The organism is Streptomyces sp. NPDC003036, from assembly GCF_040611175.1.
In the GTDB taxonomy this organism is placed as follows: Bacteria; Actinomycetota; Actinomycetes; order Streptomycetales; family Streptomycetaceae; genus Streptomyces.
Genome location: NZ_JBEXNO010000046.1, coordinates 1 through 57671 on the forward strand (window position 1 = coordinate 1; position 57671 = coordinate 57671).

The window sequence follows — 57671 nt, forward strand, 5'->3', positions numbered from 1 at the left end:
GCGGTCACCTCGACCTTCCCCGTCGTACGGTCCTGCACGGGCTGGTTGATCCCGCGGTGGCCGTACTTCAGCTTGTAGGTGCCGAAGCCGAGCGCCCGGCCCAGAATCTGGTTGCCGAAGCAGATACCGAACAGGGGCGTCTTGCGCTCCAGGACGGACTGCATGAGGGCGACAGGGTGGTCGGCGGTGGCGGGGTCGCCGGGGCCGTTGGAGAAGAACACACCGTCGGGGTTCACGGCGTACACGTCGTCGGCGGTGGCGGTGGCAGGCAGCACATGCACCTCGATGCCACGCTCAGCCATCCGATGCGGGGTCATGCCCTTGATGCCGAGGTCAATCGCCGCAACGGTGAACTTCTTCTCACCAATCGCCGGGACGACGTACGGCTCACTCGTCGCCACCTCGGCCGACAGATTCGCGCCCTTCATCTGCGGCTGCGCCTGGACCTTGGCCAGCATCTCGGCGTCGCCGCCGATCGCGTCGCCGGAGAAGATGCCGACGCGCATGGCGCCGCGCTCGCGCAGGTGGCGGGTGAGGGCGCGGGTGTCGATACCGCTGATACCCACCACACCCTGAGCCGCGAGCTCCTCATCCAGCGTCCGCGTCGCCCGCCAGCTGGACGGGATACGGGCGGGGTCGCGGACGACGTAGCCGGAGACCCAGATCTTCTTGGACTCGGGGTCCTCGTCGTTGACGCCGGTGTTGCCGACGTGCGGCGCGGTCATCACCACCACCTGCCGGTGGTACGACGGATCGGTCAGCGTCTCCTGATAACCGGTCATACCGGTGGAGAAGACGGCCTCGCCGAAGGTCTCCCCCACGGCCCCGTAGGCGCGGCCGCGGAAGGCGCGGCCGTCCTCCAGGACGAGTACGGCGGGAGTCTTGGCAGCTCCCCTTGTGGAGGTGGTCATCGTGCGGTGCCTTCCGTCGTAGTGATCATGGTGTTCAAGGTGTCGACCCAGGTGGCGTGCTCCGCCGCCCGGTCCGAGCGGAAGCCGGAGTCGATCAGCTTCTCGCCGTGCGCCCAGGTGACGATCAGCAGACCGCCCTCGGCGAGGACCTTGCCCGCGATGCCCTTGTCGAGCCGGGCCTCGCGCAGCCGCTCCGCCGGGACGAAGAAGTCGCGCGCCCCGGGGCGTACGACCGCCAGGCCCGCGTCGGTGAGCGTCAGCTCGACGCGGCTTCGGGTGCCCAGGCCGTGGGCGACGATGCGGTCGAGCCACTGCCCTGCGGTGGTGGAGCCGTGGTAGCGGCCGCTCATCGTCAGTTTCGGCTCACCGGGCGCGTCCGGCATTCCCGGCAGGTCCGGGAGGTCCGATTGGAGGGTGCCGCGCCATTTCCAGCCCTGGCGCATCAGCCAGTAGACGAAGGCCACGAAGAGGAGCAGTCCGGCGACCCAGCCGAGCCGGGCGGCCCAGTCGGTCACCTCGGCGGATTTCTGTTCCGCCGCCAGTTCGAAGAGTGTCACGCCAGCTTCCCGTCCATGAGCGTCGCCCGGCCCCGCAGGAAGGTGTGGGTGACACGGCCCGGCAGCTCGCGGCCCTCGTAGGGCGTGTTGCGGCTGCGGGAGGCGAAGCCCGCGGGGTCCACGACACCACGGTATGCCGGATCGACCAGGGTGAGGTTGGCGGGCTCACCAGCCGAGACGGGGCGGCCGTGGCCGGTGGCGCGGCCGATCCGCGCGGGCGCGAAGGACATGCGGTCGGCGACGCCGGCCCAGTCGAGCAGCCCGGTCTCGACCATCGTGTGCTGGACGACGGAGAGGGCGGTCTCCAGGCCGACCATGCCCATGGCGGCCGCGGCCCACTCGCAGTCCTTGTCCTCGTGCGGGTGCGGGGCGTGGTCGGTGGCGACGATGTCGATCGTGCCGTCGGCGAGCGCCTCGCGCAGCGCCATCACGTCGCGCTCGGTGCGCAGCGGCGGGTTGACCTTGTAGACGGGGTTGTACGAGCGGACCAGCTCGTCCGTCAGGAGGAGGTGGTGCGGGGTGACCTCGGCAGTGACGTCGATGCCGCGGGACTTGGCCCAGCGGACGATCTCGACGGACCCGGCGGTCGACAGGTGGCAGATGTGCACGCGGGAGCCGACGTGCTCGGCGAGGAGCACATCGCGGGCGATGATCGACTCCTCGGCGACGGCCGGCCAGCCGCCGAGACCGAGCTCGGCGGAGACGACGCCCTCGTTCATCTGGGCACCCTCGGTGAGGCGGGGCTCCTGGGCATGCTGGGCGACGACGCCGCCGAAGGCCTTCACGTACTCGAGAGCGCGGCGCATGATCACGGCGTCGTCGACGCACTTGCCGTCGTCGGAGAAGACGGTGACGCCGGCGGCGGACTCGTGCATGGCGCCCAGCTCGGCGAGCTTCTTGCCCTCCAGGCCGACGGTGACGGCCCCGATGGGCTGCACGTCGCAGTAGCCGTGCTCCTGGCCGAGCCGGTAGACCTGCTCGACCACACCGGCGGTGTCGGCCACCGGGAAGGTGTTGGCCATGGCGAATACGGACGTGTAGCCGCCGCCGGCGGCGGCGCGGGTGCCGGTGAGGACGGTCTCGGAGTCCTCGCGGCCCGGCTCGCGCAGGTGGGTGTGGAGGTCCACCAGGCCGGGCAGCAGGATCTGCCCCTCGGCCTCGACCACGGTCGCGCCCTCGGCGCTCAGCCCGCTGCCGACCTCGGCGATGGTCTCGCCGTTGATCAGGACGTCCTGGGCCTCGCCGCCCAGCACCCGCGCACCACGGATCAGGATCTTGCTCATGGGTCTTACTTCTCCTCGGTACGGGGGTTGGCGACGGCGGACTCGTTGCCGCCCAGCAGCAGGTAGAGGACGGCCATGCGGATGGAGACGCCGTTGGCGACCTGCTCGACGACCGTGCAGCGGCCGGAGTCGGCGACCTCGGCGGTGATCTCCATGCCGCGGACCATGGGCCCGGGGTGCATGACGATGGCGTGCTCCGGCATCTTCGCCATGCGGTCGCCGTCCAGGCCGTAGCGGCGCGAGTACTCGCGCTCGGTGGGGAAGAACGCGGCGTTCATGCGTTCCCGCTGGACGCGCAGCATCATCACGGCGTCGGACTTCGGCAGGGTGCTGTCGAGGTCGTACGACACCTGGCAGGGCCAGGTCTCGACGCCGACCGGGACGAGCGTGGGCGGGGCGACGAGGGTGACCTCGGCGCCGAGGGTGTGCAGCAGGTCGACGTTGGAGCGGGCGACCCGGCTGTGCAGGACGTCGCCGACGATCGTGATGCGCTTGCCGGCCAGGTCCCGGCCCAGACCCGCGTCGCGGCCGACCAGGCGACGGCGCATGGTGAAGGCATCGAGCAGCGCCTGCGTGGGGTGCTGGTGGGTGCCGTCGCCGGCGTTGATGACGACGGCGTCGATCCAGCCGGAGGTGGCCAGGCGGTACGGGGCGCCGGAGGCGCCGTGCCGGATGACGACGGCGTCGACGCCCATCGCCTCCAGGGTCTGCGCGGTGTCCTTGAGGGACTCGCCCTTGGAGACCGAGGAGCCCTTGGCGCTGAAGTTGATGACGTCGGCGGAGAGGCGCTTCTCGGCGGCCTCGAAGGAGATGCGGGTGCGGGTGGAGTCCTCGAAGAAGAGGTTGACCACGGTCCGGCCGCGCAGGGTGGGCAGTTTCTTGATCGGCCGGTCGGCGACCCGGGCCATCTCCTCGGCGGTGTCGAGGATGTGGACGGCGTCGTCGCGGGTGAGGTCGGCGGCCGAGATGAGGTGGCGCATCATCGGGGGTGTTTCTCCGGGTTCGTGGAGTTCGAGGGCCGAGGCGAGTCCTGCTGCGGGGGCCCAGGAGACGTGCGGGGGCGCAGCGAGGCCGCGCGCCGTACGAGGGGGGCGTACGGGGCGTGCGTGCTACCGCTCGGCGGCCGGGGTGGTCTCGCGGACGCCGAGCAGCACGGCGTCGCGGCCGTCCTCCTCGGCGAGCTGGACCTTGACCGTCTCCCGCAGCGACGTCGGGAGGTTCTTGCCGACGTAGTCGGCGCGGATGGGGAGCTCGCGGTGGCCGCGGTCGACGAGGACGGCGAGCTGGACCGCGCGGGGGCGGCCGAGGTCGCCGAGGGCGTCGAGGGCGGCGCGGATGGTGCGACCGGAGAAGAGCACGTCGTCGACGAGGACGACCAGGCGGCCGTCGATGCCGTCACCGGGGATCTCGGTGCGGGCCAGCGCGCGCGCCGGGCGCATGCGCAGGTCGTCGCGGTACATGGTGATGTCGAGGGAGCCGACCGGCACCGTGCGTCCGGTGATCTGGTCGAGCTTGTCGGCGAGACGGCGGGCGAGGAACACGCCCCGCGTGGGAATGCCGAGCAGGACCACGTCGTCGGCGCCCTTGGCACGTTCGACGATCTCGTGGGCGATACGGGTCAGAACCCGGGCGATGTCGGGGCCCTCAAGAACAGGGCGCGCCGCATCGGACTGCTGAATGGCGTCCATACGAAAAGGACCTCCTTCTCCGCCTCACGGGACGGACCTTAAAGGACGTCGTCATTGCGCCATCTACCGTACCAGGCCCCGGCGACTGCTCCCGCGCCCACCCCGCGAAGACGGTCGGTATGGACCATTCGGCTTGACGCAGCCAAGTAACGCTGCGTAACCTCACAGTGAGTTACCACTCTTCGTCCCGGGAGCTATATGTCCAGCGAATACGCAAAACAGCTCGGGGCCAAGCTCCGTGCCATCCGCACCCAGCAGGGCCTCTCCCTCCACGGGGTGGAGGAGAAGTCCCAGGGCCGCTGGAAGGCCGTCGTGGTCGGTTCGTACGAGCGCGGCGACCGCGCCGTGACCGTACAGCGCCTCGCCGAGCTGGCCGACTTCTATGGCGTCCCGGTGCAGGAGCTGCTGCCGGGCACCACGCCGGGCGGGGCCGCCGAGCCGCCGCCGAAGCTGGTCCTGGACCTGGAGCGCCTGGCGCACGTCCCCGCCGAGAAGGCGGGCCCGCTGCAGCGCTACGCCGCGACGATCCAGTCGCAGCGCGGCGACTACAACGGCAAGGTGCTCTCCATCCGCCAGGACGACCTGCGCACGCTCGCGGTCATCTACGACCAGTCGCCCTCGGTCCTCACCGAGCAGCTCATCAGCTGGGGCGTGCTGGACGCGGACGCGCGGCGGGCGGTCGCCCACGAAGAGGCCTGAGCCGGCCCTTTCCCCGTACGTACACGTCGTACATGCCGTACACGTCCGTACACAGCAGAAACGTTGCCGCCAGGGGCGGCGGGACCTCGCGGGGTTCCTGCCGAACCTGGCGGCTTTCGTCTGCGTACGCGTCCGGGTAACCGGTACGCCGAAGGGCCCGCGGCGCTCGGCAGCGCTGCGGGCCCTTCGTACAGGCTTGGGATCTCAGGCCCGGCGGAGGCTGGGCTTCAGGTCCTTGAAGCGGCCCAGGAGGCCGTTGACGAACGACGGGGAGTCGTCGGTGGAGAACTCCTTGGCGAGCTGCACCGCCTCGTCGATCACCACGGCGTCCGGGGTGCCGTCCACCCACACCAGTTCGTACGCACCGAGGCGCAGGATGTTCCGGTCGACGACCGGCATGCGGTCGAGCGTCCAGCCCTCGGCGTAGGTGGAGATGAGCTCGTCGATGCGGGCGGCGTACGGCGCGTACCCCTCGACCAGCTCCATCGTGTACTCGCTGACCGGCGGCTGCCGGTCGTCCGACCGGGCGTGCCGGATCCAGTCCGCGAGGACCTCCTGCACGGACACGCCGCGCTGGTCGGCCTCGAAGAGGATCTGGAAGGCCCGCTTGCGGGCCTTGTTGCGGGCAGCCACGGTTAGCTGTTCACCCGGCCGAGGTAGTCGCTGGTACGGGTGTCGACCTTGATCTTCTCACCGGTGGTGATGAAGAGCGGGACCTGGATCTGGTGGCCGGTCTCCAGGGTGGCGGGCTTGGTGCCACCGGTGGAGCGGTCGCCCTGGACGCCCGGCTCCGTCTCCTTGATGGTCAGCTCGACGGCGGCGGGGAGCTCGACGTAGAGCACCTCGCCCTCGTGGGTGGCGACGGTGGCGGTGAAGCCCTCGATCAGGAAGTTGGCGGCGTCGCCGACGGCCTTGCGGTCGACGTGCAGCTGGTCGTACGTCTGCATGTCCATGAAGACGAAGTGCTCGCCGTCCATGTACGAGAACTGCATGTCGCGGCGGTCGACGGTGGCGGTCTCGACCTTCACACCGGCGTTGAAGGTCTTGTCGACGATCTTGCCGGAGAGCACGTTCTTGAGCTTGGTGCGCACGAAGGCCGGGCCCTTGCCGGGCTTGACGTGCTGGAACTCGACGACGGACCACAGCTGGTCGTTGTCGAGCTTGAGCACCATGCCGTTCTTGAGGTCGTTCGTGGTGGCCACGGTTGCGGAATCTCCTGGACTGACGCTGGTGGACGACCGAGGCGTGGTGCGTTGCGCGCCGGTCCAGGGCGCGAGCCCTAGAGCGCGAGCAGCTCCTTGGTCGTGATGGTGAGTAGCTCGGGTCCGCCGTCCGCCTCCTGGCGCACGACGAGCGTGTCATCGATCCGGACCCCGCCCCGGCCCGGGAGGTGGACCCCCGGTTCGACGGTGACCGGCACACGAGCGTCCAGTTTACCCATGGCGGCGGGTGCCAGCTGCGGGTCCTCCTCGATTTCGAGCCCGACACCGTGTCCGAGGAAGGGCGCGATGGCGTCACCGTACCCCGCCGCGTCCAGAATCTGGCGGGCGGCCCGGTCCACGTCGCGGTACGCGGTGCCGGGGGCGAGGGTCTCCCGGGCGGCCCGCTGAGCGGCGAAGACGAGGTCGTACAGCTCGATCTGCCAGTCGGCCGGCGAGGTGCCGATGACGAAGGTGCGGCCGATCTCGCAGCGGTAGCCCCGGTAGTTCGCGCCGAGGCAGACCGAGAGGAAATCGCCCTCCTCGACGCGGCGGTCGGAGGGGCGGTGGCCGCCCCGGCCCGCGTGCGGACCGGTGGCGACGGAGGTGGGGAAGGCGGGGCCGTCCGCGCCGTGGTCGACGAGGCGGCGCTCCAGTTCGAGGGCGAGGTGGCGCTCGGTGCGGCCGACGAGGATCGACTCGAGGAGCTCGCCGAGGGCCTGGTCGGTGATCTCGGCGGCGATCCGGAGGCAGGTGATCTCGTCCTCGTCCTTGACGATACGTTCCTGCTCGATGGCGCGGCCGAGATCGGCGAGACGCAGGCGGGGCGCGACGGAGCTCATCGCGCGGTAGCGGGCGACGCTGAGGTGGTGCTCCTCGACGGCGAGCGCCTCCACGCCCGCCTTGCGGGCGAAGTCGCAGGCGGCGACGGCGGGGTCGCCGCCGGAGGCATGGAGGACGACCTGGCGCAGCTCCTCGTCGACGCGGCCCTCGGCCGGGTCTCCGGTGGGGGGCCGCGGGCACACCAGCACGTCGTCGTCGGCACCGAGCAGCAGGACGGCGCCGGGGGGCGAGCCGCCCGCGAGGTAGCGGACGTTCGCGGGACGGGAGACCAGAGCCGCCGCTGTGCCGGCCGCCGCGCACCGGTCGCGCAGCCGCCCGCGGCGGGCCGCATACACCTGTGACATGCCACGAGCCTACGATCGCGGCGCCGCCCCGGCAGTTCGAGCAGGTCCGGACGGGGTGCGGTGCGTCTCCACGGGAGCCGGGGCGCCCGGCCCCGGTCAGTACGACGGGGGGCTGGCTATCGAGCGGGCCAGGATGTCGTCCAGGACGCGGGCCGTGGTCTCGACGTCGTACGTGGAGTTGTCGATGATCGGCAGCCCGGAGCCGTACCACCCGGCCATGCGGCCGTGGATGCCCGCGACCTCCTCGTCCGACAGGCGCCGGTTGCCGCTGCGCTCGGCGTTGCGTTCCAGGACGATCTCCAGGCCCGGCAGCAGGACCACGGGCAGCAGGCCCGGGCCGACGTGGCGCTTCCAGCCGCCGAGGCCGACGACGGGGCGGTCGGGGAAGACGGCGTCGTCGAGGATGCAGGAGATGCCGTTGGCGAGGAAGTTCCGGGCGGCGAAGCCGCAGGTGCGGCGGGCGAGGCGGTACTGGGCCTCGGACTGGTCGTTCCAGCCGTCCTGGGGGTCGGCGAAGCCCGCGCAGACCCATTCGCGTACGTCGTCGAGGCTGATGTGCGCCGTGGGGACCTGGCGGTTCCTGGCCCAGTGGCGGGCCACCGTGGTCTTGCCCGCCCCGGCCGGGCCGATGAGGAGGACGGCGAGGGTGGCGTTGCCGGTGCCGTGGCCCGCGTGCGGCGGGGTGGGCACGGCCACCGGACCACCGGGCGGCAGCTGGATGTGGCCGGTCGCGTCACGCGGGGGCGCGGCCGGCGGCGGCGCGGTCTGCGGGGGCATGGCCTGCGGGGGCGCGGCCTGCGACGGCGTCTGCGGGCCGGGGGCGGTCCAGCCCGGTGCGGGCGGGGTGTGCGGGATGGGTGGCGGCCCCGGTGGGGTGGGGGGCTGGAGGTGCTGGTGCTGGTTCATCCATGCGGCGGCTGCGTGCCCCGGCTGGTGGGGCGGCGGCAGCGGAGCCCCCACTGCGTGCTGCATCCGGTGCCACTCCGTCTCGTCCGATCGGCGCTGGTCGGACGGCCGTTGGGGCCGCCCGTTACCGAACCGTACCCTCCCCGGCCGCCACTATGGGAACGGCCGGGGAGGGTACGGCCGTCAGGCCGTCAGTTCCTCGGCGAGTGCGCGCAGCGCGAGGCGGTAGGAGCCGATCCCGAAGCCCGCGACGGTGCCGCTGGCCACGGCGGCGACCACGGAGGTGTGGCGGAACTCCTCGCGCGTGTACGGGTTGGAGATGTGCACCTCGATGAGCGGGGCGGTGCGCTGCGCGGCCGCGTCCCGCATGCCGTACGAGTAGTGCGTGAAGGCGCCGGGGTTGAGGACGACCGGGATGGAGCCGTCGGCCGCCTCGTGGAGCCAGCGGATCATCTCGCCCTCGTCGTTGGTCTCGCGTACGTCGACGTCGAAGCCGAGCTCCTTGCCGAGCGTGCGGCAGGTGTCGACGAGACCGGCGTAGGAGGTGGAGCCGTAGACGTCGGGCTCGCGCGAACCGAGGCGGCCGAGGTTGGGGCCGTTGAGGACGAGGACCCGGCGGGCGGTCACGCGGAGACCTCCCCGTACGCGGCGACCAGGATGGCCGGATCCGGGCCTTCGAGGACCGTCGGCTTGGCGAGGCCGTCGAGGACGATGAAGCGCAGCAGGTCGCCGCGGGACTTCTTGTCGACCTTCATGGTCTCCAGCAGCTTGGGCCACTGGTCGCCGCGGTAGGTGAGGGGAAGGCCGACGGCCTCCAGGACCGTGCGGTGCCGGTCGGCGGTGGCGTCGTCCAGCCGGCCGGCGAGGCGGCCGAGCTCGGCGGCGAAGACCATGCCGACGGAGACGGCGGCGCCGTGGCGCCACTTGTAGCGCTCGTTCTTCTCAATGGCGTGCGCGAGGGTGTGACCGTAGTTGAGGATCTCGCGCAGGCCCGACTCCTTGAGGTCGGACGAGACGACGTCGGCCTTGACGCGGATGGAGCGCTCGATCAGCTCGGCGGTGTGCGGGCCGTCGGGCGTACGGGCGCCGGCCGGGTCGGCCTCGATCAGGTCGAGGATCACCGGGTCGGCGATGAAGCCCGCCTTGATGATCTCGGCGAGGCCGCTGACGTAGTCGTGGACCGGGAGGGAGTCGAGCGCGGCGAGGTCGCAGAGGACGCCGGCGGGCGGGTGGAAGGCGCCGACGAGGTTCTTGCCCTCGGCGGTGTTGATGCCGGTCTTGCCGCCGACGGCCGCGTCGACCATCGCCAGCACGGTGGTGGGGATGGCGATCCAGCGCACGCCGCGCAGCCAGGTCGCCGCCACGAACCCGGCGAGGTCGGTCGTGGCGCCGCCCCCCACGCCGACGATGACGTCGGTGCGGGTGAAGCCGGTCTGGCCGAGCGCCTTCCAGCAGTACGCGGCGACCTCGGCGGTCTTCGCCTCCTCGGCGTTCGGCACCTGGACGGCGACCGCCTCGTACCCCTGCTCGGCGAGGTCGGCGCGCAGGGCCTCGCCGGTCTCGGCGAGCGCCTCGGGGTGGATGACGGCGACGCGCTTGGCCCTGGGCCCGATGAGTCCGGGGAGTTCGCCGAGCAGCTGCCGGCCCACCAGTACCTCGTACGGGTCGGTGCCGGCGGTGCCGGCGACCTGGATGCGGGTCACTGCGTGGTCAGTCACTTCTGAAGCTCCAGTGCGTCGAGGACCGCCTGGGCGACCTCGTCGGGGGTCTTGTCGTCCGTGGCCACGACGACCCGGGCGACCTCGGTGTACAGGTGCCGCCGGGCGTCCATCAGCTCGCGCCACTGGCGGCGCGGGTTGACGGCGAGCAGCGGGCGGGCGGTGTTGAGGCCGACGCGGCGGACCGCTTCCTCGACGTCCATCGAGAGGTAGACGACCGGGAGCCCGGAGAGGAGCTGCCGGGTACCGGCGTCGAGGATGGCGCCGCCGCCGAGGGCGAGGACACCCGTGTGTTCGGCGACGGCGGCCCGTACGGCCTCGCGCTCCAGCTCGCGGAAGTGCTCTTCGCCGTCCTCGATGAAGATGTCGGAGATCTCCCGGCCCTCGGCGGCGACGATGTCGGCGTCGGTGTCCCGGTAGGACGTGTCGAGCCGCTCGGCGAGCAGCGCGCCCACGGTGGACTTGCCGGAGCCCATCGGTCCGACCAGGACGATCAGCGGGCGGGTGCTCACCGGATCTGGAGGTTGTCGAGGTACGAGCGGACGTTGCGGCGGGTCTCCGTCACGCTGTCGCCGCCGAACTTCTCCGCGACCGCGTCCGCGAGGACCAGCGCCACCATCGCCTCGGCGACGATCCCGGCGGCCGGTACGGCGCACACGTCGGAGCGCTGGTGGTGGGCCTTGGCGGCCTCGCCGGTGACCACGTCGACCGTGGCGAGCGCCCGCGGAACGGTCGCGATGGGCTTCATCGCCGCCCGCACCCGCAGCAGCTCGCCGGTGGTCAGGCCGCCCTCCGTACCGCCGGAGCGGCCGGTGGTGCGCTTGATGCCCTCGGGCGTGGAGACGATCTCGTCGTGGGCCTTCGAGCCCGGCACGCGGGCCAGCTCGAAGCCGTCACCGACCTCGACACCCTTGATGGCCTGGATGCCCATGAGCGCGGCCGCGAGACGGGCGTCGAGGCGTCGGTCCCAGTGGACGTGCGAGCCGAGGCCGACGGGCACTCCGTACGCGAGGACCTCGACCACGCCACCGAGGGTGTCGCCGTCCTTGTGGGCCTGGTCGATCTCCGCGACCATCGCCTTCGACGCGTCCGCGTCCAGGCACCGCACCGGGTCGGCGTCCAGCTTCTCGACGTCGGCGGGGGTCGGGTAGACGCCGTACGGGGCCTTCGCCGCCGCCAGCTCCACCACATGGCTGACGATCTCGATACCGGCCGTCTCCTTGAGGTAGGAGCGGGCCACGGCACCGAGGGCCACGCGGGCGGCGGTCTCGCGGGCGGAGGCGCGCTCCAGCACGGGCCGGGCCTCGTCGAAGCCGTACTTCTGCATGCCGGCCAGGTCGGCGTGGCCGGGGCGCGGGCGGGTCAGCGGGGCGTTGCGGGCGGACTCGGCGAGCTCGGCCGGGTCGACCGGGTCGGCCGCCATGACCTTCTCCCACTTGGGCCACTCGGTGTTGCCGACCATGACCGCGACCGGTGAGCCCATGGTGAGACCGTGGCGGACGCCGCCGAGGAAGGTGACCTCGTCCTGCTCGAACTTCATCCGCGCGCCGCGTCCATAGCCGAGGCGCCGCCGGGCCAGGTGGTCCGCCACCATCTCCGTGGTGATCGGGACACCGGCGGGAAGGCCCTCCAGCGTCGCCACCAGTGCGGGGCCGTGCGACTCCCCCGCGGTCAGCCAGCGCAACCTGCTCAACGGTGCTCCTCTTGCTCGCGCCTCGACTGCGACGGCGCGACCGGGTGCGCGGCCCTGGCCCGCCTTACCCCGATCCTCCCATGTCCCGGGGCCGGACCGGTCGACCGGTCCAGCAGGCGGACGCCACTTCCCGACAAGATCAGGTCCGGAACCTGCGCCGGACCTTCGCCACCAGAGCGGCCACGGCGCAGGCCGCTGCGAGCGCGAAAAGGGTCCACATCACCCACTCGGGCAGCATGGCGAAGATCGCGCGGGTGATCGCGGCGCCGTTCGACGCCGCCAGGTGCTGCCCATGATCCATGCCGTGCTCCGCCTGGTTCGGGTGATCCAGCGGATCCTAGTGGGCGCGGTCCTCGTGGGCGCCGAGGGCCTGCTCCCCCGCGGCCCTCATGGCCGCCAGCGGGGCCGGGGCCAGGCCGGTCATCTGCTCGACCTGGAGCACGGCCTGGTGGACGAGCAGGTCCAGGCCGCCCACGACGGCACCGCCACGCGCCGACCAGGCGGCCGCCAGCGCCGTCGGCCAGGGGTCGTACAGCACGTCGAAGAGGGTGCCCGGCCGGTCGGGGACCGCGGCGGCGAGCGCGTCGGCCGTCCCGGCGGGCGTGGTGGCGATGACGAGCGGCGCCCGGAAGGCCTCGGCGGCGTCGCTCCAGGGGGCGGTACGGACCTGGACGCCGAGCCGCTCGCCCCAGACGCGCATCTCGGCGGCGCGGGCCTCGCTGCGTACGTACGCGGTGACGGGTCCCGTACAGATGCGGGACAGCGCGGCGAGCGCGGAGGAGGCGGTGGCGCCGGCGCCGAGGATCGCGGCGGAGTCCACCCGCTCCACGCCGCGCTCGCGCAGTGCGGCGACCATGCCCGGGATGTCGGTGTTGCCGCCGACGCGGCGGCCGTCGGGCTTGAGGACCACGGTGTTGACGGCCTCCACCGACGCCGCCGTCTCGGTGATCTCGTCGAGGAGCGGTATGACGGCCCGCTTGAGCGGCATGGTCAGCGACAGCCCCGCCCAGGTCTCGTCCATCCTCTCGAAGAACCCGGGGAGCGCGGTCTCGTCCACGTCGTACCGGTCGTACGTCCAGTGGGTGAGGCCGAGCTCCGCGTAGGCGGCCCGGTGCAGGACCGGGGAGAGGGAGTGGGCGATGGGCGATCCGAGGACGGCGGCCCTGCGCGGGTCAGCCCCTGCCCTTGCTGTCATTGAATTTATCCTTCAGTTTCAGGAATTCGTCGTGCGTCTTCGCGAATTCCGTCTTGTTCATGCCGTCGGTCGCGACGAAGTACATCCAGCCTTCCTTCGTCGGATTCATGGCGGCTTCCAGCGCCTCGATACCGGGATTGCTGATCGGCCCGGGGGTGAGGCCCTTCTGGGTGTACGTGTTGTACGGGTCCTGGTTGCTGTTGATCTCGGCTTCGCTGATGTCGATGTTGCTCTCGCCCTGGAGGTAATTGAAGGCGGAGTCGAACTGCAGCAGCTGGTTGGTCTCGGTGTTGGTGGGCTTGAGGCGGTTGTACACGACCTCGCTCATCCTGCGGAAGTCGTCGTCCGTCTTGCCCTCGACCTGGACCAGGCTGGCGACCGTGAGCAGCTCCCAAGGGCTCTTCAGGCCAAGGGACTTGGCCTTGCCCTCCAGATCGGCCTTGGTGTACTCGGCCTTCGCGCGGGCGACCATCTTCTTGAGGACGTCCTCCGGCTTGGCGCCCTTCGCGACCGGATAGCTGGCCGGGAAGAGGAAGCCCTCCAGGGGGTCCTTGACGTCGCGGTGGCCGACCGCCCATGCGGGGAGGCCGAGGTTCTTCGCCTCCGCCGTGGCCACCGCTTCGGTGGTTCCGGCCTTCAGCTGGAGCTTCTTGTCGATCTGCTCGTAGACCCAGGCATTGCGCCTGCCCTCGGGAATGATGAGGGTGCTCTGGCTCTGCGGATTCAGCATCAGTTCGACGGCGCTCGCCGCGGACATGCCCTTCTTGAGGGTGTAGACGCCCGCCTGGATGTTCTTGCCCTTGGGGTGCTTGCTCTGCGCGGAGACGAAAGCGCCCTGGCTCTTCACGACACCGTTCTTGACGAGAATGCTGCCGATTTCGTAACCGCCGGCGCCCTGCGGGATCGTCACCTGGACGGTCTCGCTGCTGCCCGTGCCCTCGAAGTCGGGGGCCGCGCCGAACTGGCTCTGCCAGAACTGGTAGCCGAAGTACGCCACGCCGCCCGCGCCGCCCACCAGCACGAGGGCGACGACGAGGCAGGCCACGCCGTTGCGGCTCTTGCGCTTCTTCGCCTTCTTGGAGTCCTTGGAGCCCTTGGCGTTCCTCGACCGGCCGCGGCGCTCGCTCCGGGTGGACGCGGGGTCGTCGGCCTCGGGGTCGTCGCGGTCGGCGTCGTCGCCGTCACCGTTCGAGAAGAAGGGGTGGTTCTCCTCCTCGGGCTCGGGCTCCCGCTCCTCCGCGTAGCCGGGCTGCTGATCGGCCGGGCGCCGCTGGCCCGGGGGCTGCGGCGGCGGGTAGGCCTCGGGGGTGCGGTACGGGTCGGGGTCGCCGGCGCCGTACGGGGCGGCCGGGGCAGGCGGGGTGCCGTACGGCATCGCCGCCTGCTGGCCGGTGTCCCAAGCCCCGTCGTACTGCTGACCGTCGTACTGCTGACCGCCGTACTGCTGGGCGCCGTACACGGCGGCCTGCTCCTGGTACTGGTACTGCTGGCCGCCGTACGGCTGCGCGTGCGGCTCCGGATGCGCCTGCGGCTGCGGCTGCTGGGCGTGGTGGTGGGGCGAGCCGTCGGTCTGCTGACCACTCCACCCCTGGTCCCCGTACAGCGGGTCCTCGGGGTGCCACGGCTCAGAGCCGGAGCCCCGTCCATATCCAGTCATCGATCCCCAAACGGCCGCGAGGCTTCCGGACATCCGCCTCTACGTAGTACGGCACTTGTTCGAACGCGCCGCATCGCGCGGAACGTTACCGTATCGCGATCAGATGACCACTTCGACGCTCTCGCCGGGCGGATTACCGGATACCCGTTCGGACTCAAGAGCATTCTGGAGGATGATCACAGCGGCTGCTTGGTCAATCACAGACCGGCCTTTTTTGGACTTGACGCCCGACGCACGGAGTCCCTGAGTGGCCGTCACTGTGGTCATCCTCTCGTCCACCAGCCGCACCGGCACCGGCGCGACCGAGCGGGCGAGCTCCTGGGCGAAGGCCCGGACCTTGGCCGCCGCCGGGCCCTCGCCCCCGCTGAGGGAGCGAGGGAGCCCGACGACGATCTCGATCGGTTCGTACTCCTCGGCGATCTGCCGCAGCCGCCGGTGCGCGGCCGGAACGTCCCGCCCCGGCACGGTCTCCACCGGCGTCGCGAGGACCCCGTCGGGGTCGCACGAGGCGACCCCGATCCGGGCGTCCCCGACGTCTATCGCGAGGCGACGGCCGCGTCGCATCAGGCCGTTTCCGCGACGAGCCGCTCGACGGCCTCGACGGCCTCGCCGATCGCCTCGACGTTCTGGCCGCCGCCCTGGGCGACGTCCGGCTTGCCGCCACCGCCGCCACCGAGGGTCTTGGCGGCCGTACGGACCAGCTCGCCGGCCTTCAGGCCGCGCTCGCGGGCGGCCTCGTTGGTGGCGATGACCGTCAGCGGGCGGCCGTTGGCGGTGGTGAACAGCGCGACGACGGCCGGGCGGTCGCCCGGGATGCGGCCGCGCACGTCGAGGACCAGCTTGCGCAGGTCGTCGGCGGACGTGCCGTCCGGCACCTGGCCCGTCACCACGGCCACGCCCCGTACGTCCCTGGCGCCCTGGACGAGCCCGGCGGCGGCCTGTAGGACCTTCTCGGCGCGGAACTTCTCGATCTCCTTCTCGGCGTCCTTCAACTTGCCGAGCATGGCGGAGATCTTGTCCGGCAGCTCCTCGGGGCGGCCCTTGACCAGCTCCTGGAGCTGGGCGACGACCGTGTGCTCCTTGGCGAGGAAGTGGTACGCGTCGACGCCGACGAGGGCCTCGATACGGCGCACGCCGGAGCCGATCGACGACTCGCCGAGCAGCTTCACCAGGCCCAGCTGGGCGGTGTTGTGGACGTGCGTGCCGCCGCACAGCTCCTTGGAGAAGTCGCCGATGGTGACGACGCGGACCTTCTCGCCGTACTTCTCGCCGAACTCGGCGATCGCGCCCTGCCGCTTGGCCTCGTCGATCGGCATGACCTCGGCGTGCACGTCGAGCTCGCGGGCGAGGACCTCGTTGATCTTCTGCTCGACGTCGGTCATGACGGCCTGCGGCACGGCGGATGGCGAACCGAAGTCGAACCGGAACCGGCCGGGCTGGTTCTCCGAACCGGCCTGGGCGGCCGTCGGGCCGAGGGCGTCGCGCAGCGCCTGGTGGGTGAGGTGGGTGGCGCTGTGGGCGCGGGCGATGGCCCGGCGGCGCTTGACGTCGATCGTGGCGTACGCCGTGGAGCCCACGGTCACCTCGCCGACCTGCACCGATCCCTTGTGGACCGAGACGCCCGGGACCGGCTGCTGAACGTCGCGCACCTCGATGACGGCACCGCTGTGCAGCCGGATGCGGCCGGTGTCGGCGATCTGGCCGCCGCCCTCGGCGTAGAAGGGGGTGCGGTCGAGGACGACCTCGACCTCGTCGCCCTCGGTGGCGGCGGGCGAGGACACACCGTTGACGAGCAGGCCGACGACGGTCGTCTCGCCCTCGGTGTTGGTGTAGCCCACGAACTCGGTGGCGCCGGCGGTGTCGGCGATCGCGCGGTAGGCGGAGACGTCGGCGTGGCCGGTCTTCTTGGCCTGGGCGTCGGCCTTGGCGCGCTCCCGCTGCTCCTTCATCAGGCGGCGGAAGCCCTCCTCGTCCACGGAGAGGCCCTGCTCGGCGGCCATCTCCAGGGTGAGGTCGATCGGGAAGCCCCAGGTGTCGTGGAGCAGGAACGCCTTGTCGCCGGAGAGGACCGTGCCACCGGCGGCCTTGGTCTCGGTCACGGCCGTGTCGAGGATGTTGGTGCCGCCCTTGAGGGCCTTGAGGAACGCGGCCTCCTCGGCGAGCGCGACGGTCTCGATGCGCTTGCGGTCGGTCTCCAGCTCCGGGTACTGCTCGCCCATCGTGCGGATGACGGTGTCCACGAGCTCGCCGACGACCGGGCCCGAGGCGCCCAGCAGGCGCATGTTGCGGACGGCGCGGCGCATGATGCGGCGCAGCACGTAGCCGCGGCCCTCGTTGCCGGGGGTGACGCCGTCGCCGATGAGCATCACGGAGGTGCGCATGTGGTCGGCGACCACACGGAGCGAGACGTCGCTCTCCTGGTCCTGGCCGTAGCGCACACCAGTCAGCTCGGTGGCCTTGTCGATGACGACCTTCAGGGTGTCGGTCTCGTACATGTTCTGTACGCCCTGGAGGATCATCGCCAGGCGCTCCAGACCGAGGCCCGTGTCGATGTTCTTGCTCGGGAGGTCGCCGAGGATCTCGAAGTCGTCCTTGCCGGTGCCCTGGCCGCGCTCGTACTGCATGAAGACGAGGTTCCAGATCTCGACGTACCGCTCGTCGTTGACGGCCGGGCCGCCCTCGACGCCGAACTCGGGGCCGCGGTCGTAGTTGATCTCGGAGCAGGGGCCGCAGGGGCCGGGGACGCCCATGGACCAGAAGTTGTCCTTCTTGCCCAGGCGCTGGATGCGCTCGGCGGGGACGCCCACGACGTCGCGCCAGATCTGCTCGGCCTCGTCGTCGTCCTGGTAGACGGTGATCCAGAGCTTCTCCGGCTCGAGGCCGTAGCCACCGTGCTCGACGGAGCTGGTCAGCAGCTCCCAGGCGAGCTTGATGGCGCCTTCCTTGAAGTAGTCGCCGAAGGAGAAGTTGCCGCACATCTGGAAGAACGTGCCGTGCCGGGTGGTCTTGCCGACCTCCTCGATGTCCGGCGTGCGCACGCACTTCTGGACGCTGGCGGCGCGCGCGAACGGCGGCTTGACCTCACCCAGGAAGTACGGCTTGAACGGGACCATGCCCGCGGGGACGAGGAGCAGAGTCGGGTCGTCCGCGATGAGCGACGCCGAAGGGACGACGGTGTGCCCGCGCTCCTCGAAGAAGCTCAGCCAGCGGCGGCGGATTTCAGCCGACTCCATCAGTGGTCCTCATTCCGGTTGTACGAGTGGTGGGTACGGGGGTGGTGCGGGTCCCGGCGGTCGGGGTCCGGGTGGTGGGCCCCGGGCTCCAGCGCCGCCGCCCGGCGCGGGGCCGGGAGGGCGCGGTCGTCGACCGGCGCCTGGAGACCCAGCGCCTCGCCCAGCTCGGCCTCGCGCTGGAGCATGCCCGCGCGGACGTCGAGCGCGAAGTCCTTGAGCCGGTGGCCGGTCTCGATCGCCTTGTCGGCGGCCTGCGCGGCGAGGCTCTCGGGGGTCAGCTGCTTGAGCTTGCGGTTGACCTTGGTGGTGGCCCACACGCCGGCTGCTGCGCCCGCGGTGAACCAGAAAGCACGGCGGAACATCCCTGCCTCAGCCCTTCCGCTTCTTCCTGCTGCTCCGGGCCGACGGCACCGTACGGCCGACGACGACCGTGCGCCGGGGCTGCTCGGCCGGCTTGTCGTTTCTGCTCCGGCTCATCGCCCGGCGTACGCCGTAGCCGAACGCCGCTACCTTGACCAGCGGTCCGCCGAACGTCGAGGCGACCGTGGTGGAGAGTGCGGAGGCGTTGGAGGTGACCTCCTGGACGTCCGTCGCGATGGCGTCGACCCGGTCCAGCTGGGTCTGCGCGGCGCGCACCGTCGTGGAGGCGTCGGCCAGTAGCGGAACCGCTTGCTCCGTCACCTCTGCCACGAGCCGGGTGGTCGCCTTCAGCGTCTGGGCCAGCCTCACCAGCACCACGGCCAGGAAGGAGACCAGGATCGCCCAGAAGACGGCCACCAGAATCCCGGCAACCTCTCCACCGGTCACTGCGCACCGCTCTCTCAATGGATGCTTCGAAAAGTCGTGATCCGAGCCTATCGCGCCCGCCCGCGCTCCCCGAACCGCATTACGCGTGGCCTGGGGCGGAGATGAGGACGAACCCAGCGGAGCCGTACGGTCCGATTGTACGGAGCGCTGCGGTCTCGGTACCCTCCGTGTTTCATGCGACGGAGCAACCTTCCGGCAGAGCTGAACCGGTTCGTCGGGCGCGAGGGCGAACTGGGCGAGCTGCGACGACTCCTGACGGAGTTTCGGCTCGTGACGGTGGTGGGCGTCGGCGGGGTGGGAAAGTCCCGGCTGGCCCTGCGCGTCGCGGCGACCGTGGCCGACGGCGTGGCGAAACGCTCCTGCGACGGGGTCCGGCTGGCCGGGCTCGCCACCCTGCGGGACGCGGGGCTGCTGGAGCACGCGCTGATGGAGGCGCTGGGCCTGACCGACCACACGTGCCGGCCGCCGCGCGAGGTGCTGGTGGAGTACCTCGCCGAGCGGCGGCTGCTGCTCGTGCTGGACGGTTTCGAGCACCTCGTGGAGGGGTGCGCCGCGCTCGTACGGGAGTTGCTGTGCCGTGCGCCGGGGCTGACCGTGCTGGCCGCCGGGCGCAGGCCGCTGCGGATCGACGGCGAGGCGGTGCTGCCGCTGGCGCCGATGTCCGACGACGACGCGGTGCGGCTGTTCCTCGACCGGGCCGCGGCGGCCGTGCCCGGCTTCCGGGCCGCCGACCCCGGCGCCGTACGGGAGCTGTGCCGCCGCCTGGACGGCATCCCGTTGGCGCTGGAGCTGGCGGCGGGGCGGCTGCCGGCCCTCGGCCTGGAGGGCCTGCTGCGCCGGCTCGACGACCGTTTCCGGCTGCTGACCTGCGGGGCCAGGGGTGAGCTCGCGCGCCATCGCACGCTGCGGACCGCCATCGGCTGGAGCCATGAGCTCTGCACGCCCGAGGAGCGGCTGCTGTGGGCGCGGCTGTCGGTCTTCGCCGGGCCGTTCGACCTGGAGGCCGTCGAGTACGTGTGCGCCGGCCCGCAGCTGCCCGCCGAGCGGGTGCTGGACGTGCTCGGGGAGCTGATCGCCCAGTCGGTGGTGGTACGCGAGGACACGGCGGCGGGCGTGCGGTACCGGATGCTCGACACGGTCCGGGCGTACGGCGCCGAGTGGCTGTCGGCGCTGGGTGACGAGGAGCGGCTGCGGCGGCGGCACCGGGACTGGTACCTGGGCCTGGCCGCGTGGTGCGAGCTGGACTGGTTCGGCCCGCGCCAGGCCGAGGTCGCGGCGTGCACCGACAGCGCCCTGCCCGATCTGCGGGCCGCGCTGGAGCTGTGCCTGGAGGAGCCCGGCGAAGCGCACCTGGCGCAGCACCTCGCCGGAACGCTGTGGTTCTACTGGGTGGGCTGCGGGCGGCTCGCGGAGGGCCGGCACTGGCTGGACCGGGCCGTGGCGCTGGAGTCCCGCCACGGCGAGGCGCGGCTGAAGGCGCTGTGGGTGCTGGGCTATGTGGCGATCCTTCAGGGCGACACCACCGCGGCGATGGCCGCGCTCTCCACCTGCGAGGAGGACGCGGCGCGTGCGGGGAACGCGCTGGCCGCCGCGTACGCCGTCCACCGGATGGGGTGTCTGGCGCTGGTCTCGGACGACATGCCGTACGCCGAGGAGCTGCTGGGGCGGGCGCAGGAGGCCTACCGCGCGCTGGGCGAGCTCAACAGCCAGGTGCTGATGGGTCAGGTCGAACTGGCCATGGCGAAGGTGTTCCTGGGGGACCTCGACGGTGCGGTGGCGCTGTGCCGGGAGGTCCGCGAGGTCTGCGAGGAGCGCGGCGAGCGGTGGACCCGGGCGTACGCGCTGTACGTGCTGGCCTACGCGGCCTGGACGCGCGGCGAGCACGGCGAGGCGCGGGGCCTGCTCGGCGAGTGCATCGCCATCGACCACGCCTTCCACGACCTGGTGGGCCTGGTGCTGGCGGTGGAGCTGCTCGCGCTGGTGACGGCGAGCGAGGGGGACCCGGCGGAGGCGGCGGTGCTCCAGGGCGCGGCCGCGCCGATGTGGGAGGCGGTCGGCCTGCCCCTGTTCGGCTCTGGCTACTTCGGTGCGCCCCGCGCCCTGTGCGAACAGCGGGCGACCGAGCTGCTGGGCGCGGAGCGCTATCGCGCGTACGAGGCGGAGGGGCGGGCCCTGCCCCTGGAGGCGACGGTGGCGCGGGCGCTGGCGGGCGGGCCGGAGGAGGCACGGGCGCGCTCGGCGCCGTCGGCCTGAGGGGGCCGGGAGCCCCGGAACACGGCCCCGGAACGCGGCCCGGGAACGCGACCCGGGAACGCGGAGAGCCCGCCGCCTCCCCAACGGGAAGCGGCGGGCTCGAAGCCGGTGAGGCTACGCCTGCGTCAGCGGGCGTAGTACTCGACGACCAGCTGCTCGTCGCAGATGACCGGGATTTCCTTGCGGTTCGGCTCGCGGTCCAGGCGGAAGGCCAGGGCCTTCAGGTTGACCTGGAGGTAGCGCGGGGTCTCGCCGTCGGGGGCGAAGCCACCCTCGCGGGCGACCTGGAACAGCGTCTTGCTGCGGCTGCGCTCGCGGACCATCACGACGTCGTCGGGGCGCACGCGGAAGGACGGCTTGTCGACCTTCTGGCCGTTGACCTCGATGTGGCCGTGGACGACCATCTGGCGGGCCTGGTAGATGGTGCGGGCGATGCCCGAACGCAGGACCAGGGCGTCGAGGCGGCGCTCGAGCTCGACGACCAGCGCCTCGCCCGTCTTGCCCTCGGCCTTCTTGGCGCGGTCGTACGCACGCGCCATCTGGCGCTCGCTGATGTCGTACTGGGCACGCAGACGCTGCTTCTCGAGCAGACGGACCTTGTAGTCCGAGTTCTGCTTGCGGCCACGGCCGTGCTCACCCGGCGGGTAGGGGCGAGCCTCGAAGTACTTGACGGCCTTCGGCGTCAGCGCGATACCGAGCGCACGGGACTTCTTGACCTTGGGACGCGACTGGTTAGGCACGTTCTCCAGACCTCCGATATAGGTTAGGTTAGGCTTACCTTAATCAAGGAGATCGCATGTCGAGCCCTGGGAACACCACGCGCATCACAGACTGCAGCACAAAGAGCGATGCTCCTGCCTCGCAGAGCATCGATGTGACGGAGGTCCGATCAGCTCATGGTCAGCCGCGTCCCAGCGGGCTTGAAACCGCCCGGATGCCGTCAGCAGCCGAGCGCACACGAACTCTCGTACAGAGTACATGCTCCGCGGTACTCATCGCGCCGGGGACCGAGGGCGCCCGCCCCGAGCAGCTGGTGCCCGACGCACGGACCGTCGGCACCGGCGGCGAGATCTTCCTGCTGTACCCCGCCGACTCCCCGGCCGTACGCGCCGCGACGCACGCGCAGGACGACGAACTGCCCGCCGTACTGGAGCTGACCGACGTCGCCCCGGTCGCCGTCCCCGACCGGATCCGCGGCCGCGCCTGGGTCTCCGGCTGGCTGACCAGCGCGCCCGGCATCGCCGCCCCCGGCCACATGATGCTGCGCCTGGAGGTCGGCGAGGTGCACGTCGACGACCTCTGGGGCGACGCGGCGGTCGAGCCCGAGGACTTCGCGGCCGCCCGGCCCGACCCGCTCAGCGCGTACGAGACCGAACTGCTCCAGCACCTCGCCGCCGCCCACGACGACCACGTCCAGGCCCTGAGCACCCTGCTCGGGCGCGATGACGTGAAGAGCGTCGTGCCGCTCGCGGTGGACCGGTTCGGGCTGCGGGTGCGGTGCCGCGACGCGGCCGGGGGTGCGTTCGACGCGCGCTTCGACTTCCCCACGCCGGTGAAGGACGTCCACGGGCTGCGGCGCGCCATGCACACCCTCTTCCAGGCGGCGCGGAGCTGACCCGCCGGCACCGACTAGGCGGTGCCTTCGCCGCGCAGCCGCTCGCGGACCTTCTCCACCACGTCCGCGTACCGCGCCTCCGCGCCGTACCGCGTCGGTTCGTAGTACCGCTTGCCGTGGATCGCGTCCGGTGCGTACTGCTGGGCGGCGATGCCGCCCGGGACGTCGTGGGGGTAGACGTATCCCTGGGCGTGGCCCAGCTTGGCCGCGCCCTTGTAGTGGCCGTCACGCAGATGGGGCGGCACCGGTCCCGCCAGCCCGTTCCGCACGTCCGCCTGGGCGGCGAAGATCGCCGTCGTCGCGGCGTTCGACTTCGGTGCCAGGGCGAGCGCGATCGTGGCGTGGCTCAGCGTGAGAGCCGCCTCCGGGAAGCCGATCATGGCCACCGCCTGGGCCGCCGCGACCGCGAGGGGCAGCGCCGTCGGGTCCGCGAGTCCGATGTCCTCGCTGGCGGAGATCATCAGCCGGCGGGCGATGAACCGCGGGTCCTCCCCCGCCTCGATCATCCGCGCCAGATAGTGCAGGGCCGCGTCCACGTCCGAACCGCGGATCGACTTGATCAGCGCGCTCGCCACGTCGTAGTGCTGGTCGCCGTCCCGGTCGTACTTCACCGCCGCCCGGTCGACCGTCTCCTCCAGGGTGGCGAGGGTGATCTCCGGCTCCCCCTTGGCTATCGCCGCACCGGCGGCCGCCTCCAGGGCGGTCAGCGCCCGGCGGGCGTCGCCGCCCGCGATCCGCAGCAGATGCGCCCGGGCGTCCTCGGGCAGGGTGACCGCGCCGCCCAGGCCCCGCTCGTCGACGAGCGCGCGCTCCAGCAGGCCGCTGATGTCGTCGTCGGTGAGCGGTTCCAGGGTGAGCAGGAGCGAGCGGGAGAGCAGGGGGGAGATCACCGAGAAGTAGGGGTTCTCGGTGGTGGCGGCGATGAGGGTGACCCAGCGGTTCTCGACCGCCGGCAGGAGCGAGTCCTGCTGGGCCTTGCTGAAGCGGTGGATCTCATCGAGGAAGAGGACGGTCTCCTTGCCGAACCCGCCGGCCGCGCGGCGGGCCCCGTCGATGACCGCGCGGACCTCCTTGACGCCGGCCGTGATCGCGGACAGCTCGACGAAGCGCTTGTTGGTCGCCTTCGAGACGACGTACGCCAGGGTCGTCTTCCCGGTGCCGGGCGGCCCCCACAGGATCACGGAGGAAGCGCCCGCCGGGCCGCCGGCGCCCTCGCCGACCAGGCGGCGCAGCGGCGATCCGGGCTTGAGCAGATGCTGCTGGCCGACGACCTCGTCCAGCGTGCGCGGGCGCATCCGGACGGCCAGGGGGCGGCCGGCCGGGTCCTTCTCCTGGCGGTCTTCGGCTGCGGCGGTAAAGAGGTCGGGCTCCACATCCAGAAGCCTATGTCAGCCCACTGACAGTCCCGGCCGGGCCGGTCAGCCGGCCGGTCAGCTGGTCCAGAAGTCCCACCAGCGGGTGAGGATCAGCATCCCGATGATCCCGATGTGGACGGCCGGCAGGACCCAGGTGAACTCGTCGAAGAAGCCACGCAGCGCGCGGGGCGCGGGCAGCAGCCCGTTGCGGACGTTGTGCGAGGTCACGTACCAGAACATGACGATCGTCGCGACCCACGCCAGCGAGCACCACAGGCACAGCGCGTTGATCTCGTACAGCGACTGGTACATCAGCCACATGCAGAAGCCGACGCCGAAGAGCGTGCCCGCGTTCAGCCCCAGCCAGTACCAGCGGCGGAAGCGTGCGCCGCCGAGCAGCGCGACGCCGATGGCGATCACCATGGCGTACGTGACCAGGCCGAGCATCGGGTTGGGGAAGCCGAAGGCCGACGCCTGCTCGCTCTTCATGATGTTGCCGCAGGAGACGACCGGGTTCAGGCTGCAGCCCGGTGTGAAGGTCGGGTCCTCCAGCAGCTTGAACTTGTCCAGCGTGATCACCCACGCCGCGAGGAGCCCCGCCGCGCCCGTGACCACCAGCATCCACGCGAACGCCCGGCTCGACCCCGTACCCGCACGGGAGTCCGGGGACACGTCCTGAACCGTCGCAGTCGTCATATCGCCGTTCCATCGTTCGGAAGCTGGTGGGCAGGGATCATTTTGCCGCACCCGGGTCGCCCTCCGCCGTTCGGTGGACATAAGAAGGGCGGGGTCCGGCCATGACCGGACCCCGCCCCGGGCGTGCGTGCGTGTCAGGCGTAGCGCGCCTGGAGGACCTCGACGACCGAGTCCAGCGCGACCGCTTCCTGCTCGCCGGACTCCATGTCCTTGAGCTGGACCACGCCGTCGGCCAGGTCGCGCTCGCCGGCGACCAGCGTGTACCGGGCACCGGACCTGTTGGCCATCTTCATGGCGCCCTTCAGGCCGCGGCCGCCGTACGCGAAGTCGGTCGCGACCCCGGCCCGGCGCAGCTCGGTGACGACGCCGAACAGGATCCGGCGCGCCTCCTCGCCCACCGGCACCGCGAAGACGCTCGTCGTCGCCGGCAGGTCGAGGGTGATGCCCTCCGCCTCCAGCGCCAGGACCGTGCGGTCCACGCCCAGGGCCCAGCCGACGGACGGCAGGGCCGGGCCGCCGATCATCTCGGAGAGGCCGTCGTAGCGACCGCCGCCGCCGACCGCGGACTGGGAGCCGAGGCCGTCGTGGACGAACTCGAAGGTCGTGCGCGTGTAGTAGTCCAGGCCGCGCACCAGCTTCTCGTCGTCCTCGAAGGCGACGCCCGCCGCCGTCAGCAGCTCGCGCACCTGCTCGTGGTACGCCTTGCACGCCTCGCACAGGGAGTCGCGCAGGAGCGGCGCGCCGACCAGCTGCTTCTGGACCTCGGCGCGCTTGTCGTCGAGGACGCGCAGCGGGTTGATCTCGACGCGGCGGCGGGTGTCCTCGTCCAGGTCCAGGTCGCGCAGGAAGCCCTGGAGGGCCTCGCGGTAGGCCGGACGGCACTCGCGGCAGCCCAGGGAGTTCAGCAGGATGCGGAACTCACGCAGGCCCAGCGAGCGGTACGCCTGGTCGGCGAGGATGATCAGCTCGGCGTCGAGCGCCGGGTCCTCCGCGCCGATCGCCTCGGCGCCGACCTGCGAGAAGTGGCGGTAGCGGCCCTTCTGCGGGCGCTCGTAGCGGTAGTACGAGCCCGAGTACCAGAGCTTGACGGGGAGGTTGCCCGACTTGTGGAGGTTGGCCTCCAGCGCCGCGCGCAGCACGGACGCGGTGCCCTCGGGGCGCAGGGCCAGCTTGTCGCCGCCCTTGGTCTCGAAGGCGTACATCTCCTTGGTGACGATGTCGGTGGACTCGCCGACACCGCGGGCGAACAGCTCGACGTTCTCGAAGCCGGGGGTCTCGACGTAGCCGTAGCCGGAGTTCCTCAGCGGCGCGGCGATGGCCTCGCGTACCGCCAGGTACGTCGCCGAGTCCGGCGGAAGCAGGTCGTACGTGCCCTTGGGGGCCTGGAAAGTACTCACGGAAAGTCTCGTCACATTCCTCGTCGGGGAGCGTCCGCGCTCCCGAGGCCGGCGGCCACTTCCCGCAGGTACGGGTTGGTGGCGCGCTCGCGGCCGATGGTCGTCTGGGGACCGTGGCCGGACAGCACCACGGTCGAGTCGTCGAGCGGCAGGCACACGCGGGCCAGCGACGCGAGCATCTCGTCCATGTCACCGCCCGGCAGGTCGGTGCGTCCGATGGAGCCGGCGAACAGCAGGTCGCCCGAGAAGAAGACGGGCGGGATGTCCGCCGCCTCGGGCATGCCGAAGGTCACCGACCCCTTGGTATGGCCGGGCGCGTGCGACACGGTCAGCTCCAGACCCGCGAGGCTCAGCTTCGCCCCGTCGGTGAGCTCGTGGACGTCGTCCGGCTCCCCCACGGTCAGCTCGCCCATGAGCGGCATCCCGATGGAGCGGCCGAGGGCCTTGGCGGGGTCGCTCATCATGTACCGGTCGGCGGGGTGGATCCACGCGGGTACGTCATGGGCGCCGCAGACCGGGACGACGGAGGCGACGTGGTCGATGTGGCCGTGGGTCAGCACGACGGCGACGGGCTTCAGCCGATGCTTCTTGAGCGTCTCCTCGACTCCCTGGGCGGCCTGGTGGCCCGGGTCGATGATCACGCACTCCTCACCGGCGGCGGGGGCGACCAGGTAGCAATTGGTCCCCCAGGCCCCGGCGGGGAACCCGGCAATGAGCACGATCGTCCTTAAAAAGTCGTCCGGCGGAAGAATGCAGCAGATCAGAGCCTACCGGCGCTGCTCATTTCACAGCCAACCCGTATACGGTACGGGCACGCTCCGCCAGGACAGGTGGGAACGGGCGGACGGCCGACAACCGACCGACAACCGACAAGGAGAAACCCCGGTGGTCAGCAGCGATCAGCGGCGGCGCCAGCTCGCCAGAGAGAAGTACGAGCGGCAGATGAAGCGCCGTGAGGAGGCCCGTAAGAAGGCCAAGCGCCGCAACACGGTCATCATCGCCTCGGTCGTGGCGGTGCTGGTGGTCGGCGCCGGGGCGTACACCACTTTCCGCTCCGAGTCCGCCGCGGACGCGAAGAAGCCCGTCGAGCTCCCGCCGTCGCCGTCGGCGAGCGAGAGCTCCGCGCCGGAGCCGAAGATGGCCATCGACGCCAAGGCGAAGTACACGATGGCGCTCACCACGAACCACGGCGGCATCAAGATCGCCATGGACGCGGCGAAGACCCCGCGCACGGTGAACTCGTTCAAGCACCTCGCGGACAAGAAGTACTTCGACAACACCAAGTGCCACCGCCTCACCACCCAGGGCATCTTCGTGCTCCAGTGCGGCGACCCGAAGGGCGACGGCACGGGCGGCCCCGGCTACACCATCCCGGACGAGAACCTGAGCGCGCTGGGCAAGGCGGGCGCGGACGGCACGGTGACCTTCCCCGCCGGGACGGTGGCGATGGCCAACACCATGCAGCCGAACACCGGCGGCAGCCAGTTCTTCCTGGTCTACAAGGACACCAAGCTGCCCCCGCAGTTCACCCCGTTCGGCACGATGGACGCGGCGGGCCTGAAGGCCGTCCAGGAGATCGCCGAGGGCGGGGCCGAGGGCGGCACCACGGACGGCGCGCCGAAGAAGGCCGTCACCATCGAGAAGGCCACCGTCGGCAAGGCGTGAGGCGCGTCCCGTCCACTCGGGGCGGAGTGACGCGTGAACTGCTGAATTTCGGTCGCGCTGGGTGCGGACAGCCGGGCGGCCGGTCGCCTAGATTGGCGTTGTGCAGCGCGACCTCGACTGGCGCGTTGTGGAGGGCGGGCGAGGCCCGTCAGGGAACTGTGGACGATGCCCGGGGGTGACCGCCCTCGTCGGCATCATGTGGAGGAGGCGCTGTGAGCAGCGACCCGTGGGGCCGCGTCGACGAGACGGGCACCGTGTACGTGCGTACAGCCGACGGCGAGAAGGTCGTCGGATCGTGGCAGGCCGGTTCCCCCGAGGAGGCGCTGGCCTACTTCGAGCGCAAGTACGAGGGCTTGGTGGTCGAAATCGGCCTCCTCGAGAAGCGGGTGAAGACCACCGATCTGTCGGCCAAGGACGCGATGGCCGCGATCGACCACATCCGTCACCAGGTGGACGAGCACCACGCCGTGGGTGACCTCGACGCGCTGCGCAAGCGGCTGGACCAGCTGGTCGCGACCGTCGAGGCGCGGCGCGAGCAGCGCAAGGCCCAGAAGGCCAAGCAGACCGACGAGGCCCGCAAGGCCAAGGAGGCGCTGGTCGTCGAGGCCGAGGAGCTGGCCCAGAGCGAGCAGTGGCGGGCCGCGGGTGAGCGGCTGCGGGCGCTGGTGGACACCTGGAAGGGCCTGCCGCGGCTCGACCGGAAGTCCGACGACGAGCTGTGGCACCGGTTCTCGCACGCCCGGTCGGCGTTCTCCAAGCGGCGCAAGGCGCACTTCGCGTCCCTGGACGCGCAGCGCGAGGAGGCCCGCAAGGTCAAGGAGAAGCTGGTCGCCGAGGCGGAGGCGCTGTCCGGCTCCACGGACTGGGGTGTCACGGCCGCCCGCTACCGGGAGCTGATGGCGGAGTGGAAGGCGGCGGGCCGCGCCCAGCGCGAGCACGAGGACGAGCTGTGGAACCGTTTCCGCGGCGCCCAGGACGTCTTCTTCGCCGCGCGCAGCGAGGTCTTCGCTGAGCGTGACGCCGAGCAGGCCGAGAACCTCAAGCTGAAGGAGGAGCTCGCCGGCGAGGCCGAGAAGCTGGTGCCGGTGACGGACCTTAAGGCGGCCCGCGCGGCCTTCCGGGCCATCAACGAGCGCTGGGAGGCCATCGGGCACGTACCGCGCGACGCCCGGCCGAAGGTCGAGGGCCGGATGCACGCCGTGGAGCGGGCCATCCAGGAGGCCGAGGAGGCCGAGTGGCGGCGTACGAACCCGGAGGCACGCGCGCGTGCGGCGGGTCTGACGGGGCAGCTCCAGGACGCGGTCGACAAGCTGAAGAAGCAGATCGACGCGGCCCGGGCGGCGGGCAACGACGCCAAGGCCGACAAGCTGACGCGTGAGCTGGAGGGCCGGCAGGCGCTGCTGGACCAGGCGCTGAAGGGTCTGCAGGAGTTCGGCGGCTGATCCGCAGCTGATCCCGCAGCGGAAAGGGCCTCCCCGGTGACCGGGGAGGCCCTTTCGCGTGTCTGCCGCCTACGGCCTGCGGGCCGAGGTCACCCGGTACACGTCGTACACGCCCTCCACGCCGCGCACCGCCTTCAGGACGTGGCCCAGGTGCTTGGGGTCGCCCATCTCGAAGGTGAAGCGGGAGGTCGCGACGCGGTCGCGGGAGGTCTGGACGGCCGCCGACAGGATGTTGACGTGCTGGTCGGACAGCACCCGGGTGACGTCCGACAGGAGCCGGGAGCGGTCCAGCGCCTCGACCTGGATGGCGACCAGGAAGACGGACGACTGGGTCGGCGCCCATTCGACGTCGAGGATCCGCTCGGGCTGCTGCGAGAGCGAGTCGACGTTGACGCAGTCGGCGCGGTGAACCGATACGCCGCTGCCGCGGGTGACGAAGCCGATGATCGGGTCGCCCGGCACCGGCGTACAGCAGCGGGCCAGCTTGACCCAGACGTCCTCGACGCCCTTGACCACGACACCCGGGTCGGCCTTGGCGCGGCGCTTGCCGCGGCCACGGCTCGGCGGGGCCGACTCGGCGATGTCCTCGCTGGCGGCCTCCTCGCCGCCGAGGGCCTGCACCAGCTTCTGGACGATGGACTGGGCGGTGACATGGCCCTCGCCGATCGCCGCGTACAGCGACGAGATGTCGCTGTAGCGCATCTCGTGCGCCAGCGTGACCAGCGAGTCGCCGGTGAGGATGCGCTGGATCGGCAGGTTCTGCTTGCGCATGGCGCGCGCGATGGCGTCCTTGCCCTGCTCGATCGCCTCGTCGCGGCGCTCCTTGGAGAACCAGGCGCGGATCTTGTTCCTCGCCCGGGGCGACTTGACGAAGCCGAGCCAGTCGCGGGACGGGCCGGCGCCGGCGGCCTTGGAGGTGAAGACCTCTACCAGGTCGCCGTTGTCGAGGGTGGATTCGAGCGGGACGAGCCGCCCGTTGACCCGGGCTCCTATGGTGCGGTGGCCGACCTCGGTGTGGACGGCGTACGCGAAGTCGACCGGCGTCGCCCCGGCGGGCAGCGCTATGACATCGCCCTTCGGGGTGAAGACGAAGACCTCGTTGCGCGAGAGGTCGAAGCGCAGCGACTCCAGGAACTCGCTGGGGTCCTCGGTCTCCTTCTGCCAGTCGAGCAGCTGGCGCAGCCACGCCATGTCGTTGATGTGGTCGTCCTTGCCGGCCTTCTTCGGTACGTCGGTGCGCACCTTGGAGGCGCCGGCGACGGCCTCCTGCTTGTACTTCCAGTGGGCGGCGATGCCGTACTCGGCGCGGCGGTGCATGTCGAAGGTGCGGATCTGCAGCTCGACCGGCTTGCCGTTGGGGCCGATGACCGTCGTGTGGAGCGACTGGTACATGTTGAACTTCGGCATCGCGATGTAGTCCTTGAACCGGCCGGGGACCGGGTTCCATCGCGCGTGGACGGTGCCGAGGGCGGCGTAGCAGTCGCGGACCGTGTCGACGAGGACGCGGATGCCGACCAGGTCGTAGATCTCCGCGAAGTCCCGGCCGCGGACGATCATCTTCTGGTAGACGCTGTAGTAGTGCTTCGGCCGCCCGGTGACGGTGGCCTTGATGCGGGCGGCGCGCAGGTCGGACTGGACCTCGTCGATGACGGTGGCGAGGTACTCGTCGCGCTTGGGGGCGCGCTCGGCGACGAGGCGGACGATCTCGTCGTACATCTTGGGGTAGAGGATCGCGAAGGCGAGGTCCTCGAGCTCCCACTTGATGGTGTTCATGCCCAGGCGGTGGGCGAGCGGCGCGTAGATCTCCAGGGTCTCGCGTGCCTTCTTCTCCTGCTTCTCCCGCTTGAGGTAGCGCATGGTGCGCATGTTGTGCAGGCGGTCGGCGAGCTTGATGACCAGGACGCGGGGGTCCTTGGCCATGGCGACGACCATCTTGCGGACGGTCTCGGCCTGCGCCGCCTCGCCGAACTTGACCTTGTCGAGCTTGGTGACGCCGTCGACGAGGAGGGCGACCTGGTCGCCGAAGTCCTTGCGCAGCTGCTCCAGGCCGTACTCGGTGTCCTCGACGGTGTCGTGAAGGAGGCCCGCCATCAGCGTCGCGGGGTCCATACCGAGCTCGGCGAGGATGGTGGTGACGGCGAGGGGGTGCGTGATGTACGGGTCGCCGCTCTTGCGCTTCTGGCCGCGGTGCCAGCGCTCGGCGACCTGGTAGGCGCGCTCGATCTGGCGGAGCGTCGACGTCTCGATCTTCGGGTCGTTGCTGCGGACTATGCGCAGCAGGGGCTCCAGGACCGGGTTGTACGGCGACGAGCGCTGCACGCCGAGCCGGGCGAGGCGGGCGCGGACGCGGTTGGAGGAGCCGCCGGAGCGGGCGGCGGCGGCCGGGGTGGGCTTCGGGGCCGAGACGGGGGCCGGGCCGGAGGCGCGCTGCGGGGTGGCCGGGGGCCTGGGCGCGCCCTCCGCGGGCTCGTTCCGGTTCTGGGGCGTGGCTGGGGACGCCGCGGCCTGGTCGGCCCGCTGGTCGGGTTTCGCGGCGGAGAGTGGCTGGGCCTCGTCTGGCAAGAGCGCTCCTCGTGCGGGTCCCGGGTCCCCCGGTCGAGCCCGGACACCCATGGTATCGACCCGGGCGGCCGGGTGCTTCACGCGGTTGCGGACGGGGAAGGGGCGGGCCGGGCGGGGCTCCGTGGCCGGGTACGCCGACGGGTGCCGCAGGAACGACGACGGGCGCCGCGGGGGTGTTCCCCGGGGCACCCGTCGTGTACGTGCCTGCCTCGCGCGGTCAGAGCGTGATGAGGGCCTCCAGCGGCGCGCCGCCCAGGGCGGGCTCCAGGCGGGCCCGGCCGCCCAGGAAGCCGAGCTCCATGAGGACCGCGACGCCCGCGACCTCCGCGCCGGCCCGCCGGATGAGCTCCAGCGAGGCCTCGGCGGTGCCGCCGGTGGCGAGGACGTCGTCGATGACCATCACGCGGTCACCGGGGAGGAGGTCCTCGGCGTGCACCTCGATCTCGGCGGAGCCGTACTCCAGGTCGTACGCCTGGCTCAGTGTGGCGCCGGGCAGCTTGCCCGCCTTGCGGACGGGGATGAAGCCCAGCTGCGCCGTGACGGCGACCGGCGCGGCGAGGATGAAGCCGCGCGCCTCCAGGCCGACGATCTTGGTGGCGCCGCTGCGGACGCAGAGCTCGGCCAGCGCGCCGGTGAGCGCGTGGAACGCCTGCGGGTCGGCGAGCAGCGGGGTGATGTCCTTGAAGACCACGCCCGGCTTGGGGTAGTCCGGGACGTCCCGGATGCGGCTGAGCAGGAGCTCCTGCGTGCTGCTGACGGTCATCGCCGCTTCCCCCGGCCGCGGGTCGGCTGGCGGCGCTGGCCGACGACCGCCCCGGCGGGCGTCGCGTCCTCGGCGTCCCGGTCCGCGCCGTCCTGCGGCTCGGCGCCGCCGTCCGTGGCGTCGGCGCCGGCGGACTCGCCCTTGGCGGCGGCGGCCCGCTTGGCCAGGACGCGCTTCTTCAGCGCCTTCATGCTCGGGTCGCGCTCCTTGAGGTCGGCGACGAGCGGCGTGGCGATGAAGATCGAGGAGTACGCGCCGGCGGCGAGGCCGACGAAGAGCGACAGCGAGATGTCGTTCAGCATGCCGGCGCCCAGGAAGCCGCCGCCGATGAAGAGCAGACCCGCCACCGGCAGCAGCGCCACCACGGTGGTGTTGATGGAGCGCACCAGGGTGCTGTTGAGGCTGCGGTTGGCGATCTCGCTGTACGTCCAGCGGGTCTGCTTGGTGATGTCCTTCGACGCCTCCTTGAGCCCGTCGAAGACGACGACGGTGTCGTAGAGGGAGTAACCGAGGATCGTGAGCAGACCGATCACGGTGCCGGGCGTGACCTCGAAGCCGACCAGGGCGTAGATCCCGACCGTGATGGTCAGGTCGTGGATCAGCGCGATCAGCGCGGCGACCGCCATGCGCCACTCGAAGGCGATCGCGAGGTAGATCACCACGAGGATCATGAAGACGCCGAGGCCCGTCCAGGCCTTGTTGGCGATCTGCTCGCCCCAGCTGGGTCCGACCTGCTGGGCGTTGAGCTGGTCCTCGGGGACCTTCAGGTCGTCGGCGAGCGCCGTGGCGATCTTGTCCGCCTGAGCCGTGTCGACGTCGCTGATCTGGATGCGCAGGCCGCCGTTGCCCAGCTCCTGGACGATCGGCGTGTGCCCGGAGACCTCCGCGGTGGCGTCCCGGGCCTCGGCGACGGAGACCGAGGTCTTGGGGGTGGTGATGACCACGCCGCCCTTGAACTCGATGCCCATGTTGAGGCCCTGGACCATCAGGCCGGCGATGGCCGTGATGGTGATCAGGATGGAGACGCCGTACCAGAGCATCCGCTTGCCGACGAAGTCGTACCCGACCTCGCCGCGGTAGAGACGGGCGCCGAGGGTGCCGAGTCGTGACATCTCACGCCTCCTTCGGGTCGATGGTCACGGAGGCGGAGCGGCGCGAGCGGCGCAGCGGAGGCTTGACTCCGAGGCGCTTCGGGTCCAGACCCGACCACGCGTGGCCGCTGCCGAAGAACTTCGTCCGGGCGAACAGCGTCATCAGCGGCTTGGTGAAGAGGAACACGACGACGACGTCGAGGAGGGTCGTCAGGCCGAGCGTGAACGCGAAGCCCTGCACCTTGCCGACGGTCACGATGAACAGCACCGCGGCGGCGAGGAACGACACGAAGTCGGAGACGAGGATGGTGCGCCGGGCGCGCGGCCAGGCCCGCTCGACGGCCGGGCGGAGCGTGCGGCCCTCGCGGATCTCGTCACGGATGCGTTCGAAGTACACGATGAACGAGTCCGCGGTGATGCCGATCGCCACGATGGCACCGCAGACGGCCGGCAGGTTCAGCGCGAAGCCGATGGCCGGGCCGAGCAGCGACATCAGGGCGTAGGTGAGGACCGCGGAGGCGAGGAGGCTGAGGAGCGCGATGAGCGCCAGGCCCCGGTAGTACACCACCAGGTAGATCACGACGAGCGCGAGGCCGATGGCGCCGGCGATCAGACCGGCCATGAGCTGCTCACCGCCGAGCGCCGGGCTGACGGTGTCGACGCTCTCCTCCTCGAAGGACAGCGGGAGCGCGCCGTAGGACAGGATGTTGGCCAGGTCGGTGGCGGTGTCCTGGTTGAAGCTGCCGGTGATCTCGGCGCTGCCGCCGCCGATGACGCTGTTGACGGACGGGGCGGAGACCACCTGGCCGTCGAGCATGATCGCGAACTGGTTCATCGGCGGGGCCTGCGAGGCGAGCTTGCCGGTCGTGGCGGCGAACTTCTTGGCGCCCTTGTCGGTGAAGCCGAGCTGGACGATCCAGATGCCGCGCTGCGGGTCGAGAACGCCCTTGGCCTCGTCGACGTCCGTGCCCTCGACCTCGGACGGGCCGAGGATGTACTTGGCGTCGCCCTCGCTGCCGCAGGCCACGGTGGGCTTGGCCGGGTCGGCGTTGCGCGCCGGGTTGGGCACTTCCTTGTTCTCGCCCTTCGGACGGCAGTCGAGGGCGGCGAACTGCGCGTCCAGGGCGGCGGTGCCCGCGTCGGCGGAGCCGGACGGCTTCGGGGCGCCGGACGGGCTGCCGGACGGGGCCGGCTTGCCGGAGGTGGTCGCCGACGGCGAGGGGGCCTTCTTCAGGGCGTCCGGGACGGCGCGGCCCTGGGTGGTGGCGCTGGGCGAAGGGGTCGCCTTCCCACTGGGCGTGGCCTTGCCGCTGGGGCTGGCGCTGGGGCTCGGGGAGCCGCTCGCGGCGGGCGGCTCCCCGACGGGGCCGCTGCCGGCGGCGGTCAGCACCGGCCGGAAGTACAGCTGGGCGGTGGTGCCGACCTGCTCGCGGGCCTGCTTGGGGTCCGTCGCCTTGGGGATGTTGACGATGATGTGCCGCTCGCCCTGCTGCTGGACCTCCGACTCCGAGACACCCAGACCGTTGACGCGGCGCTCGATGATGCCGATCGCGGTCTGCATGTTGGTGTCGTTGATGGAGTCCGGCTTACCGGGCTGGTTCTCCGCCCTGAGCGTGATGCTCGTGCCGCCGGCGAGGTCGATGCCCAGGCGCGGGGTGAGGTCCCCGGACGCGAACATCCCGCCGATCAGGGCGCCCATGACGATCAGGATCAGGGCCAGGGCACGCCCTGGCCTGCCCTGGCCCCCCGTCGCCTGTCCTCTGCCCTTCTTGGGTGCTGCCACCTTCTCGTTTCTCCCTGTCCAACCGCCACGCGCCGGGTGAGCGTCGAGGCGGCCACGAAGTGGTGTGGGGATTCCCCCGCGTGTGTCGGCACGGACGCGCGGACCGCGGTCCGCCGCTACGCGGCGTCGCGCGGTCCCCGGATGATGCCAGCCTTACTTCGCGTCGGTGTCGCCGTCGCTCTTGTCGTCGCTCTTGGCGTCCTTGGCGTCCTTGGCATCCTTGGTCGCGTCGATCGCCTCGGGAGCGGTCCCGGCGTCGTCGGCCGCGTCCTTCTTGCCCAGGTCGATCTTGTCACCCTCGGTGAGCGAGGAGATGTCGTCCGGGACGACGGCCTCGTCGGCATCGCTGTCGGTGCCGGTCTCGGTGTCACCGTGGACGATGCGGTTGTACTCCTCGTCCTCGAGGACGGCGCCGATCGCGTTCTTCGCGTAGACGGCGTGGACGCCCGGGGCGACCTCGAGGAGGACCGTGTCGTCGCCGACCTCCTTGACGGTGGCGTACATCCCCCCGATCGTCCGCACGCCGGAACCGGGCTGCATCTGGTTGCGCATCGCCGCTGCCTGCTGCTGCTTCTTCTTGGCGGAGCGGGTCATCAGGAACATGGCCCCGATGAGGACGATGAACGGGAGAAGGGTCACGATATCCACGGGACGACAAATCCTTCGCACGGTCGCGGTCGGCGTCGGGGTCGGCCGCGGCCTGGTCTTCGGGGGTGGGTACGCCGACCGAAGGGTCGGCATCGGCGGAGTCTAGGCGAGTCCGCATCAATGGAACAACGCCCAGCATGGCACCGTGGTTCCGGGCCCGGCGAGTGACCTCGCCGTCACGCCCCGAACAGCCCCTGTTGTCCGCTTCCCGCGCCCTGGGCCTGCGGCGGTACGAGGCCGAGGTGCGCCCACGCCGCGGGCGTCGCGACCCTCCCCCTGGGCGTACGGGCCAGCAGGCCTTCCCGTACGAGGAAGGGCTCGGCGACCTCCTCGACGGTCTCGCGCTCCTCGCCCACGGCGACGGCGAGCGTGGACAGCCCGACCGGGCCGCCGCCGAAGAGCTTGAGGAGCGCCTGGAGCACCGCGCGGTCGAGCCGGTCGAGACCGCGGCCGTCCACCTCGTACACCGCGAGCGCGGTGGCGGCGATCTCGCGGGTGATCACACCGTCGGCCTTGACCTGGGCGTAGTCGCGGACGCGGCGCAGCAGGCGGTTGGCGATGCGGGGCGTGCCGCGGGAGCGGCCGGCGATCTCGGCGGCGCCGTCGGCCTCGATCTCGACGTCGAGGAGCCGGGCGGAGCGGTGGATGACGCGCTCCAGCTCGCCGGGGGCGTAGAACTCCATGTGCGCGGTGAAGCCGAAGCGGTCGCGCAGCGGGGGCGGCAGCAGGCCCGCCCGGGTGGTGGCGCCGACCAGGGTGAAGGGCGGCAGCTCCAGCGGGATGGCGGTGGCGCCGGGGCCCTTGCCGACGATCACGTCGACGCGGAAGTCCTCCATCGCCATGTAGAGCATCTCCTCGGCGGGCCGGGACATCCGGTGGATCTCGTCGAGGAAGAGGACCTCGCCCTCCTGGAGGGAGGAGAGGATCGCGGCGAGGTCGCCGGCGTGCTGGATGGCGGGGCCGGAGGTGATCCGGATGGGGGCGCCCATCTCGGCCGCGATGATCATGGAGAGGGTGGTCTTGCCGAGGCCGGGGGCGCCGGAGAGCAGGACGTGGTCGGCGGTGGCCCCGCGTGCCAGGGCCGCCTTGAGGACCAGGTCCAGCTGCTCGCGCACCCGCTCCTGGCCCACGAACTCGTCCAGCGACTTGGGGCGCAGGGCGGCCTCGACGGCCTGGTCCTCGCCGTCGGCGGCGGCGCCGACCAGCCGCTCGCCGGGGGCGGTCGCGGTGTCGTCGGCCGGGGGTGCGGTGTCGTCCCAGTTCACAGTGGAATGCCTCGTGGGGGTCAGCGGGTGCGGTTGAGGGTCTGGAGCGCGGCTTTGAGGAGCTGCCCGATCTGGGGCTCGCCGCCGGCCGCCTCGGCCTGCGGGGTGACGGCGGCGACCGCCTCGTCGGCCTCGCGGGTGGCGTAGCCGAGGCCGATCAGGGCGGCGTGCAGCTGGTCGCTCCAGGAGCGGACGGCCGTCGCAGCGCGGGCCGCGGGTACCGCCGAACCGACGGGCTCGCCGAGCCGGTCCTTGAGCTCGAGCAGCAGCTTCTGGGCGCCCTTCTTGCCGATGCCGGGCACGGCGGTGAGCGCCTTCTCGTCGCCGGAGGCCACCGCGGCGCGCAGCGCATCGGGGCTGTGCACGGCGAGCATGGCCTGCGCGAGGCGGGGGCCGACGCCGCTCGCGGTCTGGAGCAGCTCGAAGACCTGGCGCTCGTCGTCGTCGGCGAAGCCGTACAGCGTGAGGGAGTCCTCCCGTACGACCAACGAGGTGGCGAGGCGGGCTTCCTGACCGACCTTCAGGCCGGCGATCGTGTGCGGCGTGCACTGGACGGCCATGCCGATGCCGCCGACCTCGATCACGGCGGTCGTCGGTGCGAGCGCGGCGACGGGGCCGCTCACGAAGGCGATCATGCGGTACGGCCTTTCACGGTCATGGCTTGGTTCGTGGCCCGGTTCGTGGCGCGGTGGGCGGCGACGGCCTGCTGGAGCCGGTTCTGGGCGGGGGCCCGCCAGATGTGGCAGATGGCGAGGGCGAGGGCGTCGGCGGCGTCGGCCGGTTTCGGCGGGGCGTCGAGCCGCAGCAGCCGGGTCACCATGGCGCCGACCTGCGCCTTGTCGGCGCGGCCGCTGCCGGTGACGGCGGCCTTCACCTCGCTGGGGGTGTGGAGGGCGACGGGCAGTCCGCGGCGCGAGGCGCACAGGATGGCGACGGCGCTGGCCTGGGCCGTGCCCATCACCGTGCGGACGTTGTGCTGGCTGAAGACGCGCTCCACGGCGACCAGTTCGGGCCGGTGCTCGTCCAGCCACTCCTCTATGCCGCGCTCGATGGCGACGAGACGGTGCCCGGTCTCCGCGTCGGCCGGTGTGCGCACGACTCCGACACCGAGCATCGTCAGCGGACGGCCGGCGACGCCCTCGACGACGCCGACGCCGCACCGCGTCAGCCCTGGGTCCACCCCGAGAACGCGCACGCCACCCCTCCTTCGTTCAGCCGTTCAGCTGTTTGTGCAGGCTATCGGGTGGCACTGACAACGCGACGGGCCGGCAAGGTACGTGTCCCTTGCCGGCCCGTCGCGTACCGCTGCGTCAGGTGTCGACCGTCAGGCGTCGACCTTCGCCATGACGTCGTCGGAGACGTCGAAGTTGGCGAAGACGTTCTGCACGTCGTCGCTGTCCTCGAGCGCGTCGATCAGCTTGAAGATCTTGCGCGCGCCCTCCTCGTCCAGCTCGACCTGCATGGTCGGGACGAAGTTGGCGTCGGCCGAGTCGTAGTCGATGCCGGCCTCCTGGAGGGCGGTGCGCACCGCGACCAGGTCGGTGGCCTCGCTGATCACCTCGAAGCTCTCACCGAGGTCGTTGACTTCCTCGGCACCCGCGTCCAGGACCGCGCCGAGCACGTCGTCCTCGGTCAGCTCGCCCTTGGGGACGATGACGACGCCCTTGCGGTTGAACAGGTACGAGACCGAGCCCGGGTCGGCCATCGAGCCGCCGTTGCGGGTCATGGCGACGCGGACGTCGGAGGCGGCGCGGTTGCGGTTGTCGGTGAGGCACTCGATGAGCACGGCGACACCGTTCGGCCCGTACCCCTCGTACATGATCGTCTCGTAGTCGGCGCCACCGGCCTCCAGGCCGGCGCCGCGCTTGACCGCGGAGTCGATGTTCTTGTTCGGGACGGAGCTCTTCTTCGCCTTCTGAATGGCGTCGTAGAGCGTCGGGTTACCGTCCGGGTCGCCGCCGCCGGTGCGGGCCGCCACCTCGATGTTCTTGATCAGCTTCGCGAAGAGCTTGCCGCGCTTGGCGTCGATCACGGCCTTCTTGTGCTTCGTCGTAGCCCATTTAGAGTGGCCGGACATCTGCCTGTCTCCTTCGCGTAACCCATTTCAGAACGAACCCCAGAGATCCTACCGGGATCGGATCAGCGCGCGGCGCGCACCATCTCCACGAACAGGCCGTGGACGCGGTGGTCGCCCGTCAGTTCCGGGTGGAAGGACGTGGCGAGCGCGTTGCCCTGCCGTACGGCGACGATGTGGCCGTCGTACTCGGCGATGACCTCGGCCTGGGCGCCGACCGACTCGACCCAGGGGGCGCGGATGAAGACGCCTTCCACGGGGCCGCCGTCGATGCCCGCGACCTCGACGCCCGCCTCGAAGGACTCGTTCTGCCGCCCGAAGGCGTTGCGCCGCACGATCATGTCGATGCCGCCGAGGGTCTCCTGGCCCGAGCGCGGGTCGAGGATCTTGTCGGCGAGCATGATCAGGCCGGCGCAGGTGCCGTAGACGGGCATGCCCGCCTCGACGCGCTCGCGCAGGGGCTCCATGAGCCCGAAGAGCACGGCCAGCTTGGAGATGGTGGTGGACTCGCCGCCGGGGATGACCAGGCCGTCGACCTCGGCGAGCTCTTCGGGGCGCCGGACCGGCCTGGCCACGGCGTCCGCCGCGGCCAGGGCGATCAGGTGCTCCCGTACGTCGCCCTGGAGGGCCAGGACGCCTATCACGGGGGTGTTGCTCATGGTGTTCTGTGCCTTACCAGCCGCGGTTCGCGTAGCGCTCGGCCTCGGGGAGGGTGTCGCAGTTGATGCCGACCATGGCCTCGCCCAGGTTGCGGGAGGCGTCGGCGATGATCTTCGGGTCGTCGTAGAAGGTGGTGGCCTTCACGATGGCGGCGGCGCGCTTGGCCGGGTCGCCCGACTTGAAGATGCCGGAGCCGACGAAGACGCCCTCGGCGCCCAGCTGGCGCATCAGCGCGGCGTCGGCGGGGGTGGCGACGCCACCGGCGGAGAACAGCACGACCGGCAGCTTGCCGAGCTCGGCGACCTCCTTGACGAGCTCGTACGGGGCGCGCAGCTCCTTGGCGGCGGCGAACAGCTCGTTGTTGTCGAAGCCGCGCAGCTTGGCGATCTCGTTCTTGATCTGGCGCAGGTGGCGGACGGCCTCGACGACGTTGCCGGTGCCGGCCTCGCCCTTCGAGCGGATCATGGCCGCGCCCTCGGCGATGCGGCGCAGGGCCTCACCGAGGTTGGTGGCGCCGCAGACGAAGGGGGTGGTGAAGGCCCACTTGTCGGAGTGGTTGACCTCGTCGGCCGGGGTGAGGACCTCGGACTCGTCGATGTAGTCGACGCCGAGGGACTGCAGCACCTGGGCCTCGACGAAGTGGCCGATGCGGGACTTGGCCATGACCGGGATGGAGACCGCGTCGATGATCTCCTCGATCATGTTCGGGTCGGACATCCGGGCCACGCCGCCGTCCTTGCGGATGTCGGCGGGGACCCGCTCCAGGGCCATGACCGCGACGGCGCCGGCGTCCTCGGCGATCTTCGCCTGCTCGGCGTTGACCACGTCCATGATCACGCCGCCCTTGAGCTGCTCGGCCATGCCGCGCTTCACGCGGGCGGTGCCGGTCTCGGGGGACTGCGGGGTGGTGGGGAGCGTGCTGGACACGAGGGACCTCACTCGAAAGAACAGGGGGTTTTCGACAACATTGAGGAAACCCGGCGCGGCCAGTCCACATCAAGGGCCAATAGTGAGGTGGTGGCTCGTTTTTCCCACGGTGTGGGCGTTACGGGCGGTCCGCGAGTGCCACGGGGGGCTCGTCGTCCATCTCGAACGCCATCGGGAACGGCGCGTGGCCCGCCAGCCGGAACCAGCGCACCGTGCGGTGCCTGCGCAGCGCCCGCGCCGCCCGTACGGAGTCGTTGTGGAACCGCCGGGCCATCGGCACCCGGCGCACCGCCGCCGCGAGCTCCAGGCACGCCTCCTCGCCGCCGGGCGCCTCCCGTACCGCCTCGACCTGCTCCGGCTCCCCGAACACCGCGCGCAGCGCCTGGCTGAGCTCGCTCTCGGCGACCTCGCGGTGCTCCTCCTCGGCCTGCCGGGCCGCGTGCGCCGCCTCGTACAGCACGATCGACGCCGCCGGGTCCAGCACCTTGGCGGTGGCCAGCTCCTGGGCGACCGAAGCACGCCGTACGAGCTGGGCGTCGAGCGCGGCGCGGGCGGCGTCGATCCGGGCGTGCAGCCGGTCGAGCCGGCCCGCGGTCCAGCTCAGGTAGAGACCGATCGCGACCAGGCCGACGACGATCCAGATGAGGGTTTCGATCACGGGCGCACAGGCTACCGGGGCGCCGGCATGCGCCCTTCCCACACCGACCGGTCGTGCGCAAAGAGGACGCGGCTCGGCTCGAGCTCGGCGAGCCGGTCCAGCCACGGCCGGTAGCGCCCCTCGAACTCCCGGCGCCCTCGGCGCGGGCGCGGCGGGCCATCTCGTCGGACGCGAACTGCGAGGCGAAGTCGTACGCCTGCCCCGCCGGCACCGTGGTGCCCTCGCTCCCGGAGACCACCAGGGACTGGTGCCCGGCCGTGTGCCCGGGCGTCGGGACGACGCGGACCCCCGGCCACACCTCGGCCTCGCCGTCGAGCTCCTCGTAGCGGGCGCCGGGGAAGTCGACGAGCGCGTCGATGGTGTAGCCGCCGGCGCGGGCGGTGGCGAGTTCGCCGCGCTGGACGAGGACGGGGCGGCCCGCGAGGAGCGGGTTCGCGCCGCAGTGGTCGAAGTGGAGGTGGCAGTTCACGACGATGTCGATGTCGCCCGGCGTCACGCCACGCGCCGCGAGCGCCGCGACGAGGTCCTTGCGGCGCGGACGGTAGTGCGCCTCCGCCTCGGGGTCTCCGGCGCCGAGGCCGGTGTCGAAGAGCAGGAGCCCGGCCTCGTGCCGTACGAGGTACGCGAGTACAGGTTCGACGCGCGGGTGCTCGGTGCCCGCCTCGGCGGCGGGGCGGACGAAGTACCCGAGGTCGATCCTTTCGACGGCGGTGTGCTGTCCCATGCCCCCATGATCTCTACGCGCCGGCGCGGCGGAAGAGGGCCGTCCACAGGAAGGGCTCGCCGAAGCGCGGTGACTCGTGCGGTTCGTCGCGCATCCGGCGCAGCTCGACCTCGGTCAGCCCGGCGAAGACGCGGCGCAGCGCCCCGGGCGTGTAGGCGAGACCGCCGTGGAGTCCGCCCTGTCGAACCGGTCCTCGCCTGTGGGCGGCGCGGCCGCGTCACCCACGAGGAAGCGCGCGCCGAGCCCGGCGGCGGCCGCCTTGGCCCGCGCCCGCTCGACCATCCGCGGCGCCAGGTCCACGCCGGTCACCCGGTGCCCGGCCGAGGCGAGGAGCACGGAGAGCGAGCCGGTGCCGCAGCCCACGTCCAGTACGTCGGAGGGCTCGGGCGGCGCCCACCGCAGCACCCGGCTCCGCCACGCGGCACGGGTGGGCGCCGCCCGCAGGCCGTGATCGGGCTCGTCGTCGAACGTCGCCGCGGCGGCGTCCCAGTAGCGCGAGATGGCGGAGGTCAGATCGGCCTGATCGGTCGGCTCGGTCGGTGCGGGCGGTGAGGTCGGCTCGGTCGGTGAGGTCGGCTCGGTCGGTGCGGTCACGGAAGTGATCGTCGCAGGCACCACTGACAACGCCCGGCGACAGCCGGAAACGGGCGCCTAGTCCCGCGCCAGCCCCCAGCGGGCCCGCAGGCCCCCCGCCCGCTCGTCGGCGGCCACCGAGGCCGCGCCGTCCGTCACCGTCTCGTACACCGCCAGGATGTCCGCGCCGACCGTCGACCAGTCGAAGCGCCGCACATGCGCGCTGCCCCGCTCGTGGAGCTCCTGGCGGCGGGCCGGGTCGCCGAGGAGGCGGATCGCCGCGTCCGCCAGCGCGTCCGCGTCCTCGTTGGCGAACAGCTCGCCCGCCGCGCCCTTGTCCAGCACCTGCGTGAACGCGTCCAGGTCGCTGGCCAGCACCGGCGCGCCCGCCGACATGGCCTCCACCAGGATGATGCCGAAGCTCTCGCCACCCGTGTTGGGCGCCACGTACACGTCCACGCTGCGCAGCAGCCGCGCCTTGTCCTCGTCGCTGACCATGCCGAGGAACTCCACCCGGCGGCGCATGGCGGCCGGGAGGGAGGCGACGGCCTCCTCCTCGTCGCCCCGGCCCGCGACCAGCAGCCGGGTCTCGGGCCGGGCCTCCAGGATCCTCGGCAGCGCCTTCATCAGCACCGGCAGCCCCTTGCGCGGCTCGTCGATCCGGCCGATGAAGCCGAGCGTGCCGCCCTGCCACTCCGGCTTGGGGTCGGCCTTGGCGAAGAAGTCGACGTCCACCCCGTTCGGGATGACCACCGCGTCCCCGCCCAGGTGCTCGACGAGCGTGCGGCGGGCGTACTCGCTCACCGCGATCCGCGCGCTGATCTTCTCCAGCGCCGGCTGGAGGATCGGGTACGCCGCGATCATCGCGCGCGAGCGCGGGTTGGAGGTGTGGAAGGTGGCCACGATGGGTCCCTGCGCCGCCCAGCACGCCAGCAGCCCCAGCGACGGCGACGCCGGCTCATGGATGTGGATCACGTCGAACGTGCCGTCGTGCAGCCAGCGCCGCACCCGCGCCGCCGACAGGAAGCCGAAGTTCAGCCGGGCCACCGAGCCGTTGTACGGCACGGGCACCGCGCGCCCCGCCGACACCACGAACGGCGGCAGCGGCGTGTCGTCGTCGGCCGGGGCGAGGACGGACACCTCGTGCCCGAGCCGGATCAGGTGGTCCGCGAGGTCACGGATGTGGAACTGGACGCCGCCCGGCACGTCCCACGCGTACGGGCATACGATGCCGATCCTCACGACGTCACCTGGTCCTGGTCCTGACCCCGGTCCCGATCCTGGTCCAGGTCCGCCAGCCACAGCCGCTGCAGCATGTGCCAGTCCTCCGGGTGCTCGGCGATCCCGGTGGCGAAGGCGTCGGCCAGCGCCTGCGTCATGGCCGCCGTCTTCTCCGCCCGCGTCCCCGTCTCCGGCACCTCCACCGGGGGATGGACCCGCGCCTTCAGGACCGGCGTGTCGTCGTACCAGAGCGTCGCCGGCAGCAGCAGCGCACCCGTCTGCTGCGCCAGCATCGCGGGCCCCGCCGGCATCCGCGCCGCCTCTCCGAAGAACTTCACCTCGACGCCCGACGACGCCGACAGGTCCCGGTCCGCCACCAGGCACACCAGCCCGCCCGCGCGCAGCCGCCGCGCCAGCGTCCCGAACGCCGACCCGCCGGTGTGCGGCAGCACCTCCATGCCCAGCGACTCGCGGTACGCCACGAACCGGTCGTACAGCGACTCCGGCTTCAGCCGCTCGGCCACCGTCGTGAACGGCACGCCCAGCGACCGCGTCACCCACACCCCGGCCAGGTCCCAGTTCGCCAGGTGCGGCAGCGCCAGCACCACCCCGCGCCCGGAGGCCAGCCCGTCCGTCAGGCGGTGGACCTCCCGCACCTCGACGCTGTCGGCGACCCGCCGCGCACTCCACGCCGGCAGCCGGAAGGACTCCATCCAGTAGCGCATGTACGAGCGCATCCCGGCCCGGGACAGCTCGGCCAGCCGCTCCGGGGACGCGTCCGGCACCACGCGCGCGAGGTTGGACTCCAGCCGCAGCACGCCCTTGCCGCGCCGCTTCCACGCCGTGTCGGCGATGCGCCGCCCGAGGCCCACCGCCACCGGCTCCGGCAGCTTCTTGACCGCCGCCCAGCCCAGCCCGTACAGCGCGTCCGTCAACCGGTCGCTCGCCCCGCTCATGTGGCCTCACTCCCCCGTGCCCCGGCGGCGTCCGCCTCCGCGGCCTCGCGCCGCACCGTCACCACGCGCTGGCCCAATGTCACCGCGCTTCCCACGGCCACCAGCCACAGGGCGATCGGCAGCAGCACCTGGATGCCCGGTACGCCGAAGCCGTGCAGCCCCGCGAGGCCCGCCGCCACCAGCGAGACGACCAGCCGCTCCGCGCGCTCGACCAGGCCGTTCACCGCCACCGGCAGGCCGATGGACTCGCCCCGCGCCTTGGTGTACGACACGACCTGGCCGCTCGCCAGGCAGAAGATGGCCACGGCACACAGCACATTGTCGTCGCCCTTGCCCGCGTACCACAGCGCGAAGCCACCGAAGATGGCGCCGTCCGCCACCCGGTCCAGGGTCGAGTCCAGGAAGGCCCCCCAGCGGCTGGAGATCCCCGCCTGACGGGCCATATTGCCGTCCACCAGGTCCGAGAACACGAACAGCGTGATGACGATCGTGCCCCAGAAGAACTCGCCCCGCGGGAAGAAGACCAGCGCCCCGGCCACCACCCCCGCCGTGCCGATGAGGGTGACGGCGTCGGGACTCACTCCGCGGCGGAGCAGAAACGCGGCGAACGGTGTGAGAACACGCGTGAAAAACGCACGCGCGTACTTGTTCAGCATGGCCTTCCCGAGGGTCGGTGAGCCGCGCGGCCCCATCGGCCACCGGCTGGCCCATCGTAGCCAGCGCCGCCCCGTCAATACCCCTGGGCACCGCACACCCCACGTGGCGTCGGCGAATACCCGCTCCCGGCCCGCCGCGTACATCCCGCGTATGTCCCGCGTATGTCCGTCGTATGGACGCGGCCTGACCGGAGTGGAAAGCTCGAAAGACCACCGCGGGCACCGCCGGAGCTGCCCCGCTCAGGGTCGCTCCCCCGCGCCCGCGCCCCCCACCTCCACCGTGCACGCACCGTGCACCGGCGATCAGGAGGAAGAATCATGGGCGACAAGGCGAACACCCACCCAGGAGCCGCCGGCAGGGCTCTTACGGCCGACCAGCCCGCATCGGTACGGAATGTGGTGCTGGTCGGCCACAGCGGATCCGGCAAAACCACCCTCGTCGAGGCCCTCGCGCTGACCGCCGGAGCGGTCAACCGGGCAGGACGGGTCGAGGACGGCGCCACGGTCTCCGACTACGACGAGATCGAGCACCGTCAGCAACGCTCCGTACAGCTCTCCCTCGTCCCCGTCGGCTGGGACGGCTACAAGATCAACCTGCTCGACACCCCCGGATACGCCGACTTCGTCGGCGAGCTCCGGGCCGGCCTGCGCGCCGCGGACGCGGCCCTCTTCGTCGTATCGGCGGCCCAGGAGGCCGACGCCGTCGCCGGCTCCACCCGGATGGTCTGGGAGGAGTGCGCGGCCGTCGGCATGCCCCGCGCCATCGTCGTCACGCACCTCGACACCGCGCGCACCGACTTCGAGCAGCTCACCCAGGTCCTGGCCGGCATCTTCGGCGGCGACGACCCCGACGCCATACTCCCGCTCTACCTGCCCGTGCTCGGCCCCGAGGCACCCGACGGGCACGCCCCGGCCACCGGCCTGGTCGGCCTGCTCACCCAGAAGATCTTCGACTACTCCTCCGGCGAACGGAAGGAGAACCCACCCGACGACACCCAGCGCGACCTCATCGCCGAGGCCCGCAACCGCCTGATCGAAGGGATCATCGCCGAGAGCGAGGACGAGACCCTCATGGACCGCTACCTCGGCGGCGAGGAGATCGACCTCAAGACCCTCATCGAGGACCTCGAGAAGGCCGTCGCACGCGGCACCTTCCACCCCGTCCTGGCCGCCGCCCCCGGCGGCAAGCAGGGCCTCGGCACCGTCGAACTGCTGGAGCTGATCACCCGCGGCTTCCCCACGCCCCTGGAGCGCGAGGCACCCGCCGTGACCACCCCGGACGGCAGGCCGCGCCCGGCGATCGGCTGCGACCCCGACGGCCCGCTGGTGGCCGAGGTCGTCAAGACGTCGTCCGACCCGTACGTCGGCCGGATCTCACTGGTACGCGTCTTCTCCGGCACCCTGCGCCCCGACGAGACCGTCCACGTCTCGGGGCACGGCCTCGCCGACCGCGGCCACGAGGACCACGACGTCGACGAACGCGTCGGCGCCCTGTCCGCGCCCTTCGGCAAGCAGCAGCGGCAGATGAACCACTGCATCGCCGGCGACCTGTGCTGCGTGGGCAAGCTGGTCCGCGCCGAGACCGGAGACACCCTCTCCGCCAAGGACGACCCGCTCCTCATGGAGCCCTGGACCATGCCCGACCCGCTGCTGCCGCTCGCCATCCAGGCCCACAGCAAGGCGGACGAGGACAAGCTCTCCCAGGGCCTCGCGCGGCTCGCCGCCGAAGACCCCACCATGCGCCTCGAACAGAACCAGGACACCGGGCAGGTCGTCCTGTGGTGCCTGGGCGAAGCCCACATGGACGTCGCCCTGGAACGGCTGCGTACCCGCTATGGCGTCCAGGTCGACGCCGTACCGCACAAAGTGGCCCTCCGCGAGACGTTCGCCGACAAGTCGGCGGGGCGCGGACGGCACGTCAAACAGTCCGGCGGACACGGCCAGTACGCCATCTGCGAGATCGAGGTCGAACCGCTGCCCCAGGGCTCCGGCATCGAGTTCGTCGACAAGGTGGTGGGCGGCGCGGTGCCCCGCCAGTTCATCCCGTCCGTCGAGAAGGGCGTACGGGCCCAGGCCGCGAAGGGCGTCGCCGCCGGGCACCCGCTCGTCGACGTACGCGTCACCCTCCGGGACGGCAAGGCGCACTCGGTGGACTCCTCCGACGCCGCCTTCCAGACCGCCGGCGCCCTGGCCCTGCGCGAAGCCGCCGCCGACGCCCGGATCAACCTCCTCGAACCCGTCGCCGAACTGCAGGTCCTCGTCCCCGACGAGTACGTCGGCCCCGTCATGAGCGACCTGTCCGGCCGCCGGGGCCGCGTCGTCGGCACCGAACAGGCCGGCCCCGGACGGACCCTCGTCCGCGCCGAGGTGCCCGAGCTGGAGATCGGGCGGTACGCCGTCGACCTCCGCTCCCTCTCCCACGGCACGGGCAGGTTCGACCGGACGTACGCGCGCCACGAACCCATGCCCGCCCATGTGGCCGAGAAGGTCCGAGAAAAGACCGAAATCCGACAAAGCTGACCCCGACTGATCAGCCGCCTGCCGCAACTCACCCGCGGTGGGCGGCATTCGGCCGTCTCCGGACGCCGGACCGCGCACCCCGATAGGCTGTAGTGCTCAGCTCAGCCCGGTCACCAGGTGTGCCGGGCACGGTCGTTGGGAAGGCCGCAGAGCGGACAGCTGTGAGAGGTGGGGGCGGCGGCAGTGACGACGATGGACAGTTTCGGCCCCGGGGCGCAGATCCCGATCCAGGGCTCGGCCGGACAGACGGCGGCGACGCACGCCCTCGCGTCCGCCGCCTACCGCGACGACAAGATCGAGAAGATCCTCGAGACCAACAACGAATGGCACGAGTCGACGGTGAAGAAGGGCAAGTTCTCGCTCTTCGAACCCAACCTCGGCGAAGCCTTCTCCCGCGCCGTACAGGTCAGGATGCTGGGCGGCGCGCGCAAGCCGCTCATCCAGTCCTTCGGCGCCGAACCGCAGACGGTCGTCGAGCACTGCCTGGCAGCCACCAACATCCGCAAGCAGCGCGACAAGCTGCTCACCCTGATCACCGTCTTCTTCGGCGTCGTCTTCCTGCCCGGCATGCTCGTCTGGATGACGGTCTTCCAGGTGCGCAGCAGCCTGGCGAAGTCCTCCAAGAACAAGAACGCCGGCGCCCTGGGCACCGGCCTCCTCGTCGGCGTCGGCATCCTCGCCGTCATCTTCCTGCTCCGGCTGCCCTTCACCGGCTTCCTGGCGCTCTACCTCCGGCTCATGATCGTCGCCCCGGTCATCGGCTGGTTCCTCGCGAAACGGGTCTGCGAGCGCACCGCCACGGACCTGCGCGCCCGCTGGGACTCCCTGCTCAGCGGGGGCGGCGGCATCGGACCCAAGATCCCCGAAGCCGTGCCCCACGACCCCAACGAGACCGCCGCCGAGGAGCTGCGCCGGTCCCTGGAGAAGCTCACCGCCGAGCAGCGCTCCAACGTCGTCTTCTACGCCGGCCCCAAGGGCATACTCGGCATGGGCACCCGCTGGGGCAGCTGGCACCTCGCCGAGGAGCTCGTCCCCAAGGACGGCAAGGAGATCCACGCGTTCCGCACCTGGGACGTCATCCGCCCCATCCACGACCAGCTCAAGCTGCTCGAACGCGGCACCCTCAAGTCCGGCTTCCCCACCCCGTCGGTCAGCCACTGGATCGTCTCCCCCGTCGGCGAAGGCGCCAAGGAGGTCGCCCGCCCCGAGGGCGAGGACGTCGTCGCGTACCAGGTCAAGCCGCACGAGATACAGCGCGTCTGCAACGAGAATCAGTTCGGCAAGGGCAACCGCCACTACCTCGGCGTGCAGTTCGTCCTCTGGGACGGCCAGCTGGTCCTCACCATGATGGTCACCGTCACCGCACTCCTGCACACGCTCCGCATCGAGGTCACCGGCCACGCCCTCGGCCCCGTCCACTCCCTCTTCACGACGAAGCCGGAACCGCCGAAGAAGGAGGTCTCCAAGACCGTCCGGTTCTGGGAGACCAAGGAGGTGCTGCTGCCGCTGATCACCAACGACGAAGTCGTACGGCTGGCCGTCCGCGCCCCGCTGACCTGGTTCCCGCCGCTCCTCGACTTCCTCGGCGGCAAGCTGGTCCTGCCCGAGCCCTTCGGCCTGCGGCACGCCTGGGCCGCCCAGCCCTGGCGCCACCGCTTCATGGCCGACGACGCCATCCGCGCGGCCACGCCCGTCCTGCGGGCGGTGCACTCCGCGACCATCAAGATGCTCGACGAGCACGGCGTGGACACGGAGCGCTTCACCAACCGCTCGATGGTGATCAGCGGGCTCATCCAGGACCCGATGCCGAAGAAGGCGGACGTGTACGACGCGTGAGGCGTGCCTAGGCGGTGGTCGTCGGCCAGGCGTCGGCGAGCATCCGCCGGGTGTCCGCGAGGAGTTGCGGCAGCACCTTGGTGTGGCCGACGACGGGCATGAAGTTGGTGTCGCCGCCCCAGCGCGGCACGACGTGCTGATGCAGATGGGCGGCGATCCCGGCGCCGGCGGCAGCGCCCTGGTTCATACCGATGTTGAACCCGTGCGCGCCGGAGGCGGTGCGCAGGGCGGCCATCGCCTGCTTGGTGAACACCGCCAGCTCGGCGGTCTCGGCGTCGTCGAGCTCGGTGTAGTCGGCGACGTGCCGGAACGGGACGACCATGAGGTGCCCGCCGTTGTACGGGTACAGGTTCAACACCGCGTACACCTTCTCGCCCCGCGTGACGACCAGCCCGTCCTCGTCGGACTTCGCCGGGATGGTGCAGAACGGGCAGCCGTCGTCGGCCCCGGGGCCGGTGGGCTTGTTCTCACCCTGGATGTACGCCATCCGGTGGGGCGTCCACAGGCGCTGGAACGCGTCAGGCGTCCCTACTCCGATCTGCTGCTCCGGCTCAGTCGTCATGCGAGCCAGCATATTCGCTGGGGGTGACAGCGGATGCGGCGAGGGGCGGCCCCATAAGGGATCGCCCCTCGCCGCACCTCAGGGTCAGACCTGGACGCGGCGCTCCACCACGTCAACGATCTTCGCGATCGCCTGGACACGGGGAATCCCGTTCTCCTGCGAACCGTCCCGGTAGCGGAAGGAGACCGTGCCCGCCGCCATGTCATCGTCGCCGACGATGATCATGAACGGAACCTTGCTGCGCTGCGCGTTGCGGATCTTCTTCTGCATCCGGTCCGAGGACGCGTCCACCTCGACCCGCAGGCCCTTCTTCTTCGCCTCGGCGGCGAACTCCTGGAGGTACGGGACGTGCGCGTCGCCGACCGGGATGCCGACCGCCTGGACCGGAGCCAGCCAGGCCGGGAAGGCGCCCGCGTAGTGCTCCAGCAGCACCGCGAAGAACCGCTCGATCGAGCCGAAGAGCGCCCGGTGGATCATGACCGGCCGCTGCTTGGAGCCGTCGGCCGCCGTGTACTCCAGGTTGAACCGCTCCGGCAGGTTGAAGTCGACCTGGATGGTCGACATCTGCCACGTACGACCGATGGCGTCCTTGGCCTGGACGGAGATCTTCGGCCCGTAGAAGGCCGCGCCGCCCGGGTCGGGGGTCAGAGGCAGGCCCTGCTTTTCGGCCGCCTTGCGCAGCACCTCCGTGGCCTCTTCCCAGACCTCGTCGGAGCCGACGAACTTCTCCGGGTCCTTGGTGGACAGCTCGAGGTAGAAGTCGTTCAGACCGTAGTCCCGCAGCAGGTTCAGCACGAAGGTCAGCAGCGAGTCGAGCTCGTCCGCCATCTGTTCCTTGGTGCAGTAGATGTGCGCGTCGTCCTGGGTGAAGCCACGGGCCCGGGTCAGGCCGTGCACCACGCCGGACTTCTCGTACCGGTACACCGTCCCGAACTCGAACATGCGCAGCGGCAGCTCGCGGTAGGACCGGCCCCGCGCGTCGAAGATCAGGTTGTGCATCGGGCAGTTCATGGGCTTGAGGTAGTAGTCCACGCCCTCGTCGAGCTGCATGGGCGGGTACATGCCCTCGGCGTACCAGTCCAGGTGACCCGACTTCTCGAACAGCTTGCCCTTGGTGGCGTGCGGGGTGTAGACGAACTCGTACCCCGCCTCCTCGTGCCTCTTCCTCGAGTAGTCCTCCATGGCCCGGCGGATGATGCCGCCCTTGGGGTGGAAGACCGCGAGGCCGGAGCCGATCTCGTCGGGGATGGAGAAGAGGTCCAGTTCGCTGCCGAGCTTGCGGTGGTCGCGCTTCTCCGCCTCTGCGAGGAAGTCCAGGTACGCCTTCAGCTCGTCCTTGGACGGCCACGCGGTGCCGTAGATGCGCTGGAGCATCGGATTCTTCTCGCTGCCGCGCCAGTACGCAGCGGCGTTGCGCATCAGCTTGAACGCCGGGATGTTGCGGGTGCTGGGCAGGTGCGGGCCCCGGCAGAGGTCCTTCCAGCACAGCTCGCCGGTCTTGGCGTCCAGGTTGTCGTAGATGGTCAGCTCACCGGCGCCGACCTCGACGTCCGCGCCGTCGTCGCTGGAGGCGGAGCCCTTGATGCCGATGAGCTCGAGCTTGTACGGCTCGTTCGCCAGCTCCTCGCGGGCGGCCTCGTCGGTGACGACCCTGCGCGCGAACTTCTGCCCGCGCTTCTGGATCTCCTGCATTTTCTTCTCGATGGCCTTCAGGTCATCGGGGGTGAAGGGACGCTCGACGTCGAAGTCGTAGTAGAAGCCGTCCTTCACCGGCGGGCCGATGCCCAGCTTCGCCTCGGGGAAGAGCTCCTGCACGGCCTGCGCCATGACGTGCGCGGTGGAGTGGCGCAGGATGTTGAGGCCGTCCTCGGAGGAGATCTCGACCGGCTCGACGGTCTCGCCGTCCCGGACCTCGTACGCGAGGTCCTTGAGCTCGCCCGCGACGCGCGCCGCGACGATGGTGCGCTCGCCGGAGAAGAGGTCGGCGGCGGTAGTGCCCGTCGTCACCACGCGCTCTTCCCGCTCGGAATCGCGTTGGATGATCACACGGACGTCTGACACCGGTCTCTCCTACCTGAAGGGGAAGCGCCGCATTCGTATCGCGCGCGCCGTACCGAATGGTACCGAGCGACGGACGCGCCCCGCGAAACGGTTTCCCCCTCAGTCCCCCGGCCCGTCCGCCTCGCCGAAGAAGCCCAGGTTCTCCTGGAGGGACTTCATCAGCCGGTCCCGTTCCGCCTCGTCGACCTGGACGGGTACGACCTCGGAGGCGTCGGTGAGCCGCCGGAAGCCGCCCCGGCTCTCCAGGCGCCCGGTGACGCGGAGGGGCAGGCCGTGCAGGTGGGCGTAGCCCGCCGTGCGGTACGCGTCCTCGTCCAGCGCCACCCGTACGTGCGGCACCTCCGCCCCGGCCAGCACCCGGAGCCGTACGGTGCCCGGTCCGCGCGGTCCCGAGCGGCGCAGGCGTACGACGGCTCCGGTGAGGCGGACGGGGACGGAGGGCTCGTCCTGGAGGTAGCGGGCGCCGGCCTCGCGCAGGGCGGGCAGGTCGCCCGGGGAGAACTCGACCGGTTCGGGGCGGGGCGCGCACCCTTCGGGCGCTCCGGCTGCGGGGGCCCAGGCGAGGGCGATCGCGGCGCCTTCGGCGCCGCGTACGAACGCGATGAGGGCCTCGGTGAGCTCGCGGCTGGCGCCGGCCTCGACGGCGGCGTCGAAGGCGTCGTGCCGTCCGGTGGCCCGCTGGTAGTCGACGGCCTCGCGGGTGGCGTACAGGGCGTGGTAGAGCCGTGCGGTGACCGCCCGGCCGGGTTCGACGGGGACGAAGGCGGTGAGGCCGCGTCCGCCGGGGGCCGCCGCCACGAGGACGCCGTTCAGGAGGGCCTGGGCCTGCCTGCGGTGGCGTGCGCCGTGGTAGCGGGCGCGGCCGCGTACGGCGAGGGCTCCGGCGAGGAGGATCTGGCGGGCGGCGGAGCGGAGCTGATCCTGGGCGGTCCAGGTGGCGGTGGCGGAGGGGCCCGGGGGTGTGTCGCGCCACCAGCGGATCTCGTCGCTGGGCACGGTGAGGCCGACGAGCACCTCGCGGGCGGAGGGCGCGGGGCAGCGGGCGAGCGCGGTGAGGGCTTCGCCGAGGAGGTCGTCGCAGTCCGGGAAGGCGCGGCTTTCGGGGACGAGGAGGCTGATGGGCGTGGTGCCGGGCCCGGGCGGGGTCCAGCGGCTGTAGTGCCCGGTCGCGCCGCCGCGGCGCCGCCAGCCGTGCCGGCCGAGCAGCGCGCCGAGGACGAGAGGGTCGACACGGGCGGGGTCGAGGGCGGGGCCGGTGGCTCCGGGGCTGGCGGCGGGGGCCGCGCCCGTCCACGGGGACGCCGGGGCCGGGGCCCCGGTCACAGGGTGGGGATGGGGCCGCATGGGCTCATCGGTCGGCCGGTGCATCAGGGTCTTCCTCCCGCCCCGACCCGGGTCATGATCTCGCAGAGTGCCCGGTCGTCGAAGATCCGTGTGGTGGGGATGCGCACGGTGGTGCGGCGCCTGCCGGTGACCGGGTGGCCCGCGAGGTTGGTCCAGTAGCAGCAGTGCCGCAGGTCGAGGCCGTCGTGGCCGGCGCGCAGCCACTCCTCCCGGACCCTGGGGACGATCATCACGACCAGGATCTTGTGCACGGCGACGGGGGTGCGGGCGAGCTTCACCAGGTGTTCGTTGTCGAGGGTGAAGGAGAACGTCGGCCCCGGCGGGTGCGGTGGGATCTGGTACGTGGCCTTGAGCTGCACCTTGATGGTGACTTCGTCGTCGACCACGTGCCCGGGGGCGCTGTGGCTGACGTGCCAGTCGATGCCGTTGTCGGGAAAGGGCTGGGAGAGCGAGCAGCCGGCGGCGGCCGCGACCGCGTGGAGGTAGCCCACTTGGAGGGTCTCCATGCAGGCGGTGGTGGCGAGTGCGCCCCGCAGCGGTGCGATCTGCTGGGGAAGCAGCCCCCCGTGTTCGGGCTGCGCGAGCGCCATGGCTCTTCATGCCTTCCAGGCGACGACGGGGCGTCAGTTCGACAACCCCTCACCTGTGTTGTCACCGTGTTGCGTACGGTGCAAACGGCGCGGGTATCACCGTTCCGGGCAGATCGCATGACGCCATCTGCCGGGCACGCGCGAGGAGTTCGGGGTATGACGCTCTGGTACGAGGGGCCCCTGGCCGCATTCGACACGGAAACCACGGGAGTTGACGTCGAGCGGGACCGGATCGTGTCGGCCGCCGTCGTCGTTCAGGACACGGCGGGCGGGCGGGTCCGGGCCACACGGTGGCTGGTGAATCCGGGGATACCGGTGCCGCCCGAGGCGACCGAGGTGCACGGCCTGACGGACGATCACCTGCGGCGCAACGGGCGCTGGCCGGCTCCGGTGATGGAGGAGATAGGCCGGGCGCTGGCGGATCACTGTGCGGCGGGGCGGCCGCTGGTGGTGATGAACGCGCCGTTCGATCTGACGCTGCTGGACCGGGAGCTGCGTCGCCATCGGGCCTCGTCGTTCGGGCGCTACCTGGAGAACGTGCCGCTGTGCGTGCTGGATCCGAGGGTGCTGGACAAGCATCTGGACCGGTACCGCAAGGGCCGGCGCACGCTGTCGGACCTGTGTGCCGAGTACGAGGTCGCGCTGGAGGGGGCGCACGACGCGGCGGCGGACGCGACGGCGGCGCTGGAGGTGGTACGGGCGCTGGGGCGGCGGTTCGCGGCGCGCCTGGAGCGGCTGTCGCCGGCGGAGCTGCACGCGCTGCAGGCGGTGTGGCACGCGGCGCAGGCGCGCGGGCTGCAGGCGTGGTTCGCGCGCAACGGGACGCAGGAGGCGGTGGATCCGGCATGGCCCCTGCGCCCGGAGGTGCCGGCGGCGGCCGCGTAGTACCGCTCTCACGGGATACGAAAAAGCCGGTCCGTACGGTGACGGACCGGCTTCCCGGTGGTGGGCGATACTGGGTTCGAACCAGTGACCTCTTCGGTGTGAACGAAGCGCTCTCCCACTGAGCTAATCGCCCGGGAACGCACTGAACCATACAGGTCCGGGTGCGTTTCCTTCAAACCCGTTAACGCTCGACCTCGTGGGCCGGGCGTACTCACGCGCATCTGAGTACGAGCGCCGATGCCGGGGCCCCGTGACGGGCGCCACACTCCGCCGTATGGACAACATTCTGCCGCCCGCGCAGGAGCTGGTGCTCCTCGACCGTGAGCTGGCTCGACTGGATGCGCGGCGCGCGCAGTTGCTGGCGCGCCGGGCATGGCTGCTGAGCGTGCTGTACCCGCCCGCCCCGTCCACCGCGGCCGTCGCGCCCCGGGAAACCACGCCCCGGAGCGCGCAGAACGTGCTGCTGATGCTGGGCGGCGTGCTGCTGGCGGTGGCCGCCGTCGCCTTCACGCTGGTCAGCTGGGGCCACTTGGGGATCGGTGGTCGTGCCGCCGTGCTCGGTGTCGTGACGGCCGTGGCGCTGGCGGCGCCGGTGGCGCTGCTGCGGCGGGGGCTGGCGTCGACAGCCGAGTCGGTGGCGGCGCTGGGTCTGGTGCTGATGGTGCTGGACGCGTACGCGCTGCACCGGGTGGCGCTGCCGGGCGCGGACGGGCTGGGGTACGCGGCGGTCGCCTCGGGCGTGCTGGCGGTGGTGTGGGCGGGTTACGGCTCGGGGGCCGGGCGGCTGCGGCTGCCGTTGCCCGCGGCGGTGGCGGCGGCGCAACTGCCGCTGCCGCTGGGGGCGCTGGCGGCGGACGCGGGTGCCGTGTCGGTGGCGTGGGCGATGCTGGTGACGGCCGGGTTGGACGTGGTGCTGGCGCTGTGGGCGCGGCCGTCGATGCTGGTGCGCGGGGTGGCGTGTGCCGGGGCGTGCGTCGCGGGCGCCTGGGTGGTGCTGACGGGTGTCCGGCTGTCGGTGGTGACGGGTGGCGCCGGGGCGGCGGTGCTGCTGCTGGCGGCGTCGGGCCTGGCGCTGTACGTGGCGTGGCGCACGGCCGCGCTCCGGGAGGACGTGGCGGTGGTGTGCGCCGTGGTGGCGGGCCTGGCGGCGGTGGCCGGTGCGGGCGGGCTGCTGCGCGGGGCGCTGCCGGCGGGGTGGGCGGTGCCGGGGTATCTGCTGTGCGCGGTGGCCGTGGCGGCGGCGGTCTGGGCCGGGCGGGTGCCCGGCGGTGTGCGGCTGGGGCTGCTCGGCGCGTCGGGCGTGGTCCAGGGCCTGTCGGTGGCGTGGGCGGCGGCGCCGCTGGTGGTGGCTGTGGTGCGGCCGGGCCATGGGGCGCCGTGGACGACGCCGGTGGTGCTGGTGGCGGTGGCTGCGGCGCTCATGGTGCCTCGGCGGGCGGCTGCCGGGGCGGGTGCGCTGATCGTGGGGTCGGCGGCGGCGCTGTCCCTCCCGGAGGCGGTGCGGCTTCCGTACGCGGCGTCCCTGACGGCGCGGCTGGTGCTGACGGCGGCGTTGCTGGCCCTGGTGGCCCGTCCGGAGGTGTGGGCGCGGCGGCTGCCGCGGGAGGGCCGGGCGGTCGCTCCCGGTGGTGTTCTGGCGGCCGTGGCGCTCGCGTGCGGGCTGGCGTCGGCCGCGGTGGCCGCGTGGGCGGCGAGTACGGGGCCGGTGGCCTCGGTGGTGGTGCCGGGGGTGCTGGCCGCGCTGTTCGCGGGCGCAGCGCTGGCGGCGGTGGCGCAGGGCGTGACCGTACGGGCGGTGGCGGCGTGCGTGGCGGTCGTGGCCGCGACGGGGTGCGTGGGCGCGGGCGCCGGCCTCGCCGGGCTGCAGGCGCGCGGCACGGCGCTCGCGTTGCTCGCGGTGCCCGCCGCGACCGTCGCTGTGGGTGCCCGGCTGCGGCTCCACCCGGTGGCGCTGCCGGTCGAGCTGACCGGTGCGGGCGCGTCGCTCGTGGCGGTGGGCCTCGCGGCCGCCCGCCCGGCGCACCTGGCGCTCGTGCTGGCGCTGTGCGGTGTGCTGGCGGCGGCGACGGCGCTGCGCCCGGAGCGGCGTCCTGCCGCGGGGTACGCGGCCGCGGCGCTGTTCGTGGCGGCGGCGTGGGTGCGGCTGGCCGCCTCGG

General features: G+C 71.7%; 52 protein-coding genes, 1 tRNA gene and 2 pseudogenes. 8 read left to right on the top strand and 47 right to left on the bottom strand.

The window, feature by feature from the left end; genetic code table 11:
• The 5 genes from carA to pyrR all read right to left on the bottom strand — a co-directional run.
• Positions 1–911 (bottom strand): glutamine-hydrolyzing carbamoyl-phosphate synthase small subunit (gene carA / locus ABZX67_RS27850; protein ID WP_355365511.1); only part of this gene is annotated, 911 nt, incomplete at its 3' end.
• Positions 908–1468: a hypothetical protein gene (locus tag ABZX67_RS27855; protein ID WP_355365514.1), complete on the bottom strand. Its 561-nt coding sequence runs from the start codon at positions 1466–1468 to the stop codon at positions 908–910. The genes carA and ABZX67_RS27855, both read right to left, overlap by 4 nt.
• Positions 1465–2751, bottom strand: a complete 1287-nt coding sequence (locus tag ABZX67_RS27860; RefSeq protein WP_355365517.1) for a dihydroorotase — start codon at positions 2749–2751, stop codon at positions 1465–1467. Before ABZX67_RS27860 ends, ABZX67_RS27855 begins: the two co-directional genes overlap by 4 nt.
• 5 nt (positions 2752–2756) lie before the next feature.
• On the bottom strand, positions 2757–3734 hold the full coding sequence (locus ABZX67_RS27865) for an aspartate carbamoyltransferase catalytic subunit (protein WP_355365520.1): 978 nt from the start codon (positions 3732–3734) through the stop codon (positions 2757–2759).
• Between the two features lie 126 nt (positions 3735–3860).
• Positions 3861–4439: a bifunctional pyr operon transcriptional regulator/uracil phosphoribosyltransferase PyrR gene (pyrR, locus tag ABZX67_RS27870; RefSeq protein ID WP_355365523.1), complete on the bottom strand. Its 579-nt coding sequence runs from the start codon at positions 4437–4439 to the stop codon at positions 3861–3863.
• A gap of 198 nt (positions 4440–4637) precedes the next feature.
• On the opposite strand from pyrR, the gene bldD reads away from it, so the two are divergent.
• Positions 4638–5138 (top strand): transcriptional regulator BldD, encoded by a 501-nt coding sequence (gene bldD / locus ABZX67_RS27875; protein ID WP_064068023.1) that lies wholly within the window; start codon positions 4638–4640, stop codon positions 5136–5138.
• A gap of 204 nt (positions 5139–5342) precedes the next feature.
• On the opposite strand, the gene nusB is transcribed toward bldD, so the two are convergent.
• The 15 genes from nusB to ABZX67_RS27950 all read right to left on the bottom strand — a co-directional run bounded on the left by nusB (position 5343) and on the right by ABZX67_RS27950 (position 18733).
• Positions 5343–5771, bottom strand: a complete 429-nt coding sequence (gene nusB / locus ABZX67_RS27880) for a transcription antitermination factor NusB (RefSeq protein ID WP_355365527.1) — start codon at positions 5769–5771, stop codon at positions 5343–5345.
• A 2-nt stretch (positions 5772–5773) separates the two neighbouring features.
• On the bottom strand, positions 5774–6340 hold the full coding sequence (gene efp / locus ABZX67_RS27885; protein WP_355365530.1) for an elongation factor P: 567 nt from the start codon (positions 6338–6340) through the stop codon (positions 5774–5776).
• A gap of 77 nt (positions 6341–6417) precedes the next feature.
• Complete coding sequence (locus tag ABZX67_RS27890) at positions 6418–7524, bottom strand: aminopeptidase P family protein (RefSeq protein ID WP_355365533.1); 1107 nt, start codon at positions 7522–7524, stop codon at positions 6418–6420.
• 96 nt (positions 7525–7620) lie between these two features.
• A complete protein-coding gene (locus tag ABZX67_RS27895) occupies positions 7621–8496 on the bottom strand; it encodes a Pro-rich N-terminal domain-containing protein (RefSeq protein WP_355365536.1) in 876 nt (291 codons plus the stop codon).
• Positions 8497–8613: 117 nt separating this feature from the next.
• On the bottom strand, positions 8614–9057 hold the full coding sequence (aroQ, locus tag ABZX67_RS27900) for a type II 3-dehydroquinate dehydratase (protein ID WP_355365539.1): 444 nt from the start codon (positions 9055–9057) through the stop codon (positions 8614–8616).
• The gene (gene aroB / locus ABZX67_RS27905) at positions 9054–10148 is read right to left on the bottom strand and encodes a 3-dehydroquinate synthase (protein ID WP_355365542.1); all 1095 of its coding nucleotides are present in this window, start codon (positions 10146–10148) and stop codon (positions 9054–9056) included. The genes aroQ and aroB overlap by 4 nt, the downstream gene beginning before the upstream one ends.
• Positions 10145–10660, bottom strand: coding sequence for a shikimate kinase (locus ABZX67_RS27910; RefSeq protein WP_355365545.1), 516 nt, complete (start codon positions 10658–10660; stop codon positions 10145–10147). Before ABZX67_RS27910 ends, aroB begins: the two co-directional genes overlap by 4 nt.
• The gene (gene aroC, locus ABZX67_RS27915) at positions 10657–11841 is read right to left on the bottom strand and encodes a chorismate synthase (RefSeq protein ID WP_355365548.1); all 1185 of its coding nucleotides are present in this window, start codon (positions 11839–11841) and stop codon (positions 10657–10659) included. Before aroC ends, ABZX67_RS27910 begins: the two co-directional genes overlap by 4 nt.
• 139 nt (positions 11842–11980) lie before the next feature.
• The gene (locus ABZX67_RS27920) at positions 11981–12142 is read right to left on the bottom strand and encodes a hypothetical protein (RefSeq protein WP_355365551.1); all 162 of its coding nucleotides are present in this window, start codon (positions 12140–12142) and stop codon (positions 11981–11983) included.
• A gap of 36 nt (positions 12143–12178) precedes the next feature.
• Positions 12179–13036 carry a shikimate dehydrogenase gene (locus ABZX67_RS27925; RefSeq protein ID WP_355365554.1) on the bottom strand — a complete coding sequence of 286 codons (858 nt, stop codon included), beginning with the start codon at positions 13034–13036 and terminating at the stop codon, positions 12179–12181.
• Entirely contained in the window at positions 13014–14693 is a 1680-nt protein-coding gene (gene mltG, locus ABZX67_RS27930; protein ID WP_355365557.1) for an endolytic transglycosylase MltG, read from the bottom strand. The genes ABZX67_RS27925 and mltG overlap by 23 nt, the downstream gene beginning before the upstream one ends.
• Positions 14694–14792: 99 nt before the next feature.
• Positions 14793–15257, bottom strand: a complete 465-nt coding sequence (gene ruvX / locus ABZX67_RS27935) for a Holliday junction resolvase RuvX (RefSeq protein ID WP_355365560.1) — start codon at positions 15255–15257, stop codon at positions 14793–14795.
• Positions 15257–17926 carry an alanine--tRNA ligase gene (gene alaS, locus ABZX67_RS27940; protein WP_355365563.1) on the bottom strand — a complete coding sequence of 890 codons (2670 nt, stop codon included), beginning with the start codon at positions 17924–17926 and terminating at the stop codon, positions 15257–15259. Before alaS ends, ruvX begins: the two co-directional genes overlap by 1 nt.
• Positions 17926–18288, bottom strand: a complete 363-nt coding sequence (locus tag ABZX67_RS27945) for a DUF6167 family protein (protein ID WP_355365566.1) — start codon at positions 18286–18288, stop codon at positions 17926–17928. Before ABZX67_RS27945 ends, alaS begins: the two co-directional genes overlap by 1 nt.
• Positions 18289–18295: 7 nt before the next feature.
• Complete coding sequence (locus ABZX67_RS27950; protein ID WP_355365568.1) at positions 18296–18733, bottom strand: DUF948 domain-containing protein; 438 nt, start codon at positions 18731–18733, stop codon at positions 18296–18298.
• Positions 18734–18907: 174 nt separating this feature from the next.
• Here ABZX67_RS27950 and ABZX67_RS27955 point away from each other — a divergent pair, with 174 nt between their 5' ends.
• Positions 18908–20986 carry a regulator gene (locus tag ABZX67_RS27955; RefSeq protein WP_355365571.1) on the top strand — a complete coding sequence of 693 codons (2079 nt, stop codon included), beginning with the start codon at positions 18908–18910 and terminating at the stop codon, positions 20984–20986.
• 125 nt (positions 20987–21111) lie between these two features.
• On the opposite strand, the gene rpsD is transcribed toward ABZX67_RS27955, so the two are convergent.
• Positions 21112–21726, bottom strand: coding sequence for a 30S ribosomal protein S4 (gene rpsD / locus ABZX67_RS27960; RefSeq protein ID WP_010470463.1), 615 nt, complete (start codon positions 21724–21726; stop codon positions 21112–21114).
• 194 nt (positions 21727–21920) lie between these two features.
• Between rpsD and ABZX67_RS27965 the strand changes: the two genes are divergently transcribed.
• Positions 21921–22601, top strand: a complete 681-nt coding sequence (locus ABZX67_RS27965; protein WP_355365575.1) for a DUF2470 domain-containing protein — start codon at positions 21921–21923, stop codon at positions 22599–22601.
• 14 nt (positions 22602–22615) lie between these two features.
• On the opposite strand, the gene ABZX67_RS27970 is transcribed toward ABZX67_RS27965, so the two are convergent.
• The 4 genes from ABZX67_RS27970 to ABZX67_RS27985 all read right to left on the bottom strand — a co-directional run bounded on the left by ABZX67_RS27970 (position 22616) and on the right by ABZX67_RS27985 (position 26768).
• Positions 22616–23974 (bottom strand): replication-associated recombination protein A, encoded by a 1359-nt coding sequence (locus ABZX67_RS27970; RefSeq protein WP_355365578.1) that lies wholly within the window; start codon positions 23972–23974, stop codon positions 22616–22618.
• A gap of 57 nt (positions 23975–24031) precedes the next feature.
• Entirely contained in the window at positions 24032–24652 is a 621-nt protein-coding gene (locus tag ABZX67_RS27975) for a vitamin K epoxide reductase family protein (RefSeq protein WP_355365581.1), read from the bottom strand.
• Positions 24653–24786: 134 nt separating this feature from the next.
• Positions 24787–26049 (bottom strand): histidine--tRNA ligase, encoded by a 1263-nt coding sequence (gene hisS, locus ABZX67_RS27980; protein WP_355365584.1) that lies wholly within the window; start codon positions 26047–26049, stop codon positions 24787–24789.
• 11 nt (positions 26050–26060) lie between these two features.
• The gene (locus ABZX67_RS27985; protein ID WP_355365587.1) at positions 26061–26768 is read right to left on the bottom strand and encodes an MBL fold metallo-hydrolase; all 708 of its coding nucleotides are present in this window, start codon (positions 26766–26768) and stop codon (positions 26061–26063) included.
• A 166-nt stretch (positions 26769–26934) separates the two neighbouring features.
• Here ABZX67_RS27985 and ABZX67_RS27990 point away from each other — a divergent pair, with 166 nt between their 5' ends.
• Entirely contained in the window at positions 26935–27714 is a 780-nt protein-coding gene (locus tag ABZX67_RS27990) for a peptidylprolyl isomerase (RefSeq protein WP_355365590.1), read from the top strand.
• Between the two features lie 212 nt (positions 27715–27926).
• A complete protein-coding gene (locus tag ABZX67_RS27995) occupies positions 27927–29156 on the top strand; it encodes a DUF349 domain-containing protein (RefSeq protein WP_355365593.1) in 1230 nt (409 codons plus the stop codon).
• Between the two features lie 69 nt (positions 29157–29225).
• Here the strand turns inward: ABZX67_RS27995 and ABZX67_RS28000 are convergent, their stop codons facing one another.
• The 17 genes and pseudogenes from ABZX67_RS28000 to pgsA form a co-directional block, all read right to left on the bottom strand.
• Complete coding sequence (locus tag ABZX67_RS28000; protein ID WP_355365596.1) at positions 29226–31718, bottom strand: bifunctional (p)ppGpp synthetase/guanosine-3',5'-bis(diphosphate) 3'-pyrophosphohydrolase; 2493 nt, start codon at positions 31716–31718, stop codon at positions 29226–29228.
• Between the two features lie 217 nt (positions 31719–31935).
• Positions 31936–32481 (bottom strand): adenine phosphoribosyltransferase, encoded by a 546-nt coding sequence (locus ABZX67_RS28005; protein ID WP_355365598.1) that lies wholly within the window; start codon positions 32479–32481, stop codon positions 31936–31938.
• On the bottom strand, positions 32478–33593 hold the full coding sequence (gene secF / locus ABZX67_RS28010) for a protein translocase subunit SecF (RefSeq protein WP_355365601.1): 1116 nt from the start codon (positions 33591–33593) through the stop codon (positions 32478–32480). The genes ABZX67_RS28005 and secF overlap by 4 nt, the downstream gene beginning before the upstream one ends.
• A 1-nt stretch (position 33594) precedes the next feature.
• Positions 33595–35355: a protein translocase subunit SecD gene (gene secD, locus ABZX67_RS28015; RefSeq protein WP_355365604.1), complete on the bottom strand. Its 1761-nt coding sequence runs from the start codon at positions 35353–35355 to the stop codon at positions 33595–33597.
• A 153-nt stretch (positions 35356–35508) separates the two neighbouring features.
• Positions 35509–36003 (bottom strand): preprotein translocase subunit YajC, encoded by a 495-nt coding sequence (gene yajC, locus ABZX67_RS28020; protein ID WP_355365607.1) that lies wholly within the window; start codon positions 36001–36003, stop codon positions 35509–35511.
• 176 nt (positions 36004–36179) lie between these two features.
• Complete coding sequence (gene ruvB / locus ABZX67_RS28025; RefSeq protein WP_355365610.1) at positions 36180–37268, bottom strand: Holliday junction branch migration DNA helicase RuvB; 1089 nt, start codon at positions 37266–37268, stop codon at positions 36180–36182.
• Positions 37269–37288: 20 nt separating this feature from the next.
• On the bottom strand, positions 37289–37903 hold the full coding sequence (ruvA, locus tag ABZX67_RS28030) for a Holliday junction branch migration protein RuvA (RefSeq protein WP_355365613.1): 615 nt from the start codon (positions 37901–37903) through the stop codon (positions 37289–37291).
• On the bottom strand, positions 37900–38463 hold the full coding sequence (gene ruvC, locus ABZX67_RS28035; protein ID WP_355365616.1) for a crossover junction endodeoxyribonuclease RuvC: 564 nt from the start codon (positions 38461–38463) through the stop codon (positions 37900–37902). The genes ruvA and ruvC overlap by 4 nt, the downstream gene beginning before the upstream one ends.
• A gap of 129 nt (positions 38464–38592) precedes the next feature.
• Positions 38593–39345: a YebC/PmpR family DNA-binding transcriptional regulator gene (locus ABZX67_RS28040; protein WP_351823323.1), complete on the bottom strand. Its 753-nt coding sequence runs from the start codon at positions 39343–39345 to the stop codon at positions 38593–38595.
• A gap of 62 nt (positions 39346–39407) precedes the next feature.
• Positions 39408–40001 carry a pyridoxal 5'-phosphate synthase glutaminase subunit PdxT gene (gene pdxT / locus ABZX67_RS28045; protein WP_355365620.1) on the bottom strand — a complete coding sequence of 198 codons (594 nt, stop codon included), beginning with the start codon at positions 39999–40001 and terminating at the stop codon, positions 39408–39410.
• 13 nt (positions 40002–40014) lie between these two features.
• Positions 40015–40929: a pyridoxal 5'-phosphate synthase lyase subunit PdxS gene (pdxS, locus tag ABZX67_RS28050; protein ID WP_355365623.1), complete on the bottom strand. Its 915-nt coding sequence runs from the start codon at positions 40927–40929 to the stop codon at positions 40015–40017.
• A 118-nt stretch (positions 40930–41047) separates the two neighbouring features.
• Positions 41048–41587, bottom strand: a complete 540-nt coding sequence (locus ABZX67_RS28055) for a hypothetical protein (protein WP_355365626.1) — start codon at positions 41585–41587, stop codon at positions 41048–41050.
• Between the two features lie 11 nt (positions 41588–41598).
• Positions 41599–42311, bottom strand: a pseudogene (locus ABZX67_RS28060) (N-acyl homoserine lactonase family protein).
• 180 nt (positions 42312–42491) lie between these two features.
• A pseudogene (locus ABZX67_RS28065) lies at positions 42492–42824 on the bottom strand (methyltransferase domain-containing protein); the annotation flags it as partial.
• A gap of 138 nt (positions 42825–42962) precedes the next feature.
• Complete coding sequence (locus tag ABZX67_RS28070) at positions 42963–44126, bottom strand: glycosyltransferase family 4 protein (RefSeq protein WP_355365629.1); 1164 nt, start codon at positions 44124–44126, stop codon at positions 42963–42965.
• Positions 44123–45061 (bottom strand): phosphatidylinositol mannoside acyltransferase, encoded by a 939-nt coding sequence (locus ABZX67_RS28075; RefSeq protein WP_355365632.1) that lies wholly within the window; start codon positions 45059–45061, stop codon positions 44123–44125. The genes ABZX67_RS28070 and ABZX67_RS28075 overlap by 4 nt, the downstream gene beginning before the upstream one ends.
• Positions 45058–45717 carry a phosphatidylinositol phosphate synthase gene (pgsA, locus tag ABZX67_RS28080; protein WP_355365635.1) on the bottom strand — a complete coding sequence of 220 codons (660 nt, stop codon included), beginning with the start codon at positions 45715–45717 and terminating at the stop codon, positions 45058–45060. The genes ABZX67_RS28075 and pgsA overlap by 4 nt, the downstream gene beginning before the upstream one ends.
• Before the next feature lie 318 nt (positions 45718–46035).
• On the opposite strand from pgsA, the gene ABZX67_RS28085 reads away from it, so the two are divergent.
• Together ABZX67_RS28085 and ABZX67_RS28090 are read left to right on the top strand one after the other, a co-directional pair.
• Positions 46036–48237, top strand: a complete 2202-nt coding sequence (locus tag ABZX67_RS28085) for an elongation factor G-like protein EF-G2 (RefSeq protein ID WP_355365638.1) — start codon at positions 46036–46038, stop codon at positions 48235–48237.
• A 192-nt stretch (positions 48238–48429) separates the two neighbouring features.
• Complete coding sequence (locus ABZX67_RS28090) at positions 48430–50073, top strand: hypothetical protein (protein WP_355365653.1); 1644 nt, start codon at positions 48430–48432, stop codon at positions 50071–50073.
• Between the two features lie 7 nt (positions 50074–50080).
• Here the strand turns inward: ABZX67_RS28090 and ABZX67_RS28095 are convergent, their stop codons facing one another.
• From ABZX67_RS28095 to ABZX67_RS28110, 4 genes are all read right to left on the bottom strand, one after another.
• Positions 50081–50647: an HIT domain-containing protein gene (locus ABZX67_RS28095; RefSeq protein WP_355365641.1), complete on the bottom strand. Its 567-nt coding sequence runs from the start codon at positions 50645–50647 to the stop codon at positions 50081–50083.
• Positions 50648–50719: 72 nt separating this feature from the next.
• A complete protein-coding gene (gene thrS, locus ABZX67_RS28100; RefSeq protein WP_355365644.1) occupies positions 50720–52696 on the bottom strand; it encodes a threonine--tRNA ligase in 1977 nt (658 codons plus the stop codon).
• Positions 52697–52795: 99 nt separating this feature from the next.
• A complete protein-coding gene (locus ABZX67_RS28105; RefSeq protein WP_355365656.1) occupies positions 52796–54067 on the bottom strand; it encodes a hypothetical protein in 1272 nt (423 codons plus the stop codon).
• On the bottom strand, positions 54064–54630 hold the full coding sequence (locus ABZX67_RS28110) for a DUF4365 domain-containing protein (protein WP_355365647.1): 567 nt from the start codon (positions 54628–54630) through the stop codon (positions 54064–54066). The genes ABZX67_RS28105 and ABZX67_RS28110 overlap by 4 nt, the downstream gene beginning before the upstream one ends.
• A gap of 156 nt (positions 54631–54786) precedes the next feature.
• Between ABZX67_RS28110 and ABZX67_RS28115 the strand changes: the two genes are divergently transcribed.
• Positions 54787–55515, top strand: coding sequence for a 3'-5' exonuclease (locus ABZX67_RS28115; protein ID WP_355365650.1), 729 nt, complete (start codon positions 54787–54789; stop codon positions 55513–55515).
• A 58-nt stretch (positions 55516–55573) separates the two neighbouring features.
• Here the strand turns inward: ABZX67_RS28115 and ABZX67_RS28120 are convergent.
• Positions 55574–55648, bottom strand: a tRNA-Val gene (locus ABZX67_RS28120).
• Positions 55649–57671: the final 2023 nt, after the last annotated feature.

Coding starts and splice junctions, on each gene's coding strand:
- ABZX67_RS27860 (WP_355365517.1), bottom strand. CDS start 2,751: ATGAGCAAGATCCTGATCCGTGGTGCGCGGGTGCTGGGCGGCGAGGCC.
- ABZX67_RS27865 (WP_355365520.1), bottom strand. CDS start 3,734: ATGATGCGCCACCTCATCTCGGCCGCCGACCTCACCCGCGACGACGCC.
- pyrR (WP_355365523.1), bottom strand. CDS start 4,439: ATGGACGCCATTCAGCAGTCCGATGCGGCGCGCCCTGTTCTTGAGGGC.
- bldD (WP_064068023.1), top strand. CDS start 4,638: ATGTCCAGCGAATACGCAAAACAGCTCGGGGCCAAGCTCCGTGCCATC.
- ABZX67_RS27890 (WP_355365533.1), bottom strand. CDS start 7,524: ATGTCACAGGTGTATGCGGCCCGCCGCGGGCGGCTGCGCGACCGGTGC.
- ABZX67_RS27895 (WP_355365536.1), bottom strand. CDS start 8,496: ATGCAGCACGCAGTGGGGGCTCCGCTGCCGCCGCCCCACCAGCCGGGG.
- ABZX67_RS27920 (WP_355365551.1), bottom strand. CDS start 12,142: ATGGATCATGGGCAGCACCTGGCGGCGTCGAACGGCGCCGCGATCACC.
- ABZX67_RS27925 (WP_355365554.1), bottom strand. CDS start 13,036: ATGACAGCAAGGGCAGGGGCTGACCCGCGCAGGGCCGCCGTCCTCGGA.
- mltG (WP_355365557.1), bottom strand. CDS start 14,693: ATGACTGGATATGGACGGGGCTCCGGCTCTGAGCCGTGGCACCCCGAG.
- ruvX (WP_355365560.1), bottom strand. CDS start 15,257: ATGCGACGCGGCCGTCGCCTCGCGATAGACGTCGGGGACGCCCGGATC.
- alaS (WP_355365563.1), bottom strand. CDS start 17,926: ATGGAGTCGGCTGAAATCCGCCGCCGCTGGCTGAGCTTCTTCGAGGAG.
- ABZX67_RS27945 (WP_355365566.1), bottom strand. CDS start 18,288: ATGTTCCGCCGTGCTTTCTGGTTCACCGCGGGCGCAGCAGCCGGCGTG.
- ABZX67_RS27955 (WP_355365571.1), top strand. CDS start 18,908: ATGCGACGGAGCAACCTTCCGGCAGAGCTGAACCGGTTCGTCGGGCGC.
- ABZX67_RS27965 (WP_355365575.1), top strand. CDS start 21,921: ATGCCGTCAGCAGCCGAGCGCACACGAACTCTCGTACAGAGTACATGC.
- ABZX67_RS27975 (WP_355365581.1), bottom strand. CDS start 24,652: ATGACGACTGCGACGGTTCAGGACGTGTCCCCGGACTCCCGTGCGGGT.
- ABZX67_RS28005 (WP_355365598.1), bottom strand. CDS start 32,481: ATGACCGTCAGCAGCACGCAGGAGCTCCTGCTCAGCCGCATCCGGGAC.
- secF (WP_355365601.1), bottom strand. CDS start 33,593: ATGTCACGACTCGGCACCCTCGGCGCCCGTCTCTACCGCGGCGAGGTC.
- ruvA (WP_355365613.1), bottom strand. CDS start 37,903: ATGATCGCCTTCGTGAGCGGCCCCGTCGCCGCGCTCGCACCGACGACC.
- ABZX67_RS28040 (WP_351823323.1), bottom strand. CDS start 39,345: ATGTCCGGCCACTCTAAATGGGCTACGACGAAGCACAAGAAGGCCGTG.
- pdxT (WP_355365620.1), bottom strand. CDS start 40,001: ATGAGCAACACCCCCGTGATAGGCGTCCTGGCCCTCCAGGGCGACGTA.
- ABZX67_RS28075 (WP_355365632.1), bottom strand. CDS start 45,061: ATGAGCGGGGCGAGCGACCGGTTGACGGACGCGCTGTACGGGCTGGGC.
- pgsA (WP_355365635.1), bottom strand. CDS start 45,717: ATGCTGAACAAGTACGCGCGTGCGTTTTTCACGCGTGTTCTCACACCG.
- ABZX67_RS28085 (WP_355365638.1), top strand. CDS start 46,036: ATGGGCGACAAGGCGAACACCCACCCAGGAGCCGCCGGCAGGGCTCTT.
- ABZX67_RS28090 (WP_355365653.1), top strand. CDS start 48,430: ATGGACAGTTTCGGCCCCGGGGCGCAGATCCCGATCCAGGGCTCGGCC.
- ABZX67_RS28095 (WP_355365641.1), bottom strand. CDS start 50,647: ATGCTGGCTCGCATGACGACTGAGCCGGAGCAGCAGATCGGAGTAGGG.
- ABZX67_RS28110 (WP_355365647.1), bottom strand. CDS start 54,630: ATGGCGCTCGCGCAGCCCGAACACGGGGGGCTGCTTCCCCAGCAGATC.
- ABZX67_RS28115 (WP_355365650.1), top strand. CDS start 54,787: ATGACGCTCTGGTACGAGGGGCCCCTGGCCGCATTCGACACGGAAACC.